The organism is Nitrobacter sp., assembly GCF_051535215.1.
In the GTDB taxonomy this organism is placed as follows: domain Bacteria; phylum Pseudomonadota; class Alphaproteobacteria; order Rhizobiales; family Xanthobacteraceae; genus Nitrobacter.
On the sequence record NZ_JBPPLY010000009.1, the window covers coordinates 32,463 to 89,912 of the forward strand.

Sequence of the window (57,450 nt, forward strand, 5' to 3'; positions counted from 1 at the left end):
CCTATACCTTCGAGGTCGATCACGATTTCCGCCGCTGGCTAAGCGCGGTCGGCAGATTCACCTACGGCACGCAGGATTATCAGGGCTCAACCCGCTCCGATGAGATCTACTCGATCTCCGGCGATCTCGTTTACAAGCTGACCCGCGAATTCCAGATCAAGGCGCAGGTGCGCCGCGATATTCTGAGTTCGAACATTCCCGGCGCCGGTTCAGCGTCGACCGTGGTGATGCTCGGCGTCCGGCTGCAGCGCTAGTATAGGCTGGTGTTGTGTTGGTGTCCGTCACGCAAGCCGCGACAACGCTCGGCGATGCTCGTGCATCAATAGAAACGCGCGATAGCGGCGGTCGAAGAAATCGCGCACCGAAGGAACTGGCTGCACGGTGCGGCCGATCCGGGTCATCGCCGCCGCGGCTGCCGTGAGCGACGGATAAAGTCCGCAGCCGGCAGCGGCGACACATGCGGTACCCGAAAGCACGCCGTCGGGTTGTTCGGGAAGGGACACAGAAACCCCTGCGGCGTCGGCGTAAAGCTGGACCAGCAGCGGGCTTGCGGCATGGCCTCCCGTCAACCGGATCTGGTCGATGGCGTAGCCGGCGTCGTTCAGGGCATCGATGATATGTCGCGTACCCAGCGCGATGCCGATCGCGGTCGCGAAATAAAGCCGGGTCAGCGAATCGGCGGAGGCATCGAGGCGCAGACCGTGGATCACGCCGACGGAATCGGAATCGGCGAGCGGGGAGCGGTTGCCGTGAAAATCCGGCAGCACATGCAGGCCTTCGACGAAGGCCAGGCCGCTCTCGGTCAGCGCGGCCTCGATCCGTGCCGCCATCACCGCGTGGCGGTCCGCGCCGAGCGATTGTCCTTCGGCGTGAAGGTCGAGGATGTGATCGAGCAGCGAGCCGGTGGCGGACTGGCCGGCCTCGTTGAGCCAGTAGCCCGGCAGCATCGCGTCGTAATAGGGACCCCATATGCCGGGAATTTGCCTCGGATCGGGGGATGCCGCCATGTGGCATGAGGAGGTGCCGGCGATCATGGCGAGCGTCTCGTTGAGCAGGGTGGCATCGAGCCCGCCGAGGACGCCGATGCCGCCGGCATGCGCATCGATCGCGCCGACGCCGACGATGCAGTCGCGGCGCAGTCCAAGTTCGGTGGCGCTTTGGGCCGCCAGAGGACCCGCGCTCGTTCCGATCGATTGCGTCGAGGCAGGAAGCGACGCGCGATCCGGCAGGTCATCAAGGCCGATGCGCGACAGAAAATCGCTTTGCCAGCCCGGTTTCTCGTGAGCGAGATAAGTCCATTTGGACGTCACGGTGCAGGTGGAGACCGTGGCCCGTCCCGTCGCCTTCCATGTCAGGAAGTCGGTGAGATCGAGCACAAGCCCGTAGCGACTCCACGCATCGGGGCAATGCCGCTTCAGCCAGAGCAGCTTCGGAATTTCCATTTCCGGCGACATCACGTTGCCGACATGGTCCAGCACCCGATGGCGGGTAGCTGTAATCTCTTCGGCTTCGGCGGTGGCGCGATGGTCGGCCCACATGATGACGTTCCACCGATCCTCGCCGGTTACCGAAACCGTGACTGGCCTGCCGGCGCGGTCAAGGGCGACGAGCGAGCAGGTGGCGTCGAAGGCGATGCCCTTTACCTCTCCCGCGGCGATGTGTCCGGCCGCAACCGCTCCACGCACCGCCTGGCAGACCGCGGTCCAGATTTCGTCCGAACTGTGCTCGGCATGATCGGGCTGGGGATGCGCGGTTGAAAACGGAGCTTCGGCGCGCGCAAGCAGGACGCCGCGCTTGTCGAACACGCCGGCACGCGCGCTGCTCGATCCGACGTCCACCGCGATCACAAGGTCTTGCATGCAGCCATCTACAGATGAAGGGCCGCGGTCGGTCAAGAACGTTATGACGGCGAGAGCTTATTTGAATATCTCGCACACCGTTGCGCGATCGCTTCGGCGCAGGCTGGCATTGCGGGCCGATACGAGGCGCCACCACGCATCCAGCGATTCGCGGTCGCAGTGCAATTTGACGGTCATGCCGCCGGCGAACGTGATCCAGTCTGAAAAATGGTGGGTTGGCACGGCGATCACGACTGGAATGTCGGCACCGAGCGCGTGTGCGACCAGGTGGGCAAGGCCCTTGCCCTCGCGCTCCTGCCGGCCGAAGCGGTTGACGATCAGGATGTCCGCGCCTTCGTCGAGGATTCTCGCGATCCGCTCGCCGACGCCCGTCAATTGTCCGACGTCGAGCCGGCACCCCGTCGAATAAGCGTTCCTGTCCTGAAATAGTTGAAGTTGCTCACCGGTAGGCACAAGCGTTGCCGGCAGGCTCGCATCGGGACAGTAACGGCCGAGTTGAACGATGCCCACGGCCCGGTAGCCGTTGGCGTTCAGATCCCAGGCGAACTCACGCAGGATCTCATCCGGATCCTGACCCTCCGTATAAACCAGGGCGGCAAGGTCGCATTGGGCGTCGAACATGATTCGCCTCCTCAATCAAGGTCGCGGCGACGCTCGCGGTGAGTCCCTGGTCGGGCAGGGGCGGCCAAAGCCGGGCGTCGGGCTTCTCTCGAGCCTTTCCGCTTCCGATGAAATCAGAAGCGGGGTTAGCACTCTAATTCGTCTTAACGATATATCCAAACATATATCACGCTGGGAAGGATCAGGCCAGAGCCGAACGCTGCGGGCGGTCGACTGTTTCGGCTGGGCCTCGGCGGCCGCTTGACGGCATGGCGCTCCGGATCAACGAGTCCTGGTGTCTTTGTCTCGTTCCGCGCTTTTTTTTGGGTGCCGGATGTCGTTACGCAGCGCCTCGAGTTCCTTGTGAGCGGCGGTTGAGGCGTCGCGCTCGATCTTGCGATAGCGTGCGACCAGGGAGACCCCGAACGGGGTCAGGACCGCGCCGCCGCCATTTTTGCCGCCGGTCTGCCGCGCGACCGCGGCCTGCCTGCAGATGCGGTTTATTTCATCGACGAGATCCCAGGCGCGCTTGTAGGACATGTCCATGGCGCGTCCGGCGGCTGAAATCGAGCCGCAAGCCTGTATGCTCTCGAGCAACTGGATTTTGCCCGGTCCAATACGGCCCTTTGGGTCAAGATCGATCCGCAAGCTCAATGAGGGGATTGATTTGTTGGATGAAGCCTGCATGTCACGCCCGATGGTATCTGGAAACAGAAACTATACATCATTCCATGTTGAACGTCAGCTTTCGAATGATGTTGTTGAGCGCGCTTCCCCTTCGAGAAGAGGGGAAGGTGCTGATCCAAGATCACCTTGCCGTGTTGGACGTGATTCGTGCCGGCGGTTGACCCGAGCGCGCGCTATGGCGCAGCGGACCGTTCGGTTCCGGCCGAATCTCGTGCGGCCAAGCGTCGTCCGGCCAGGTCGCGGACCAGCGCTTCGATGCGGTCGAGATCCCGCACATGCAGATCCCGTTGAGGGTTCGGAAGGTTGATTCCCTCCTTGCGGAAACGCTTGAGTATCTCGAGCCTGACTTCGTTGGCGGCGCCGGCGTCGATGCCGATATGCGCGACGTGAAAGAACACCGTGAATTCCAGGGCGTCGGCGCCGAAATTGCCGAGAACGGCGAACGGCTCGGGTGATTTCAGCGCGCGCGGATGGTGGGCGACGATATCGAGCAGGATTTCGATCACCTTGTCCGGATCGGCATCATAGGAGGTGCCGACTGCTACCGAGAGGCGGGCCGAATAGCTGCCGTGCATCCAGTTGACCACCTGTCCGCTGATCAGGTCCGCGTTCGGCACAATCACCGAGACGTTATCGTAGGTCGCGATCTCGGTCGCACGCACGTTGATTCGCTTCACGACGCCCATGCGGGTGCCGACCTCGATGCGATCTCCGACCTTGATCGGACGCTCCACGAGGAGAATCAGTCCGGAAACGAAGTTGTTGATGATGGATTGCAGTCCGAAACCAATGCCGACCGACAGCGCGCCGGCGACGATGGCGACGTTTTGCAGGTTGAGACCGACATAGGACAGCGCGATCAGGGTGGCGAGAATGACGCCCGCATACCCCGCGCCGGTGCCGATCGAACTGCGAACGCCGACATCGAGACTGGTTTCCGGCAGGAAGCGCTCTTCAAGCCAGCGCTTGAGCGCGCGCGTGGCTACGACGCCGATGATAAAAACCGCCACCGCGCCGAGAATTACGGATGGTGCGATGGTGATATTGCCGATCTGGACGCTGAAGAACGCCGAGGACATCGACGTGAGGAGGTCGTCGGAGCGGATCCCCCAGGTTGTGAGCACAACGAAGGCCGTCAACCCGATCAGCGCCAGTTGAACGAGGCCGCCGAGCACCGCGGCGATCTGCCGGACCGCGCTGCTGCCGAGACCCGCGGTTTGCCGCAAAAAGCGGCCGATCGCCCCATGAAACGCAAACGTGGTATTGACGAGGACCGCGGCGAACCGGCTCAGCAGCACGAAGCTCATCAGCGCGGCGACCACCACCACCATCTCGATCGTGACGAACCGGCCAAACGCGACATAGCCCGCGAGCGGTCCGAGAATGGCGGCCGTCGCCATCACCCAGCCGACCGGAATCAGCAGGCGCCACGCGGACTTGTTGACGGCGGTGGATGGGGACGGAGTGGTTTCGTCGTCCGCTTCGGTTGTGGCCGCAACACGAAGCGCGCCCATGAAGAGCAGCGCCTTCGCAATGGCGATCATGCCCCGGCTCGCGATCGAAAGTTCGATCGGAGCCCCGATCGCGACGTTCACGGCGTCCACAACCACGCCGAACGCGATGACCATGGCGAGCAGGACCGCGAAGGATATCACGCCGTCGGCAGCGGTATTGTCCATTTCGATCAGACGCCAGGTCGGGCGTCCCGGCGCCAGCACCGCGATCGTCAGGCGGACAAAGAAGAAGCCGAATGTGATGCCGATGAACAAGGCACGAACGATCGGGCTCACGTCATCGGGAAGAACTCCGAGCATCACGAGCGCCTGATAGAGCACGAGCAGCGCGACGGCGGTAAGCGTGGTGTCCGCAAGGACGATGACGGCGGCGGAGCCGGTCTTCCGCAGCGGGCTCGGACTGGCAATCTCCGGATCTCGTTTTGTCCAGCGCGACCACCAGCGCCGGCCCGGCGACAGGAAAAACCCGAGCACCACGACGGCAGCGATTGCAAAACCCGACGCCGCGCGAAGCGGCTGTGACGCCAGTACCCGGCCCCATTTGGAGATGAGATCGGTCAGGTGGCTGGCGGCAACCGGAACGGCGTTTGCGACGGTGATCCAGAACGTGGGATTGACCAGGCTCGGAGAGCGTTGCAGCACCGAATCGTTAAACATCGCGCGCCGCCGATCAGAAATCGCCTCGATCGTTTGCTGAGCCCGCACGTTGATGAGCTTGGCCTGCTGAATGATGCCCTGCCGCGCGGCGACTTCAGCCAGCAGCTTGGCGCGCTCGAGTTTCACATCGTCAGATGGCGGAGCGGTCGCGTCGGGGCTTGGCGCGAGTTCGGCCGCCCGTGCAGTCGCTGCTTCGAGCGGAGGCGTGATTTCCGAGATCAGGTCGCGCGCTTCACCCTGCGTGGCAGCGGTCCGGTTTCGCAGATTGTTCAACACGGCGTCGTCGATCGCATGGGCGCCGAGGACCGCTTCGATCTGATCGAGCGTCTGCTTCCAGCCGTCGAGTTTCGATTGTGCTTGAGGAAACTGCGGTGCCGGTACGGACGGCAGATCTTCGGCGGGGGCCGCCGGCGGAGGCGCGGCCGCAGGGCTCGCCGGCTTGGCGGTGCCGCCGTTTCCGGGAGCCGGCGTTCCGGCATGCAACGGCATCCAAGATAGAAACACGATGAAGAAAATTGCCGCGCGGATTATCTTCATGGCTCTCTGCCTATCGAACGGTGCTGAAATTGATGCAGCCTTCCGGAACGGAAGGCGAAGCCGGCCATGATGGTTGGTGTCCGGCTATGCGATGCGCGTAAGCGCCATTTTGGTTTGGCGGTACGATAGGCAGAAATCCGCCTATTGTATGTATTTCAGTTCAGCCGCTGCTTGCTTGAATGGCAGGGTCAACGGCGTCCCGTCAATGCTTCATCCGCTCGTCATGCTTGGCGTGATCCGTGACGCGAATAGCTCAACCGAATTCCCGACCTGTCCCGTTGAGTTGCTGTGCCCGAGCGCGATCCAGCGTCGCCGCACGGGGTATATGGCTTATATCTAATTGATATTATTGTATTTTATTTGGCGTGTGGCTTGAGTGATGAGCCTCACAGTTTCCCGGGCGGCGATGATCCAGGATGCGGCATCGACAATGGCCGCAGAGTTCACCGCAATTGAGGAGCCAAAGATGACCAGCGTTCGCATCGAGATCGTCCGCCAGATAGCCGCGACCCTGACTGTCGCAATCTTCTTCGTCATGTTGGCTAGCGCAAGCCATGCCTTCACGGCCGAAGCGCAACGTCAGTGCACCGGGGATGCGTTCCGCCTGTGCAGCTCCGAAATTCCGGATATCGGCCGGATCACCGCCTGCATGGTCAAGAACCGCTCCAGCCTCAGTTCGGGCTGCCGCGTCGAACTCGACAAAGGTCTGGCTGCTGCGAAATCGCACAAGGTCGCTGAGCAGTAGGCGGTCGCGCGTCTTCGCCGGTTGCTATCGGTTGGTGATCCTCGTCAAACTCGCCTATGATTGGGCAAGTACCGCAAGATGGTCCGTTGCGCGGCGGACAGTGAGGACTACCAGATGGCAGGTATCAGGCCGCCTGCGAATCCGTCGTCAGAACCGGATCACGACGATAACTATTCCGCCATGATGGCGCGGGCACGGGCGCTCGTGCCGCAATTGCGCGAGCGGGCTGCGAGGACGGAAGAGTTGCGGCGGCTGCCACCCGAGACCGAGGAGGATTTTCATGCGGCCGGCCTGTTCAGGATTCTGCAGCCCAAGCGGGTCGGTGGCTCCGAATTCGACTACGTGGCTCTCGTCGACTTCGCCGAGGCGATCGCCATGGCCGACGCATCCGCGGCGTGGACGCTGGCGAACCTTGCGAGCCATCACTGGATGCTCGGCATGTTCGAAAGCCGGGCGCAGGATGCCGTCTGGAGCAAGGATGCGACCGCATTGATCGCTTCATCCTTCGTATTTCCTTCCGGCCGCGCCAGGAAGGTCGACGGCGGCTACCGTTTGCAGGGCCACTGGCCGTTTTCGTCCGGTGTGGATTGCTGCGACTGGAACATGCTCGCGGGGATCGTCTCATCCGATGATGAAGCCGACGGTATCGAGTACAGGATTTTTCTGCTTCCCCGCGCAGACTACCGCATCATCGATATGTGGAACGCCGCCGGCCTGAAAGGCACGGGCTCGAACGACGTCGCTGTCGAAGACGTTTTCGTCGAAGACTGGAAAACGCTCTCGGTTGCGGAGATTGCCGGCGGTCCCTCGCCCGGCAGCGCCGCTAATCCGAATCCCCTTTATGCGCTGCCGGTGTTTGCGCTGTTTCCCTTCGTGCTGTCCGGGGTGGCGCTCGGTAACGCCCAGGGCTGCCTCGAAGACTACATCGAGGTCGCACGCCACCGCGCAACCACCTTTAGCCGCGCCATGCTCGGTGATCTTCAGTCCACGCAGATCAAGATTGCCGAAGCATCCGCGAAGATCGACGCCGCACGACTGGTCATGCGCTCGGCCTGCATCAGGGCGATGCATGATGCGCGGCGCGGACTGATCCCGGACATGGCGGTCAAGACCGCATGGCGTCGCGACGGCGCCTACGCCGTGAACCTGTGTACCGAGGCGGTGTCGCTGCTGGTTGCAGCGAGCGGGGCGCGTGGGTTGTTCGCCGGCTCCCCGCTGCAGCGGCAGTTCCGCGATGCGAACGCGATCAATTCCCACATCGCGTTCAGCTTCGATGCGGCGGGCACGGATTACGGCCGGGTTGCTCTCGGCCTGCCGTCCAAAAACTTGACGTTGTGAGGTCGTCTGATGACAGGCGGTCCTGACTTCCCCGGCGCACCGGATCCGGCCAACGAACTCGCGAGCGACCAGTCGTCGCTCGATCCGCGCGACTTCCGCAATGCGCTCGGAACCTATGCCACCGGCGTCACCATCATCACGGCCGCTGACCACGCCGGAATCCCTTACGGGCTGACGTGCAACTCGTTCACGTCGGTGTCGCTGAACCCGCCGCTGGTGCTGTGGAGTCTGGTAGTCTATTCGCGGAACATGAGCGTCTTCCAGAACGCCAGCCATTTCGCCGTCAATGTGCTCGCCACTTCGCAGCAGGAACTGGCCGTCAAATTTGCGACGCCGTCGAGCCGCAAGTTCGAGGGGGTCCCCTGGACGCCGGGCCTTGGCGGCGCTCCGCTGCTGTCCGGTGGCGTTGCGAATTTTCAATGCCGTACAGTCGATCGCTATTATGGCGGAGACCACGTCATCTTCCTCGGTGCCGTGGAGGCCTACAGCTACAACCGGACCGAATCGCTCTTGTTTGCTCGCGGCGAGTATGGCCGCTTCGTCGGCGAATAATGCTTTGCCGGTGAGGGTTCTCCAAGATCTGCCGGAATATTCGAGAGCGCGATGGCAGATCCGATTCTGATTCTCGGAATTCCCCTCGATTTCATCCTCTTTGGGTTCATCCTGCTCGGCATTGCGCTGTTTCACCGCCATACGCTTCCGATCGCCCTGATCGGCCTTGTAACTATCATCGGCTACAAGGTCGGCTTCACGGGATTCAAGTCCGGCGCGGGGTGGAGCGGGCTCGGTCACCATATGGCGCACGAGTGGGTCACCCTGGCGAACCTGTTCCTGCTGCTGATGGGATTTGCCATTCTGTCGCGACACTTCGAGGAAAGCCGGATCCCGGACGAAATGCCGGCGCTCCTGCCCGATGACTGGAAAGGTGGCGCTGTCCTTCTCGTCATCGTCTTCGCCCTGTCGAGTTTCCTCGACAATATCGCGGCAGCGCTGATCGGGGGCACGGTCGCGCGCCACGTCTTTCGGGGCAAGGTCCACGTCGGCTATCTCGTCGCGATCGTTGCGGCCTCCAACGCCGGCGGCTCCGGCAGCGTGGTCGGGGATACGACGACGACGATGATGTGGATCGACGGTGTCAGCCCGCTCAGCGTCGTGGAGGCCTATATCGCGGCCGTCGTGGCGCTCGCGATTTTCGCGGTTCCGGCCGCGATCAAGCAGCACCGATTTTCGCCGATCGTGAAGAAGCCATCGAGCGGCTTGCGCGTGGACGGTGCACGAGTCTTTATCGTTGCCGTCATCCTGACCGCGGCATTGGTCGCAAACGTGACCGCGAATCTGAAATTCCCGGCGCTGCTCGATACGCTTCCCGTGCTGGGGCTCGCAGTCTGGGCAGCGATTCTGCTGACCGCGTTCCTGCGTGCACCGGACTGGTCCGTCATGCCCGAAACCTTCAAGGGCACGATCTTCCTTCTGGCGCTCGTGACCGCTGCCTCCGTGATGCCGGTCGAGACATTGCCGCCGGCGTCATGGCAGACAGCGCTCGGCCTCGGATTTGTCTCGTCCGTGTTCGACAACATTCCGCTCACCGCGCTGGCGCTCAAGCAGGGCGGCTATGACTGGGGATTTCTTGCTTACGCCGTCGGCTTCGGCGGTTCGATGGTCTGGTTCGGCTCTTCTGCCGGCGTGGCGCTGTCGAACATGTATCCCGAGGCGAAGTCGGTAGGCTCATGGCTCAGGCACGGATGGCCCGTTGCGATCGCCTACGTTGCCGGCTTCTTCGTGATGCTCGCCGTTCTCGGCTGGCATCCCGATCAGCCGCATTGAAGCGGCCGCTTCAACTCAGACGTGAACGGGAGAATGGACGCGGCCGGCATGTCCGAACACGCGCAGGTAGCGTTCGATTTCCGACGGTTCGCCGGTCGCCTTCTCGGGATTGTCCGACAGTTTCACGGCGGGACGGCCGTTGACCGATGTTACCTTGCAGACGATCGAGATCGGGTCGAGGTCGGCGGTGCCGTCCGGCGAACATCCCACGAAATCGTTGGTCAGGTTGGTACCCCAGCCGAAACTCACCCGAACGCGTCCGGCAAAATGCCGCTGCGTCTCCTCAATTGAATCCGCGTCCATGCCGTCGGAAAACACCAGCAGTTTTTCCCGGGGATCGCGGCCCTTCTGCTCCCACCACCTGATGATCTCCTCGCCGGCCGGGATCGGTGGCAGGCTGTCCGGGCGGAAGCCGGTCCAGTCCGCCACCCACTCCGGCGCGTCGCGCAGGAAAGCCTTGGTGCCGAAGGCGTCGGGCAGGGCGACCAGCAGGTTGCCTCCATAGGTGTGCCGCCATTGGTCGAGGATGCGATAGGGCGCCCGGCGCAATGCGGCATCGTCGTCGGCGAGCGCGGCCGCGACCATCGGCAGTTCATGCGCGTTGGTGCCGATGGCCTCCAGATCGCCATCCATCGCGAGCAGAACGTTCGACGTGCCGGTGAAGGCGGGTCCCAGTGCCTCCTTGGCGGCTTCCACGCACCAGCGCTGCCAGAGAAAACCGTGACGGCGCCGCGTTCCGAAGTCCGACAGCCGCAGATCGTCCAGCTTGCGCAATCGCTCGAGTTTGCCCCACAGCTTTGCCTTGGCGCGTGCATACAGCACATCGAGCGCGAAACGACCCTGACCCCTGGTCACCTGGCGCGACCGCAACTCGTTGAGAATGGCGAGCGCCGGAATCTCCCACATCGTGGTGTGGGTCCATGGCCCATGGAAATGCAGCTCATACTGGCCATCGACTTTCCGCAATTCGTATTCAGGAAGCCGGAACGCCGCGAGCCAGTTGATAAAGTCCGGCGTGAACATCTGGGTCTCGCCGTAAAATGTGTTGCCCGCGAGCCAGATCAGCTCCTTTTTGCTGAAGGCGATGCTGCGGGCATGATCGAGCTGCGCCCGCAACTCACCCTCGTCGATGACCTCGGCAAGCCGGACATTGCGGCTGCGATTGATGACGGAAAACGTAACATGCTCGTTCGCATAGAACTCACGGATCATCTGCAGCATGAGCAGCTTGTAGAAATCGGTATCGAGCAGGCTGCGCACGATCGGATCGAGGCGGAAGCCGTGATTATACGTTCGCGTCGCGATATCCGTAACGGTCATGCCGTAAACTATAAGGCAGACGCGTGATCGCGAACAGGCCGGTTTGGTGTCGCGGCGGGTACGCGAAAGCTCAGACCCGGAAAGCTGGTGCGTCGACTGTCCAGGTTTGCCGACGCACCCCGTTGTACATCGGTCGTCGCTGAGGCGGCATCCGTTTTGGACTCCGGCTAAAGCCCGCCGCCCGGAACGAAACCGTATTCCGGAAGGCGCCGTTGCGCATCCGGAGACATCAGGTAGAGCGCGAAGCGATACGCAGCCTCCCTGCGGCCAGCATCCTTGATTGTCGTCAGTATCGTCAGGCCATAGTTGATGGGCATCGCGAGCGGCGGAGGCACTTCGACCCGCGTCAGCGGCAAATCCGACGGCTTTTCAGGTTCGGCGCTGATTTTCGTATGCGAACTGCAGTAACCGATGAAGGCGTCGGCCTCGTGCCGTGTAAAGAAATAGTGCACCGCCGTTTCGCCCGCCGGCAACTTGGGACTTGCTGGTCCTCCAACCAGTGGATGCGCGTTTCTGATGAGAGTGTCCTTCGCGCCGGCGCGAACGGTCTCCGCGCGATCGAAGAACTGCCAGGCATAGTCGCCTCCGGGATCGGCGCCCGGCGTCGACGTGCCGATTTTTACTGACGGCTCAAGCAGCTTGTCGAGCAGAGTGGCTTGAGTGAGACCAAGCTCTGCGCGTCCGGTTACGCAGAGTCGATTTCTGGCGAAGATGACGGGCCGCGTGCCGGCGCCTTCGAGGAAAAGTTGCTGCGGATGCTCCATGTTGGCGGAAACGAAAACATCCGCGCCGCCCTCCTTGCGAATCCTGCTCAGGAGCAATCCGGCCGGGCCAAATGTGAATTCAAACCTCTGGCCCGTCGTCCTGGCGTAATCCTCCGCAATTGCGGGGAGAATGCCTCGCGTGCTTCCGGCTGCGTAAACCCGCAGCGCCGGCGCCTGCTCCTCCGCTTCCGCCCGGCAGACCCATGAGCCGACGATCCATGAGCCGACGATCGTCGTCAGAGTGAGGACGCCTGCATATGTGACCGCGATCGTCCGGCTCTTCATAGCTCAACCTGCAATGAGGCGCGGAAAGTCCGCGGCGCGCCCAAAATGCCGGTCGCAGAACCTGTCGCGTTATATCCATTCTGAGCGGCCGGCGTCACGTTGGCCCAATAATGAGCATCGGTGACATTGAAAGCATCGAACCTGAACGTAACCCGCTTGTCGGCAATGAGTTGTGAGTAGCGCATGCCAAGATCGAGCAGGGCATAGCCGGAAACGAATGACGTGTTCGCGTAATCCGTCGGCCGGTTCGTCGCGTAGGTGACGTTCCCGGTGAATGTCAGTCCTTGGACAGTGGGAACGTGATATTCGACCAGACAATTCGCGACGAACTGAGATAAGCCCAGAATGCGTTGGCCCTCAGTTTGCGGCGAGCCCGTATTGTAGAGCCGTGGGTCAATGAAAGTCATCCCGCTGAATACTGTCCATTGATCGTTGATGGCGCCTGACGCCATCAGTTCAATTCCACGATTGATCTGCGTTCCTTTCACGGAAAAAACGTTATCCGTTCCGGTGTAAGCATAGGGCCGTTCGATTCTGTAGAGCGCGGCATTCAGGTTGAAGCGCCCGAAATCGAATTTGACGCCAAGTTCATTTTGATTGCTTCGATACGGGGCCAGGGTCTGGCCCTGATTGGCGGTGCCAGCCGGTGCGTTATCGCCTTGCTGCAAACTATCGGCATAGGTGTAATAGGTCGTTATGTCTTTACGTGGCTTGAACATAATGCTGCCGAGCGGGCTCCATCCGGTAGCACTGGATGCGCTCGTGAGGCTGCCAACCGAATTGTAGTTGTGGGTATCGATCCAGCTATCGCTGATGGCGCCCAATACCGACCATTGATCGTTGAAAGCAATGGTGTCACCCAGGGTAAGCGACTGCTGGAATGTGTTCACGGATCTGTAGCGGTTTTTGAAATCAGGAAAATTCGGCTCGGGATAGACCGACGGATTGTCGAGACTGGCCCTTCCAGCCGTGATTGCGCCCGTCTTGAACGGCGTGTAGCGATCCCAGGAGAAGCCGTTGGTGGCGAGAACCAGATCGTGCTTGAGCGAACCCGTCTCGAAACGGCCGTTCAGAGCGGCTTGATTGCTGTTGACGACGTCCAGGCTATAGGTCGTTGTCGCCGCGGTGGTGACGTAATTTCCAGCATTGTTCGTGATCGTATTTGTCGGAACGGTGGAAGCGCGATCGCTTGTATTGCGCGAGACGCCGGCGGAGAAGCTCCAGTTCTCGTTGAAATCGTGCTTGATGCGGCTACTCAAGAATGTTGTCGTATTGTCGTCTCCTCCCCAAGGCTGGCCGTAACCAACCTTTGTCGGGTCGACCGCTGCCGGAAAGAGGACGCCCTTTGCAACGGCGAACGTTCCAGGCAATCCCTCTGTTTTGTAATGGTAGATGCTCGCATTCGTCTCGAGCACCGTGTCGGGACTGAAGTGGATATCGCCGCCGAAGCTGGCGAGTTGGCGCTTCAGCCGACTGTTGCGGACGTAGCTTTCGCCATCCTGATCGAGAAGGTTCAATCTATAGCCAAAACGATGCTCGGGATCGGCGAAGCCGCCGAGATCCGCATGTGCGACCCACTGGCCCGTGGAAAGATAGCCTGCCGTCAAACGCTGCAATGGATCGACGGTGGGGCGCTTCATGACGTAATTGAAGGTTCCACCTGGTTGAGCCGGGCCAAACAACGCGCCGGCAATCCCGTTCAAGACGTCAATGCGTTGAAATTGCTCGATCGGATATTCAGTGGTCGCGGCGATATTCAGCCCGTCGATGCGCGTATTTTGCACAACGCTCGCCTGAACACCGCGAGTCTGGGGACGGACGTTTTCGCCCTGAACCGATGGAATGAAGCGAAATGCCTCGCGCACGCTTTGGATCTGCTGATTCTCGGCGAAACCTTCTGAAATCGTATTGACCGAGAAAGGCGTATCAATCAGCGGCTTCTTGCCCAGGGGCCCGAGTTCTATGCGGTTGACCTTGTAATCAGGAGTCACGTCGGCAGTTTGCGACGCATCGCTCCGGACATCGATTGTCGGAAGCATTTCTTGAGCCGATGCGCTTCCACACAGCGCTACCAAAATCGACAATGAAGGAACTCTGCGAAGGCGGTAACGCCTGGGACGACGGTCAGACGACATCTGGTCTCCTTAGCGGCAAAGACTGCTATATTCATATAAATATATCGACCATGCTGCATAGGGTGAAAATGTCACAGTGTCTGACTCTGTGCTGAAGACCGGTGGTGAGTTCTCGAGGCCGTGTTCGCGGGAGGGCCGCCTTCCCCAGAGCCGGACCCATGACATCGTGCGGAGCGGACTCGGCGGTCTTCCGGCGGAGTTCCCATCTCGTGGATCTGACGGTGAGGGCCATCACGCGCAACCGAGGGCGGCCCGTCGGCGTCGGCGACCGTGCCGCGGACGCGATGGAGTGGGACTTGCGGCGCGGCCGGATATCCGTGAAGCGCATCCGGCGCTATAACCGGCCTTGCCGGTGGTCGTTGTGGACGGCAAGGGAATTGACAGGAACGACGCGGTCACGACATCTGCTAGCATTGCGGTTGCGCGACCGAAGAGATCGCGCGGACTTTTCCCTCGAACGCAGACCTGATTGCCCGGCAGGAGACATATGATGCGGAAGTTTTTGACGGTGCTGGCGGCGCTCGCCACCTTGAGCCTGACCAATTGCGGCTACAACGCCATCCAGTCGCAGGACGAGCAGATCAAGTCCGACTGGTCCGAGGTGGTCAATCAATACCAGCGCCGCGCCGACCTGGTGCCAAACCTCGTCAATTCAGTGAAGGGCTTCGCGCAACAGGAGAAGGACGTCCTGCTCGGCGTCACCAACGCGCGCGCCAAGGTCGGCAGCATCCAGGCGACGCCGGAAGTGCTCAACGATCCGGCGGCGTTCCAAAAATTCCAGGCCGCCCAGGGCGAACTCTCCAGCGCGCTGTCGCGCCTTCTGGTCGTCACCGAGAATTATCCGCAGCTCAAATCGGATACGCTGTTCCGCGACCTGATGAGCCAGCTCGAAGGCACCGAGAACCGCATCACCGTCGCGCGCAACCGCTACATCAAGGCGGTGCAGGACTATAACGTCACGGTCCGTTCGTTTCCCACCAACCTGACCGCCATGGCGCTGGGGTACAAGGCCAAGCCGAACTTCACCGTCGACAACGAGAAGGACATCTCGACCGCGCCGAAGGTCGATTTCAACCCGGCGCCGGCCGCGCCCGCGAAGTAGCCGGCACAGGCGGTGACGGCGATGCGCATCCTGAAGGCGGCGCTGCTGGCGCTGATGCTGTGCTGGATCGGCGCGGCATCCGCCGATGTCGCGGTGCCGCCTTTGACCGGGCGCGTGGTCGATCTGACCGCAACGCTGAGCAGCGATCAGAAGGCGTCGCTCGAACAGGAACTGAAGGCGTTCGAGGACCGCAAGGGCAGTCAGGTCGCGGTGCTGATCGTGCCGACGACCGCGCCGGAAACGATCGAGCAGTATTCGATCCGCGTTGCCGACCAATGGAAGATCGGCCGCAAGAAGATGGATGACGGCGCGATCCTCGTCGTCGCCAAGGATGACCGCAAACTCCGGATCGAGGTGGGTTACGGCCTCGAGGGCGCGCTGACCGACCTCACCTCGAAGCGCATCATCGACGAAGAGATCGTGCCGAAATTCCGCAACGGCGATTTCACCGGCGGCATCTCCGCGGGCGTGGATCGCATGTTGCGCGTGATCGACGGTGAGCCGCTGCCCGCGCCGAAGCCGCAGGGGCAGTTTGCGAACAATTTCAACGTCGATGATCTTTTCAATCCGTTCGTCATTGTCGGCGTGCTTGTCTTCGGCGGGATCTTTCGGAGCATCCTGGGCCGGCTTGTCGGCTCGGTCGCGACCGGTGTTCTTGCCGGCGTCGCGACCTGGATATTCGTCGGCTCGCTGATGGTTGCCGGGATCGCCGCGGTGCTGGCGTTCGTCTTTACGGTGGTGGGGGACACCATTGTCTCGGGCGTGGGGCGGGGCGGCGGCACCTGGGTCGGCGGCGGCGGCCGGGGAGGCGGCTCGTTCTCCGGCGGCGGCGGATTCAGCGGTGGCGGCGGCGGCTTCGGCGGCGGCGGCGCATCGGGGAGCTGGTAAGATGGGCATCGGGCGCATCGGCAGGCATCTGATCGGGCATCGCTGGCGGGTGCGAAAGCATTTTCCCCCGGACGCGATGGCCGCCATCGAACGGGCGATCCGCGCCGGCGAGACGACCCATTCGGGGCAGGTGGTGTTCGCCGTGGAAGGCGCGCTCGACGGCGGTCCGCTGTTCCGCGATCAGCCGGCGCGCGAGCGGGCGCTCGACGTGTTCGCGCATCTGCGGATCTGGGATACCGCGCGCAACAATGGCGTGCTGATCTATCTGCTGATTGCCGATCGCGACGTCGAGATCGTCGCTGATCGCGGCATTCACGCGAAGGTCGGCGCGGCGGTCTGGAAGGCCATCTGCGCCGCGATGGAGGCTGAGTTCAAGCAGGGCCGTTTCGAGACCGGAGTGGTCAAGGGAATCGAAGCCGTTTCCCGGCAACTTGCAGAACACTTCCCGAAGCAGGGAGCCGGTCCGAACGAACTGCCGGACGCGCCGGTCGTGATCTGACCGGTGGACGCCTGAACGTCGGCCGCCGGCGCCGAGCCGATATCCGGCTCCCCCGTCAGTCGTTCTTGTAGATCACGCCGTCCTTCATGATGACCCGGAAGTTTTTCTGCGGATCGGCGAGGAGGTCGATGTTCCTGAGCGGATCGCCATCAACGAGGAGAAGGTCGGCGAGAGCGCCCACTTGCACAACGCCGAGCCTGCCGGGATAGGGTGCGCGCGGGCCGCTCAGCGCCAGGAGCTGGGCATTGTCGTAGGTCACCAGCCGGAGAATTTCGGCAGGGGAGAACCACTGCTTCAGCGACAGGATGAGATGATTCTGTTCGGCGTTGAGTTCCGGCTCGAAAAGGATGTCCGTGCCCCATGCGAGCTTGACGCCGTACTTCTTTGCCAATGGCCAGATGCGGGCGTTGCCTTCGACGATGTCCTTGCGCTTCGCGCGCCGCTCCGCCGTCATGTTCGGCGAATCTGCAATCAGGTTCTGGGCGCTCAGCCAGATGCCTTTCTGAGCCATCAGCTTGATCGTCGGCTCGTCGAGCAATTGCCCGTGCTCGATGCACTTGACGCCCGCCTCCATCGCCCGGCGGACCGCGCGGGGCGTATAGGCGTGGACGGCGACATAGGTATTCCAGTCGGAGGCGGCATCGACCGCGGCCTTCATCTCATCGAGCGTATATTGCGTGACGTCGATCGGGTCGTAGGCCGACGGCGTGCCGCCGCCGCCCATGATCTTGATCTGGCTTGCGCCCATTCGCAGATTCTCGCGCGCCGCGGTCAGCACCTCGTCGCGACCGTCAGCGATAAAGGTCGCGCCTTCCTCCTCGGCGCGGGAAGGTTTGCCGAAGAAGCGGCGCGAGCGCTCATCCGGCGTGCGGAAGTCACCGTGCCCCGAGGTCTGCGAGATGATCGCACCGGACGGCCAGATGCGAGGCCCCCGAACCTTGCCGCTGTCGATCGCCCGCTTGAGCGGAAAGATCGGGCCGCCCATGTCGCGAACGGCTGTGAAGCCTCGTAGCAGCATCTCGGTCGCTGATTTCGCCGCGGCTGCGCCGAGCTGCTCGGCTGTCGTCTTCGGATCATAGAGATCGCTCAGCAAGACCGCGCCGAACGTCAGATGGACGTGGACGTCGATCAGCCCCGGCATCAGCGTGCGACCCTTGCCTTCTATAATTTCAGCCTTGGAATCCGCCGCGTCTGCAGATGGTCCGATTGCGGCGATGGTATTGCCGCGGATCACGACGCTGGTCGGCGGGCCGAGATGACCGTCGACCACATCCAGCACGCGCACATTGCGGAAAATCGTCTCGGCGACAGGCTGCTGCGCCGCGGCCGGCGAGAGGGACAGCGCGAGAAAAGCGCTCGCGACCAATGCGGCTCGACACGAGTGATGGATGCGCGATTTATTCAACATGCCCAATACGTTCTCCGCTTATGCTCCCGGCGGCCCTTGTTGCTGCGTCACAAGCGAGCCCGTCGCACGTTTCGCCGGCCTCGGTTAAGCCGTTTTGTCGGTCGGAAAAAATCCTAAAATTTCCGCAATGGTCCCGAAGGTAACGATTCCGCAAGCAATGAAAAGTTACCAAATTGTCAACCCATCATGGAGGTTTTTAACGTGAGCGACCATTCGTCTGATCGGGCCGATCGTGGCCCCCGTGACAAAATTTCCGGGTTGGACATGTCGTCACGCGCCACGTCTCCGGAGCTTGCGCCGGAGCAGGAATTATCCGCGCCGCCGCCCGACGACGTCGTGGCGCCGAAAGCCGAGGTATCCGAGCCGAGGCTTGATGCTGAGGCTCCGAAGGCGGAAGCACCCCTGATCGAGACCGAGCTTGAGGCCAAAGCTCCGGAGGCGGCAGCGCCGTTGGCGGAGCCGCGGGTTGAGGCAGATGCGCCGAAGGCGGAAGCGCCGTCGATGGAGCCGAAGATCGAGGCCGAGGCTTCGAAGGTGGACGCATCGATCATCGAACCGAAGATCGAGGCCGAGAGCGCGGAAGGGGAAGCGCCCTCGATCAAGATCGAGCCGACGGCTCCAGCTAATGTATCCTCGATCGAGCCCAGGTCCGAACGTGAAGCTCCGAAGACGAACGCGTTGCGAGAGACCGGCAGGCTGATGATGGTGCCACCGCCGTCCCGCGGCAAGTCATGGGATCGCCCGGGGATCGATCGGGGAGTGGCGGCAGATCGCGGTGCGCAGCGGTCCGGGAAGCGACGCTTTGCGGCGATCGCAGCGGTCGCAGTGCTGGCCGCGATCACCGGCGCCGTTGGCGGTTCGCTGGCGATATCCGGTCTCCGTCATGGCGTCGCGAGCGAGCAATCGTCGGCGACGGCGAGTCAGACCCAGGCCCTGGAAGCCACGATCAAGCGGCTCGAGTCCGAGGTCGCTACCCTGAAGACGGGCATCGACCGCTCGGCCAAGGGCGATGCCGGCCAGTTCGCCAGGATCAACGATCGCCTGGACCGGGCTGAAAAGGCGCATGCCGAGTCGGCGGCCAAGCTGACAAGGCTCCACGAGACGCTCGACAAGCAGCATGCGGCCGTCGCTCCGGTCGTTTCTCCAGCGGTTGCATCTCCAACGGCTGCCTCGGCCGCGACGAATGTGACCGGATCGATTCCAACGGCTGCTGCTCAAACTGCCGCCACTACTCCGGTGCCGCTGCCGGCGCCGAAGCCGGCTGTCGCACGCCTGCCGGCAGTCGAGGGCTGGGTGTTGCGCGATATCACCAACGGCGGCGCGTTGATCGAAGGGCGCGGCGGTCTCTATGAGGTCTACGCCGGCGATCCGGTGCCCGGGCTGGGCCGCGTCGATGCGATCCGCAAGCAGGACGGCCGCTGGGTCGTGGTCACGAGCAGAGGACTTGTCGTTTCGCACTGACGGGTGGCAGCGGCCTCGCGACCGGATCAGGCGCGCCGGAACTATTTCGTCCGTCGCGGTTTGATGCGCAACGGTCTATCCGCGGGGCGCGCAATGATGAATGAGCCGGAGCAGAGCGAAAAAGAGCGCAATCGCGAAATTGCCCAAAATGAGCGCGAGCGCACGACGGATAGCGCCGTGCGTGTCAGTTCATGGGCGATAGGTGCTGCCGTCATTCTGGGTCTGATCGCGCTCGGGCTCGCGTCGCCGTGGCTGGGCCACTAGAGCCTTTCCGCTTCTGATGGAATCAGAAGCGGGGCTCTATGATTTTATGGATGTTGACTACTCTTCTCCGCTCATCAACGCGGCATTGCCGCCGGCGGCAGCGGTATTCACCGTCACGGTCTGTTCGCTCGCGAAGCGCGCGAGATAATGCGGGCCGCCCGCCTTGGGTCCGGTCCCCGACAGGCCGTGACCGCCGAACGGCTGCACGCCCACCACTGCGCCGATCATGTTGCGGTTGACGTAGATGTTGCCGACTTCAAGACGGTCCACGATCGCTTCCACCGTGTCGTCGATGCGCGAGTGGATGCCGAGCGTCAGGCCGTAGCCGGTATCGGCGATCGAGCGTAGAACGGCGTCGAGCCCGGACGCGCGATAGCGCACGACGTGAAGGATGGGTCCGAACACTTCCTCGGTCAGTTGACGGGCGTCCGCCAGCTCAAAGATGTGCGGCGCTACGAAATTGCCTGACGGGGGAGCAACACCTGCAAAATGCACGCGGGCCTCGCGCGTCATGCGCGCGATATGCGCATCGAGCCGCTCCTTTGCCTCGCGGTCGATCACCGGGCCGACATGGGTGGCCGGATCGGACGGGTCGCCGATTTTCAGTTCGCGCGCGGCGCCTGAGATCATTTCGATCATGCGATCGGCCACGTCCTCCTGCACGAACAGCAGCCGCAGCGCCGAGCAGCGCTGCCCGGCCGAGCGAAACGCCGAGGTCACGACATCGTCGGCGACCTGCTCGGGCAGCGCCGTCGCGTCTGCGATCATGGCGTTGATGCCGCCGGTTTCCGCGATCAGCGGCACGATGGGGCCGTCCTTTGCGGCGAGCGCGCGATTGATCGACCGCGCCACGTCCGTCGAACCTGTGAAGACGACACCGGCGATGTCGCGGTGCGCGACCAGCGCCGCCCCTGTCGGACCGTCGCCCTGAAGCAGATGAAGCGCCGCTGGCGGAATGCCGGCCTGGTGCAGCAGGCGCACGGCCTCCGTTGCGACCAGCGGCGTCTGCTCGGCGGGTTTCGCGACCACCGTGTTTCCCGCCATCAGCGCCGCCGTCACTTGTCCGGTAAAGATCGCAAGCGGAAAATTCCACGGCGAGATCGCGGCAAAAACGCCGCGCCCGCGCAGTTGCAGCGTGTTGCGCTCGCCGGTCGGCCCGGGCAATGGCTGCGCGTCGCCAAACAGCTTGCGGCCCTCCGCGGCGTAGTAGCGGCAGAAGTCTGCCGCCTCGCGCACTTCCGAGACAGAATCGTCCAGCGTCTTGCCGCCTTCCCGCTGCAGCAGCGCGATGAAATGCGCCGATCGATGCTCCAGCAAATCGGCTGCGCGTTCCAGGGTGGCTGCCCTTGCCGCAGCCGGCGTGCGGCTCCACGCGGGAAAACCATCGCGCGCCGCTACAACCGTGCGGTTCACGTCCTCCGGCGCGTCGCGTTTCACGGCAGCGGTGGACGTTTTTTCCGCCGCGACGTCGGCAACCAGCCGATTCAGCGCCGCGCGCTCGCCGAATTCGATCCCGCGCGAGTTGACGCGCGCGGGCTGATACAGATCACGCGGCAGCGGGATCGTCGCATTCGTCGCGCCGTCGGAGTTGCCGACGATCTCGGAGGGCCGGCGAAGCAGCACCTCCGCCGGCACACCGGGATCGGACGCCATCGCGACGAAGGACGAGTTGGCGCCGTTTTCGAGCAGGCGCCGCACGAGATAAGCAAGCAGGTCGCGGTGACTGCCGACCGGCGCATAGATGCGACAGGCGATGCCCGGGTGACCCTTCGCGAGTTGCGCGTAAAGTGCTTCGCCCATGCCGTGCAGGCGCTGGAATTCGTATCCCTCGTCGCTCTCGGTCAGTTCAAGAAGCGTGGCCACGGTGAGGGCGTTATGGGTCGCGAATTGGGGAAAAATCCGCGGCCGCAGCGTCAGCAGTTTCTTCGCGCAGGCGATGTAGTTCAGGTCGGTCATCGCCTTGCGGGTGAACACGGGATAGCCGTCGAGCCCGCGTTCCTGCGCCCGCTTGATCTCGGCGTCCCAGTACGCACCCTTCACCAGGCGGACCATCATCCGCCGGTTCAGGCGTCGCGCGAGATCGTCGATATAGTCGATCACCGCCGAGGCGCGCTTCTGATAGGCCTGGATGGCGAGGCCGAAGCCGCTCCAGCCGGAGAGCGAGGTAGCCGCGGCGACAGCGGCGATCACGTCGAGCGACAATTCCAGCCGGTCGGCTTCCTCCGCATCGACCGTGAAGTTGAGATCGCGCGCCTTGGCGCGCGCGGCGAGATCGACGACGCGCGGCACCAGTTCCGCCATCACACGCTGCCGGCTCACCGCCTCGAAGCGAGGATGCAGCGCCGACAGCTTGACCGAAATGCCGGGGCGGTCGGGCAGGGGGTTGTCGCCGGCGCGCTGGCCGATCGCCTGAATCGCGGCGGCGTAGGAGTTGAAGTAGCGCTCTGCATCCGCTCTGGTGCGTGCGCCTTCCCCGAGCATGTCGAAGGAGTAGCGGGCGTGACCGGCCGAATGCGCGTGCGCGCGCGCCAGCGCCGCCTCGATGGTCTCGCCGAGCACGAAATGGTTGCCCATCAGCCGCATCGCCTGTCGCGTCGCCGCTCGTACCGCCGGAATGCCGATCCGCTTCGCCAGCCGACCGATGGTTCCTTGCGGCGTCTCGCCCGGCTGGATGACGAGCGCTGACAGCCCGAGTGCCCATGCGGATGCGTTGACGAGGAACGCGCTTGACCGGGTCTCGTGATGGATGAAGTCGCCTTGCCCGAGCTTGTCTTCGATGAACCGGTCCGCCGTTTCGACATCGGGCACGCGCAGCAGCGCCTCGGCGAGTACCATCAGCGCGAGGCCTTCCTTGGTCGACAGTGAAAACTCGCGCAGCATGTCTTCGACGCCGCCAAGCGGATCGTCGTTCCGCCGGATGGCGTCGATCAGGCCGCGCGCGGTGCGATCGATCCGCGCCTCGCGTTCGGGCGTTAGCTGCGCCTCGGCCAGCAACCACGTCGCCATTGCCCTGTCGTCTGCTGCAAAGGGAGCCGAAAACGGCGGTGGAAGCTGGGATGACATCGGCTATTCCTCGGCCTTCCGCAAAACTGCCGTGAGAGAAGTCATGCGGGGTCGTCCGCGTGCGGAACGAATCTGACATGCTGTTGCGGTCGCGCGACCCTTTCTCCAACTGAACAAGCTAAGCTCGATCCGGCATGGAGCCAATGGGGCGATGGTACCCGCGAATGCATGAGGCGTGATGGCGAGCTTTCCAAATCGGCGAACCGGCGGATCGAGCGCGTGCCGTATCTCGCAGTTGTTTGCGGCGGTGGTGACTCTGCTCGCGGCGCAAGCCGTGGACGGCCGTGCCGTGGCGGCTGAACTCAGCCCCGGCATCGCGCAGCTTTACACCTCGGTTTCGATCTATCCCCCGAGCGCGAAATCCATGACGGTCTGCTATGGCTTCGTCTGCCGCCGCCGGGAGTCTCTCGATTTCACGTCTGCCGACCGCGGCGCGCTGACACGAATTCTGGCGTCAGGCCGGTCGTCGGCTGCCGCGGAGCGCCGGGCCGTCCAAAAAGCGGTGGTCTGGTTCGATCGCCGCATGGGACCGGTGCTTGGAACGGACAAGCGGGTGGCGCGGGCCGATTTCCGCGCCGGCGACGACAGCCACAACTTCGATTGCTGGGACACCACGCGTAACGTCACCAGCCTGTTGCTGGTCCTGCAGGACTGGAGACTGCTTAAATTTCACACGGTGGGGAATCCGCATTATCGCGGCAATGCGCTCGCGTTGCAGACCCCGCACAATACGGCGGTGCTGGTCGAGCGCGCCACGCATGCGGAATGGGTCGTCGACATGTGGCCGCGGGGTTACGCGCAACTGCCCGACGTCATGCCCCTGGATCGATGGATCAAGGAAAATTGATCGACGCGATGCCGCGCAGTCGCCGGCCTGGCTGGCCGATCTTCGTCGCCGGCGGATCGAATCTACGGTGGCGTAGACCTGATTGCGTCGGCGGAGCCGGTGTCGTTTTGCCGTGAAGTGCGCCCCGATCTTCGGGACGCGACTTACCCGGGAGGATCGCGTCGTCGCGTCAAACCTTGAGGTTTTCGGCCGAGGTTTTGCCGCGGTTGGCAACTTCCTCGAATTCAACCGTCTGACCTTCGTTGAGCGTGGAAAGACCCGCTTTTTCGACGGCCGAAATATGGACAAATACATCCTTGCCGCCACCAGCCGGCTGGATGAATCCGTAGCCTTTGGTCGGGTTGAACCACTTCACAGTACCCTTAGCCATTCCCAAGTCTCCGCAGGATTGAAATAGTCGTCGGCCCCCCGGAAACCGGCTTGTCCGACGGCGCACAAGATACGCGGTCTCGGCCCAGCTTGGTAGATCAAACACAAGGTTGAACTATCTGAACCAACTCTATCCGGAGACGGTGCAATTTTGCCACAATTCTGGACATCCCGCTGTGGATGGCAAGCCACCGGGTTTCAACAGGTTGCCTCCGGCAGGCCGAATCTGCTGGTGGGGACGCTGTCACCATGCCGGCGTGAAGCCCGTGGGCGGGCGGTCGTCCACGATCCGAATGATGGCATGGCGCTCGAAGCGGTGGTGAACGGATAGAAAAGCGCCGGTCAGGGTGGCCAACTTACACGGCAGGCAACCGCCTCTGCGGGGAATGAAGCGACCACGCTCATAATCCACCCTGGGGGGACTGCCGGAAGGGTATCCCTCCTGCAGCCAGCCGAGCGTCAATTTCGGCTGGCGTCGTTGGATCGATACGATCTTGTGCTGATCCTCTGCGCTCATCCTCGCGGGGTGCAGGCACCGGCAATCAGAGCTATATTGCGTGTCCGCCCCGCCGGATTTCTACCGCCTCTCCGTCTGTGCTCCGTTCATTCGGAGGGTGACAGGAACTCCCTGACCTCGTCGTCGGACAAATCGATGCGGTAGAAATCCTTGTAGAAGGCGCGTGTTTCTACGACCATGTCGATATCGGCGAAAACGTCGGGATAAAGCAACTTCGCAACCCACAGGAACTGCAACGCCTCCTCCGACGTCTCGCGACACCACCAGAACATGCCGCGCGGATTGGCATAGACGCGCCCGTCGCGCACGGCTTTGATCATGCTCCATTGGGTGCTGTTGCGGATCGCCTGGACATCGCGCGCACGCAAAGTGATGATGACATCCGGATCACTCGCCACGACGTTTTCCAGAAGCGCCGTGCCGGACGCGTTGGGCCGATCCCGGAACCAGTTTTCCGCGACATTTATCGCGCCGCCGAGATCCATCCAATCCTGATTGAGCGATGGACGGCCCGAGGTGGACAGCGGTGTGCCTGAGGCGAGATATACTTTCAGCCGCGCTGCCTGCGGGATTTTCTCCAACCGCTCACGTACACGGCGACGGTTGTTCTCGAAATAGGCGGCATAGCGCCTCGCGATATCATAAGCCTCACCGCCGAAAATCTCGCCTGTGATCAGCGTGCGTTCGATGATGGCGTCGATCGAATTGGTGTGGAAAGCCGCAACGGCGATCCCCGCCTGCGCCAGTTGCTCCTTTTTCGCCGGAGGAAGCATGTCCGTCACGAACAGGATATCCGGCCGCAGCGCCAGCATTTCCTCGACGTTGACGCCCGCAGAGCCACCCGTTCCTGCCAGCGAGGCATTGGCGATGCTCGGCACGAACTTGCGGAACACCGGCATCGACCTCGCGATGCGCGTGGTGGCAACGATCCGGTCGCCATATCCAAGCATGGCAATCACCGCATTCTGCGCCTCCCATGTCGTCGCAACCCGCGTCACCGTTTGCGGCAGGTTGAGGTGACGGTCGCCATAATAAACGACATCGCGGCGGGGCGGGTTCTGGTCTGCCGTCGCGGGGGCGACAACCACACAGAAGCCAAGCAGAGCGGCCAGCAATGTCCGGATACGCATGGATTGTTCTCCGCTACGCAACGGTGCTTATCGCGCGGACGGGCCGGCGTCCGGCAGGCGGGCATCTTTTTTCCACCAGACGACAACCGTGCGCGTCTCCATCCGCAGGTGAAGTCCGCTCCCATCCTGGGTCAGATACGGCTCGATGTTCTTGCGGAAACGGTCGACGCGATCGGGCGGAATATCGAGCCAGGCGAAGTGAGCGAGGAGGGTGTCCCAATCGCGCCAGCTTGCCGAAAAGCCGTCCGGCAGATAGCCGACATTGGCTTCGATACCCATGTCGATCAGACGATTGAAGACAAGCGCGTGACCTGCCATCGCCGGACGATAGCCACCGCCGCGCGGCGGCTCGGGCTCGATACCGGCAACCAGTGCATCGTGAAAGCTTTTGAGGCTCGGCCCGCAGAATGTCATCACGAACACATATTTACGGGCGAGCGCATCGAGCTTTTTCAGATCGCGCATCGCCGGCGAACGCGAGGCGACAACGATGTCGTGCAGAGGCACGTTCTCACCAGGAACCACTTCATCCCACGACAGGTGAATCGTGCTGACGTTGCGGAGGCCGCGCGCCACGACATTGGCCTCGAGATGACCGAGCATCTCGCGCGAGACGTCGATTGCCGTCACTGCACCCGCCCCTTGCGCAGCCTGCAACGTAATCCGCCCCGGTCCGGCGCCGACGTCGGCGACGCTATCGCCGGGACCGATCTTCATCGCATCGACCTGCAGGCGGGTGTAATCCTCCTGAAGCGCAGCGTAACCGTTGTATCGTGCGGCGAACGCGTCCCACATCGCCGGCTGCGACATCGCAGGCGATGTCGACAGCGCGTCGAGCAGATCCCAGTCGATCAGGCCGTTCGCCATAGCGGCCCGCTCAGAACGTCACCGAAGCCGAAACTTTCACTTCGCGTGGCGCGCCGAGAAAGGCGGTGTTCGACCCGACCACGCCATTGATGCTGCCCGGAAAGATCGAGAGCCAGTAGTGCTCATTGGTGATGTTGTTAGCAAATATGCGGAACGTCGCGATGTTCTGATCCGGCAAAACCATGCTGTAGCGCGCACCGAGATCAAGGGTGGTGAAGCCCTTGACCATGAACGAGTTGATGTTGTTACCCGCGCGCTCGCCAGTGTAGTGCACGTTGGCGCTGAAAACGAGGCCGGGAAACCGTTCGATGAAATACTCCATCAAAAGGTTCGCCTGCGTATCGGGGACGCCGACCACCTTGGTATTGCTGGTCGCCGGAACCCCCGTATCCTTCAGCCGCGGATCGAGCAGCGTCAAACCGCCATAGACGTTGAAGTTACGGAACACCTCGCCGTAAAGGCCGAACTCGAGCCCCTTGTTCTCCTGCATGCCCTGGATTTTGTAGATGTTGTCGGAGCCGGCGAATGCGAACGGGCGCTCGATCTTAAACGCAGCGAAGGTGGCGTTGACATTGCCGAAATTCGCCTTGATGCCGGCCTCAAGCTGCTTGCTGCGATAAGGCGCGAGGGTCTCGCCCTCATTGAGACTGCCGGTTGGCGCAGAGCCGCCCTGTTCGAGGCTGTTCGCATAGGCGACGTAGGTCGTGACGTTCGACACCGGCTTGAACATGATCGCTACGGTCGGGCTGAAACCCTCTGCCTCGTAGGTGCTAGTGACAGCACCGAGCTTGTTGTAGTTCTGCGTATCGATCCAGTTGTAGCTGCCGACCAGCATCGCCGACCAGTACGAGTTGAAGGTGATCGTGTCGCCGATAATCGCGACCTGCTGGCTATTGCTCGATCCCTTGTAGCGCAGACCGTCCTGGATAAGTCCAACGGGAGCCGGCCACTGCACGGGGTTGGCGATATTGGCGGTACCGAAATTGATGGTCGGCGACGAGTTCAGTGCCGAATAGATGTCCCAGGTGTAGCCTGTGGTTCCGATCACCAGCTCATGCCTGATGTCGCCGGTGAACACCGTCCCGTTCAAGTTCGCCGTGTTGCTGAGCACCTCAAAGCGACCCGCCGCAGTCGAAGGCGACAGGGACGTCCTGTAGTTTCCGGCATTGTCGAGCATTGTATTGGAGACCGTCGTGAACAAGCGGTCCGCGGTCTGATGGAGCATGCCGCCGGTGAAGCTCCAGTTCTCGTTGAACTCGTGCTTTATCCGGCCGCCGTAGGTCGTTGTCTCCAGTTCCGACCCGCTGAAAGACTGGCCATAACCGACCCGCGTGGGATCCGGCGCGTCCGGCAGGCGAATCGCATTGCCGTAACCGAAACCCGCCGGATAACCGAACGTCCTGAAATTATAGCGGCTGGCATTGAGCTCAATCACGGTCTTGTCGGTGACGTGCAGATCGAACGCGCCGGAAACCAGATCGCGATCGAGGTTGCTGTTCTTGACGTAGCCGTCGCCTCTCTCCTTGAGCAGATTGATGCGATAGCCGAATGCCTTGTCGGCGCCGACGCGGCCGCCGAAGTCCCCGTGGACAAGCCCAATTGAATCCGTGGAATACCCGCCAGTGATGCGATTGAAGAAGCTGTCGGTCGGCCGCTTCTGGATAAAGTTGAACATGCCCGCGGGGCTGGCGGGGCCATAGAAGGCGCCGGTCAGTCCGCTGATGACCTCAAGGCGCTCAATCATTTCGATCGGTTGAGCAGTCGTGGCCACGATATTCATCCCGTCGAGATGACTGTTGGAGACGACGTTGCCCTGCATGCCGCGGGTTTGCGGTCGGCCGACGTCCGGGCCGCCCCGCGCTTCCATCTGCGCTGACGGTATGTATTTCAGAAGATCCGGCAGGCTGGTGGCGCCCCGGTTCTCGATGAATGTCCTGTCCATAACGTTGATCGACAGAGGCGTATCGAGCAGGGCGCGCCGCTTCAGCGGGCCGACTTCGGCGCCTTTCGGGTTAAACCCGCTGGGGCCGGAATCGCCGCCGCCGTAAGGTAACGCAACCGGCGGCGAGGGCGAGTTCTGCGGCGCAGCCTGACGCGCGCTTCGCGTCACGCTCCGGGGTCCGCGTGCAGTCCGTGTCGTGCTTTGCTGCTGATTGGTTCTCGGCTTTTCTGCGGTGATGGTGATCGTGGGAAGCTGTCCCGCATCCTGCGCCAGCGCCAACGTACCATACGATGCGCTGCCGAACAGGACACCAACAAGCAGAGTGCTCTTCACGATCGGACCTCCAGGAGACGCCGCTTCGCTATCGGCGGACGCTATATATATTCTAATATCACGGCTCATATGGAGGGATTTCTGCAGTGTCAAGCATCGCTGCAGGACGAGTGTTCTCACTGACGAAAATCTTGGTCGCTTGTAGGTTGCGACAATTTTATTCGTTCAAAGGGGAAATGCCGGCGAGAACATCTCGCATGTCCGATTTGCATCGAAACGCCATTGATGAACGATCGAGACTGCGTCGGTGCTGATAAAATGCAGCTATTTGAGCTTCGGTCGCTGTCGCTTCACGGTGCATGACGAAGCGGATCGATTGGGCATGTTGTGGCCGAACCTTCCCGCGCGGCGGCCTGCTCGAATCATTGCGGATAAAACCTACGGTTGAGAAATGCCGTCTGTTTTTACAGCGCTGCGCGCGCTTGCGTGCGGTGCGACAAATGCGCCCATTGTTGCAGACGGCAGAGTTTCCATCGCGCCACGATCACCGTCCTCTTTCCAGCGCGAGTTTCAGATCGCCTTCGATTTCGACAATGCCGTCGCGGTCGACGTTATGTTTATATTGTGATAACGGTCGATTCAGTATCGCAGGCAACCCTGCCGGCCTGTTCAGCCCGGCGGATCGACGGAAAAGCAAGTACGTATGGCGCGTCTGATCTTTTTGCCTCTGCTGTTGGTCGGCGCGATCCTGTTTGCCCTTTCGATCGGTCGCTACCCGCTTGGGATTGGCGACATCGCTGCGTTCTTTCAAGCCATGGCCGGCGTGAGGCCGATGGCGCCGGATCGCTATCAGCTGCTTCACAATATCATCGTGGAAATCCGCCTGCCGCGGATTCTCGGCGCGGCGCTGGTTGGGGCCGCTCTCGCGTCATCCGGCGCTGCATTTCAAGCGGTGTTTCGCAATCCGCTGGTTTCGCCGGGAATTCTCGGTGTCCTCGGCGGCGCGAGCTTCGGCGCGGCTTTGGGCATCCTGCTGTCCGGCAACTGGGCGTTGATCCAGCTCTCGGCCTTTGCGATGGGGCTTGTCGCGGTCGGCATCGGACTTCTGATCGCCAACATGTTCGGCCGTGGTTCGATGATCATGCTGGTGCTCGGCGGCATGATTTCCGCCGCGCTTTTCACCTCGGCGCTTTCGATCGTCAAATACACAGCCGACCCCTATGAGCAGTTGCCGGCCATCGTGTACTGGCTGATGGGCAGTCTGGGTGGCCTCGATATGACCCAGATTCGCTGGGCCGCGATTCCGGTCGCCGGCGGCCTCATGGTGCTTGCGATGTTCGGCCGCGCGCTCGATGCGCTGTCGATGGGGGACGATGAGGCGCGCGCGCTCGGCGTGCCGGCGCAGCAGGTGCGCTATGGCGTGATCGGTGCCGCGACGCTGGTCTCCGCTCTATCGGTGTCGCTCGCCGGCATGATCGGGTGGGTCGGTCTCGTGGTTCCGCATGTGGTGCGTCTCGTACTCGGGCCAGGCAATGCACGGCTGCTCCCCGCCAGCGCGTTTTCCGGCGCCATTTTTCTGATCGCGGCCGATTGTCTTTCGCGCAGCATCACGCGATCCGAAATTCCCATCGGGATTCTCACTGAACTGATCGGCATCCCGGCCTTCATCATCGTTCTGCATCGGGCCCGGCAAGGCTGGACATGATGACGGCTGTCGTCGCCAGCGAATGTCTCGAGGCGCGGGGTGTGCATTTCCCGCGCGGCTCGCGCATTATTCTGGACGACATCACCATCCGCCTCCGTTCGGGCGAGATCGTTGCGTTGCTCGGAGCTAACGGCGCCGGCAAGAGTACGTTGTTTCGTATCATGCTGGGCTTTCTCAAACCCGAGCGGGGGGAAGTCCGGCTCAACGACAGGCCGCTTTCGGAGTTCTCTCGCCGGGCGCTGGCTCAGCGTATCGCCTATGTGCCGCAAGCGCACGTCGCGCCGTTTCCCTACAAAGTGCACGATGTGGTGCTGCTCGGCCGCCTTGCCGAGACAGGCATTTTCCGCGCTCCGCAGGCCGCCGACCATCGGGTCGTGGACGACGTGCTGGAGCGGCTGGCGATCACGCATCTTGCGGCGCGTCCCTATACCGAAATCTCAGGTGGCGAGCGGCAACTCACTTTGATCGCCCGCGCGCTCGTGCAAGGCGCCCGCATTCTCGTCATGGACGAGCCGATGACGGGGCTCGATTATGGCTATCAGGTCCGGCTGCTGCAGCATCTGGTCGACCTCGCTGGCGGCGGCCGCACAATCCTGATGAGCACCCACAATCCGGAGCACGCGGTCCAGGCCGCGACACGCATCGCCGTGCTGCGCGACGGCGCGATCATGGCGGACGGTCCGCCGACAGAAATCATCACGCCATCGCTCATTCGCGCGCTCTACGGCGTTGAGGTCTCGACGTTGACGAGTGCCGAGGGCCGGATGGTGATCGTCCCGGCAATGGAAAGGGCGCCGTCGACACGGGCGTAAGCGGACTGGCGCGTCAGTGTCGCTCAGGGGCGGCCGCTCAGGATATTCTCGACCTGTTGTTTGGTCAGCGGTGTCTTGAAAAATGCCGCATAGAATGCCGCAACTTCGTCGCGGATATCCCAATCCTTGAACAGATCGGGATGGATGAGGTGTGCGGCCCACAACACGGTCAACGGCTCCTCGACGGTGCGGTTGCCCCACAGGTGCACGCCGGTCGGAATGGCTGCGACGCGGCGGTTGCGAATGGCTGAGACCGTGCCGAGGCGCGGATCGGCGTAGGCTTCGGCAACCTCGGCTGCGCTACTGAGGATCATCACTTCCGGGTCCCATGCCAGAAGCTGCTCGCGGGTGAAGGTCAGCGCCTCGGTCGAACGTTCGCCGTCCGTGACGCTGCGGCCGCCGGCCCTGGCGATCCACCACTCGGCGATGAGATGCGGCTGGGTCATGCGCTTGAGGTTGGCATAGAGCACGCGTGGTCGTTGCGCCGGCTGCCGTGCCAGCCGCGCGGTGATGTTGCCAAGCGTGGCATCGAAGTAGTTGCAATAGGCTTGTGCCGCCTCGGCCTTATCGTAGATCTGGCCAAGCAGATGCATCACCGCCTTCACATCTTCCGGCTGCCGCCACGCCAGGAATACTGCGGGTGTATGGGCGCGGGCCACGAGATCGATGGTCTGGCGGTCCATCGTTAGGACGACATCAGGCTTCGTCTCGACAAGGCCTTCGACAAGCGGGGCGCCGCCGCCGCCCTGCAGTACCGGTCGCCGGGCGATATCGGGATCGACCATGTATTGCAGGCGCCAGCGCGGACCTGACAGGTTGGGCGGCAGGCCGTTGACGATCGATTTTGCCTCGCCAAGCGCGAACACGAAGCTGTTGAGTACCGGGACAGGACCGATTGTCGCCACCCGCGTCACGCGATCGGCGATGACCACGCTGCGGCCGGCCATGTCCGTGATGGTGCGGTCGGCCCATGCGGACGCCGTCTCGATCACGAGCGCTGCAACGCACGTGAAAAGTGTAGTTGTTATCCGTGAGCCCATCCCACGTTGAGCCAAAACAGGATCTCCCTATCCACGAATGAAATTTTGCACGGTTTAAGCCTGACTTGCATGAGCGCTGCTTGACGCCGAGAGTTCCATTCTATACGCGATATCCAAGTAAACATAACGATTTGAAGTATTCGTGTCACGATGCTTCAGACCCTCCCGCTTTCCGGTCGGGAGTCGCGTGCTTGGTGCGCGGGAAACGGTCGCGTCGGATGAAATCCGCGGATCGTACCGGGGGCGGGTGACTGTACCGGGGGGTACAGCAGCTTTTCACAAATATTGCGAGCGAAGCGACGCATTGCGCGTCGTTGCGCGTGACATGGGGGAAATCGTGAAGAGGATATTGTTCATCGGTGTCCTGCTCAGCAGCGGGTCGTATGGCACTCTGGCGGCGGCGCAGGATTCACAAAGTTCAAAGAAACTTCCGCCGGTGACCGTGACCGACGATGGTCAACCGAAAAATGTGCGGCCGAATGGGACAAGAAATACACGGGGAAGGACTGCGCGACGCTCGCGCCAGGCTGCGCCGCAAAATCAGCAACCTGCGCTGCCGCAGCAGCAACAACAGCCCGTCGGGGTGCTGGCGCCGCAAAACCAGATTCTCAGCACCGCGCCCAGGCCGGCCGGCTCCAGCAGCGTGACGCAGAACGGCATCGCCATTCTTGGCGGCCCCGCTCAGACCAGTTTCTATCAGGCATTGACCATGGTGCCTTCGGTGCTGGTTGAAAGCCCTGATCCGTACGGTCTCAGCCCGACCCGCAATATCAGCATTCGCGGCAAGGGCGACTTCCATCTCTCGAAAAATATCGAAGGATTGCCGCTGGCGGGCATCGTCGGCGGCACCGATCTTTACGACCTGGAAAACATCCGCAGGATCGACGTCTATCGCGGTGCCGTGCCGTCGGATCAGAGTCTTGGTCTTTCGAATGCGTCCGGCGTCATCAACCAGCTCATTCTCGGCCCGCAGGACAAGGCCGGTGTCACAGGGCGGCAGGCGTTCGGCTCCGACAATTTCTACAAGACGTTCCTGCGCGTCGACACTGGCCTGCTGAAGGACACCGGCACCAGGGCGTTCGTCTCCGGCTCGAACATTGATGCCGATAAATGGAAAGGCGCGGGCGATAACGAACGCCAGAACCTTACCTTCGGCATCAATCAGGCGATCGGCGAACGCATCACGGTGGACGTCAACGCCGTCTACAACAAGTTCGACGGCAACACCTACCGCGGGCTGAGCTACGCCCAGGCACAGGATATCGGCCGCAACTACAAGTTCGACTACAACACGACGCTGACGGGCGTTCCTGCGACCGATGTGAACTATTACAAGTTCAACCGCGTCACCGCCGAGGACTTCGCGGTCCTTGGCAAGGTGGATTACAATTTCGGGCCCGGCCAGCATCTGTTGATCAAACCGTATTTCTGGAACAACAACGGCTACAGCTATTCGGCTGCGGGCAATCAGGTGCAGATCTGGCGTCAACAGAACCAGAACATCGGTAACGTCTTCGAATACACAGGCAAGTTCGCGACGGGGACGGACGTGGTCGCCGGCTATTGGTGGCAGTCGATGCAGCCGCCGCCGCCGCCCACGGACCAGCGCCGTTTCACCGTCAATGCCGGTAATCTGGTTTTCGCCAACTGGCAGAGCCTCGCGAAAATCGACGATTTCACGGTCAACAGTCCGTACTTCCAGGTCTCGCAAAAGTTCGGCGACACCTTCGTGACCGCTGGCCTGCGCTACATGATCCTGGGCGCCCCACACATGCAGTATTATAACACGGCGGGCATTCCCAACGGCACCTACGATCAAGCGCTGGCGACCAATCCGGCGATCTATCCGGACGCAACCGTGCAGGCTCGCGACTACACTGCATGGCTGCCTAACATCGCCATCCGGCAGGATCTCAACTCGGTCCTGAGCGCCAATGTTTCCTACGGCCGCAGGTTCGGACGCCCGGACTGGGGTCCGCAGGCAAGCAACTATATCTCCAACCGTATGGCCTTCCTCGGGAAGGGCTATACGCTGCAGACGCTGGTGGACAAGGTGCGGCCGGAGATCGCCGATCAGTTCGACGCCTCGCTGCGCTACAGCAACGACGGCCTGACCATCGTGCCGGGCGTCTTCTACGCCAAGCACCAGAACAAGCAGGTCAAGATCGTTGATCCGGCGATCGGCCCGAACATCGCCTATTACCAGGGCACAGGTTCGAGCACCGAATATGGTGCCGAGCTCGAGGCGTCATATGCGCTGAACACTTACCTCGCGGTGTTCGGCACCGGCACATGGGCTTCAGAGACTTTCGATTCCGATACGCCGACGCTCAGTGGTGGCGCGACCCTGGCAACCAAGGGCAAGCAAATTCCCAACACGCCGCAGATCATGGTCAAGGGCGGCGTTACCTATCAGTGGGCCGGTCTCTCCGTCTCGCCGATCGTTCGCTACATCGGCCCGCGTTACGGTGACGCGGCGAATACGCAACGCGTTCCGGGATACGCGGTGGCGGACTTCACGGCGTCTTATGATCTTGGCACGCACCTCGGCATCGAATCGGTGAAGGCGAGCATCTCGGTGCTCAACATCTTCGACCGCCGCTATATCTCGGAAATCTCGCCGAACGACACGGACCTCAGTGCGGGCGCCAACTACTACGCCGGCGCGCCACGGACGGTGGTGGGGTCGCTCTCGATGAAATTCTGATGAAACGGCGCGCCGCGCGGGTAATGCGGGGCGCGCTGTTCCGATCCCCTGTGCCGGATCAGGCGGCCGCCAGTGCCTTTTCAAGACGGGGCCGCAGCACTGTCCCCATCAGGTTCAGCGAACGCTCGAGCAGCGGCAGCGGCAGGAAGCCGAAGAATGCGGAGAGCGCGTTGAGATAGGTCACGCCGAGTTCATCATGCAACGCCATGAACTTCTCGGCGCAGGTCTCCGGCGAGCCGGCGATCACCATGTCACGGTAGAAGTTCTCGGGTTCGAGACGCGCTTCATCGATCACGCCCTCGCGCCTGAACAGGCCGAAGCCCCTTAGCCGTGTGGTCAGCTTCTCGACGGTCGGCCACAATTCCTTGCGCGCCGACGCATCGGTCTCGCTGACATAGACGAAGCGTCCGAACGGAACGCCGGCCGGATCGCCGCCGGCGTCGACATAAGCGCGCATCAGCCGGCGCTGGTTCGGCATGCTGATGATGCCGTGGCAGATGATCTTGTGCCCGTTCTGCGTCGCCCATGCGGCGGTCTCGTTGGTGTTGGTGCCGACATAGATCGGCGGGTGCGGTGTCTGGACCGGCTTCGGCTCGATCGAGTGAACGGCATCGCCGAATGGAAGCGTGCCGGTCGCCCAGGCGCGAGGCAGGAATGTCAGCATATCCTTGAAATGGTCGGCGGTGCCTTCCGGCTTGACGCCGTAGGCGTTGAGATAACGAGGGTTGTTGCCGCGGGAAATGCCGAGGTCGACGCGTCCGTCCGAGATCACATCGAGGGTCGCGATTTCCTCGGCAAGACGGACCGGATTGTGCAGCGCCGCCAGCAGCACGGAAAAGCCGACGCGCAGCCGTTTGGTGCGCGCCAGGATCGCGGACGCCAGGATCAGCGGGGAGTGGCAGCGTCGCCCCTCGACCTCCACAATGCTGCCCTGGAAGTGCTCCTCGTTGAGCCAGACCCCGGTGAAACCCAGCGCCTCGACCTTCTCGGCCAGATCGAGAATCTCGGAGGTCGAAATCGATTCAAGGCCACCTCCGCAGCCGGACAGGCCGAGCTTGAAGGATCGTTCTGCATCGCCCGTATTGGATACCGGACGAGCGATTTCCGGACCCACTGTTGACACGTCTACGCTGTCAGTCATCAGGATTGTCTCGCACGCGATTATTACGCGGCGAATGAGCGCCGTCGTATTCAATATATACGCGTATATATAACAGGAGTCGCCCGGTAAGACAAAGCGATTAGGTGCGCAATAACGCCGCTTTTGCGGCGAAGCTGATGAAGACCCGCGCGACCGGTACCTTGCGCGCGGCTGCCGGTTCGGGCGCCTTAATAGTCCACACGCGCCAGATACAATCCGTCGGGCGGCGCGACGGGACCGCAGGCCTCGCGGCGGCGCGCGGCCAGCGCGCTGGCGAGGTCGTCGGCGCTCCAGCGGCCATGTCCGACCCACACCAGTGATCCCACCATCGAGCGCACCTGACTGTGCAGGAACGAGCGCGCCGAGGTAATGATGTTGACGTTGTCGCCGTTCCTGACGACGTCGAGCTGATCGAGCGTCTTCTCCGGCGATTTAGCCTGGCATTCGGTGTCGCGAAACGTCGTGAAGTCGTGCTTGCCGATCAGCCGCTGCGCCGCAGTATGCATCGCCTCGGCATCGAGAGGGCGCGGCACGCGCCAGACGCGGCCGACCTCGATGGCGAGGTTCGCGCGCCGATTGGCGATGCGATAGACGTAATGCCGCCTGAGCGCCGAGAAGCGCGCCTCGAAGCTGTCGGGCACGATCTCGGCTTCGAGCACCCCGATCGGATGCGGGCGAAGGTGCGCATTGAGTCCGTCGCGAAGCCGGTTCGGCGCGAAGTGCTTGGCGATATCGCAATGCGCCACCTGTACCAGCGCATGGACGCCGGCATCGGTACGGCCGGCGCCGTGCACGCGCACGTCGTTGCCGCAGATCGCCTTCACCGCCACCTCCAGCGCGCCCTGCACCGAGGGACCGTTATCCTGGTATTGCCAGCCGCAGAACGGACCGCCGTCATATTCGATGGTGAGCTTGTAGCGGGGCATCAGATGAGCCGCGTGGGCGGCTGAAGCGGCGTACCGTTCAGAAAGGCGTCGGCCTTCATTGGCGGCTTTCCCGCGCGCTGCAATTCAAGAACGCGGATCGCACCAATCCTGCATGCGATGGTCAACCGGCTGTCAAGCAATTCGCCGGGTTCGCCAGCACCCTTTGCCAGTTCGCAGCGCAGGATCTTCACGCGTACCTGGTCGCCGTCGAGCGGCATCTCGCACCAGGCGCCCGGAAACGGCGACAGACCATGAATGTGGCGCAGCACGTCGCGCGCAGCTCTGTTCCAGTCGATCCGCGCCTCAGCCTTGTCGATCTTGGCGGCGTAGGTGACGCCGTCGTCGCTCTGCTTTTTCAATTGCAATTCGCCGTGCGCCAGCGCGGTCATCGCGCGCACCATGAGATCGGCCCCGAGCGGCGCCAGCGCGTCATGGAGGTCCGACGCCGTCATCGCATCGGTCACCGCGATCCGCTCGGTCATGGCCACGCCGCCGGTGTCGAGGCCGGCGTCCATCTTCATGACCATGACGCCGCTTTCAATGTCGCCGGCCATGATGGCGCGGTTGATCGGGGCGGCGCCGCGCCAGCGCGGCAGCAGCGAGGCATGCAGATTGTAGCAGCCGTATCGCGGCGCATCGAGGACCGCCTGCGGCAGGATCATGCCATAGGCGACGACCACGGCGGCGTCCGCTCCGTGAGAGCGGAATTCGGCCAGCGCATCCGGCGTTTTCAGCGTCTTCGGCGTCAGCACCGGAATGCCGAGGCGATGCGCTTCCCGCTCAACCGGGCTCGGTTGCAGCTTCATGCCGCGGCCTGCAGGTCTTGCCTCGCGGGTGTATACGGCGGCGATCTCATGGCCATCGGCAACGAGATGCAGCAGGGTTGGCACCGCGAAATCCGGCGTGCCCATGAAGATCAGGCGAAGCGGCATTTTCTGAATTCGTACGCGGTGATAGCCCGCCCTATTTCGTAGCGAGCTTGGCAGCCTTGGTGAACTTCTTCAGCACGCGGTCACGTTTCAGCTTCGAGAGGTGATCGACAAACAGCACGCCGTTGAGGTGGTCGATCTCGTGCTGGATGCAGGTGGCGAAAAGACCCTCGGCATCCTCCTCGTGCACCTTGCCGTCGAGATCGGTAAAGCGGATCCGCACACGCGCCGGCCGTTCGACCTCCTCGTAATATTCGGGGATCGACAGGCAGCCCTCTTCATAGACCGAGAGTTCCTCGGATGCCGACAGGATTTCCGGGTTGATGAAGACGCGCGGCCGCGGGGTGAGTTCGCCCTCCTCGTCGCGCCGGGCGAGGTCCATGGTGATGATGCGGACGGGCTGCGCGATCTGGATGCCGGCGAGCCCGATGCCCGGCGCGTCATACATGGTCTCGAACATGTCGTCGGCGAGTTTGCGGACTTCCGGCGTGACTTTTTCGATCGGCCTGGAAACGAGGCGCAACTGCTTGTCCGGCAGGATGATTATTTCGCGAAGGGCCATAGCGGGCGATGTAATCCCACGGTCTGTCGGGGTCAATCCGTGCGTTGGCGGCCGTCAAACCGTTGATTGGCGAAAAAAAACGCAGCTTTTCGCTCTCTTATAACGTTCCCTTTTCGTTCGCGCTAGCCGCCGAATCGGGTAAAAAGACCGGATGAACGACATCCTTTTCATGCTGGGCGACGTGCCGGTGCGGACCGGAGCGGTGCTGATCGGCTTCGGCGCACTGGCGCTTTTGCTGCTGCTGGTCATCGCGATTGTGATCGCACGGTCGGGCCGCCGGGGGACCGATATGGCGATGGCGCAGGCGAGCCGCGCCGACGAGCTGGAGGAACGTCTTATCGACATGATGCGCACGCAGGCCGAGATGACCGGTCGCGTCGACGCCATGGGCAAGGCGCTCGCCGGCCGGCAGGCGGAGATGGCGCGGGCGGTCAGCGACCGGCTCGACGCGGTCACCCACCGGGTCGGGCAGTCGATGGAGCAGACCACGCGCAACACCATGGACAGCCTGCGGGTGCTGCACGAACGGCTCGGCATTATCGACAACGCGCACCAGAACCTGACCGAACTGACGACGCAGGTGACGACGCTGCGCGATGTGCTCGCCAACAAGCAGTCGCGCGGCGCATTCGGTCAGGCGCGGATGGAAGCGATCGTGCAGGACGGCATGCCGAAAGACTCGTTTGCCTTCCAGTACACGCTGTCGAACGGCAAGCGGCCGGACTGTGTGATCTTCCTTCCCGACCAGCGGCCGCTCTGCATCGACGCGAAATTCCCACTGGAGGCGATGACGGCGCTGCACGACGCCCGCAACGACGACGAAAGGAAATTCGCAAGCCAGCGGTTGCGCGCCGACGTCATGAAACACGTCGCCGACATCGCCGGCAAATACCTGATCCCCGGCGAGACCCAGGACAACGCGCTGATGTTCGTGCCGTCCGAGTCGGTCTATGCCGAGATCTACGACGCCTTCGATGACGTGATCCAGAAGGCGTATCGCGCCCGGGTCGTGCTGGTGTCGCCGTCGCTCCTGATGCTGGCGATCCAGGTGATGCAGCAGCTTCTCAAGGACGCGCGGATGCGCGATGCCGCGGACAAGGTCCGGATCGAAGTCATGAACATGATGGGCGACGTCGAGCGGCTGCGCGATCGCGTCAGCAAGCTTGGCAGCCATTTCGATCAGGTCAGCGAGGACGTCAGGCAGGTGCTGATCTCGGTCGGCAAGATCGGCAAGCGCGCGACAAAGATCGAAGAGCTCGATTTCAGCAAGGACGAGGTGGCCGCGGAGACTCAGCGGGTCACCAAGGCCGGCGAACCGGAAATGTTTCCGCCGCGACTCGCCCCGAAAATCCAGGCGGGGGAGTAAGCTTTCGTGGATTTTCCCATAAGGGGAGAAGCAGAATCTGCTAGCACAGCGGCATGACCGCTCCGGACGCCGCCGCCACGACGAAGCCATCCGACACCGCGCCGCGTGCCTCATGGCGCGAGAGCATCGCGGTCTATCTGCAACCGCGCGTCCTCATCGTGATGCTGCTGGGCTTCTCGTCCGGCCTGCCGCTGGCGCTGTCGGGCTCGACGCTGCAGATATGGATGAAGGAATCCGGCATCGACCTGCGCGCCATCGGACTTTTCGTTCTGGTCGGCACGCCCTATACGCTGAAGTTCCTCTGGGCGCCGCTGGTCGATGCCTTGCACATTCCGCTTTTGACGCGGCGTTTCGGTCGCCGCCGCGGCTGGCTCGTGTTCTCGCAAATGCTCCTGATTGCAACGATCCTGCTCCTGGGATCGACCGATCCGGTGCGGGCGCCATGGCTGGTCGCGCTCGGCGCGGTGCTGGTGGCGGCGACATCGGCGACGCAGGACATCGTGGTCGACGCCTTTCGCGTCGAGAGCCTGCCGGAAAGCGAACAGGCCGCCGGCATGGCGGGTTATGTCGCCGCCTATCGCATCGGCATGCTGGTCTCGACCGCCGGCGCTCTCTTTCTCGTCAGCGCGTTCGAAGGGACAGGGCTGGTCCGCGCCTCGGCGTGGACGTGGGGCTATGTCAGCATGGCGGCGATGGTCCTGATCGGAACTGTCACCGCACTGGCGGCTACCGAGCCCGAGCAATCCGCGCAGGCCGAAGCTTCGACGGCGGCGCAAACCGCAGTCACGCGCGTGATGCAGGCCGCGGTCGGCGCATTTTCGGAATTCCTGAGCCGCAAGGATGCGATCGCCGCACTCGCCTTTATCGTGCTGTTCAAGTTCACCGACGCGTTCTCCGGCAGCATGACCGCGCCGTTCGTCATCGATCTCGGCTTCACCCGCAATGACTATGCCGCCATCGTCAAGGGTGTCGGCTTGGCCGCGACGCTGATCGGCGGTTTCGCAGGTGGCTTCGTAGCGCGGCGCTATTCGCTGTCGGCCAGCCTGTGGATCGGCGGCGTCTTGCAGGCGGTCGCCAACCTGTCGTTCTCCTGGCTGGCGCTGGTCGGCGTCAATCAATGGGCGCTGGCGGTCGCGATTACCGCGGAAAATTTCACCAGCGCCATCGGCACGGTGATCTTCGTCGCCTATCTCTCGGCGCTGTGCCGCAATCCGCTGCACACCGCCACCCAATATGCCCTGCTCACGGCGTTGGCCGCGGTCGGCCGGACCTATCTGTCCGCAAGCGCCGGCTTCGTCGCCGAGGCGACCGGATGGCCGCTGTTCTTCGCGATCTGCGTCGTTGCGGCGGTGCCGAGCCTGATCCTGCTTGGCTGGCTGCAGCGGCGCGGGCACTTTGCCGCGCTGCAGACCTGAGCGGCGGGAGGCGGGCAGGGCGGGATTGAAGATCTATCTGCGGAGCATATCCTTCGCCGCGATCAATCCGCCGCCCGCGATCAGGACCGCCGCGCCGGCGAGCGTTGCTGTCGGTTTGGCAAACCCCGCCAGTATCAGGAACGTGGTCGACAGCAGCGGCGTCGCATAGGCGGCCGCGCCGAGCACGCGAATGTCGCCGCGCTTCATGCCGATGTCCCAGACATAGAAGGCGAGGCCGACCGGGCCGACGCCGAGCGCGGCGATCGCAAGCCATTGCGTGCCGCTGTCCGGCCACACCGTCGGTTCCGCAAACTCATGCGTGATCGCCGCCAATGCCGCCGTCGCGAGGCAGAAGCCGGCGACCGCATCCGTCGGAACCGTGGCCAGCCGCCGCGACAGTACGGAATATGCCGCCCAGACGAACGCCGCGACGAACGCGGCCGCAAGCCCCCGGATCTGGGTTGGTTCGAACGTGATTGAGGTGTTGCCGGCGACCAGAAGGACCGTTCCGGCGAGCCCGAGAAGTGCACCGATCAGATGATGCGGCGCCAGTCGCTCGCCCGGCAGCAACGACGAAAACAGCACGATCAACAGCGGCCAGAGATAGTTCAAAAGGCCCGCCTCGGCGGGCGGCGCCAGGCGCAGCGCGATGAAATACAGCGCGTGATAGCCGAACAGTCCGCCGACCCCGACGAGCCACGCGACCGGCGGCTGCCGCAATGCGCGGATGCCCTGGGGTCGAAACAGCCAGCTCGCGCAGCCGGAAAGGCCGCCGATCGCAAACGTCATCGCCGCCAGTTGGAATGCGGGAATGCGCCCGGTCGCGACCGCCATGACCGCGAGCAGCGACCACATCAGGATGGCGGTGAGGCCAATGAGCGTGGCGGTGCGGGAGGTCATGGAAAACTTCTCTGTCGTGGCCGGGCTAAAGCGCGAAGCGCGTCTTCGCGCAGATATTCCGGCCATCCACGTCTTTTCCGTCGGAATGTTTGAAAGACATGGATGCCCGGCACATAGGCTAGCGAAGCGACGACGTTCTTCGAACGGCTATCGCCGGGCATGACGGCTTGCTGTCAACAGTTTCAACGATCTGCGGGAATCACGCGCTTTACGCGCGCGTTTTTTTTCACGGTAGGCGCGCTCATGCCAGATATTGCCCGCCATTGATGCTCAGCGTCGATCCGGTGATGAAACCGGCGTCGTCGGAGGCAAGGAACACCACCGCGCGCGCGATCTCCTCGGGCTCGCCGAGGCGACTCGCCGGGATCTGCGGCAGGATGCTTTTCTCGATGACGTCTTTCGGCACCGCCTGCACCATTTCGGTGTTGATGTAGCCCGGGCAGATCGCGTTCACAGTGATTCCGGTCTTGGCGTTTTCCAGCGCCAAGGCCTTGGTGAAGCCGATGTCGCCGGCCTTCGCCGCCGAATAGTTCACCTGGCCGAACTGACCCTTCTGGCCGTTGACCGACGAAATGTTAATGATGCGGCCAAACTTGCGCGCGCGCATGCCCTCGATCACCGGCCGCGTCATGTTGAACAGCGAACCGAGGTTGGTGTTGATGACGGCGCTCCACTGCTCGAGCGTCATCTTGTGGAAGGCGCCATCTTTGGTGATGCCGGCATTGTTGACGAGCACCTCGACGGGACCGAGTTCAGCCTCGACCTTCCTGACGCCGTCCGCGCAGGCCTCGAAGGAGGCGACGTCCCACTTGTAGACGGGGATGCCGGTCTCCGCCTTGAATTTCTCCGCCGCAGCATCGTTGCCCGCGTAACTCGCGCCGACCATATATCCAGCCGCTTTCAGCGCCTTGCTGATCGCGCCGCCGATGCCCCGCGTTCCTCCCGTCACCAGTGCCACTCGTGCCATTGCGTCGTTCTCCCTGAGAGCAAACCGGAATCGTCACGGCCGTTGGAAAGAGCTTGCAGATTAAAAATGCCCGGCTTGTGACCGGGCATTCCGTCGTCAATCAACTGCGGTGAGCTAACGTCATTTGGAGCGTCCGCCGCCGCTCAACCACGCTCGACACACATGGCGATGCCCATGCCGCCGCCGATGCACAGCGTGGCGAGGCCCTTCTTGGCGTCACGCTTCTGCATTTCGTGCAGCAGCGTCACCAGCACGCGTGCGCCCGACGCGCCGACCGGATGCCCGATGGCGATAGCGCCGCCGTTGACATTGACCTTCGAGGTGTCCCAGCCGAGATCCTTGTTGACCGCGCAGGCCTGGGCGGCGAAAGCCTCGTTCGCCTCGATCAAATCGAGGTCGCCGATGTTCCAGCCGGCTTTCTTCAGTGCGGCGCGCGAGGCCGGGATCGGGCCTGTTCCCATGATCTTCGGGTCGACGCCGGCATGGGCCCAGGAGACGATGCGGGCGAGGGGAGTCTTGCCTTCTTTCGCCGCCTGCTTGGCCGACATCAGGACCAGCGCAGCCGCCCCGTCGTTGATGCCGGACGCGTTCGCCGCCGTGACCGTGCCGTCCTTCTCGAAGGCGGGGCGCAGCTTGGCGATGGATTCGGCCGTCACCCCGGCCTTGGGATACTCGTCTGTGTCGACGACGGTGTCGCCCTTGCGGCTCTTGATCGTGACCGGCACGATCTCGTCCTTGAACCGGCCCGCCTTCTGCGCCGCTTCGGCCTTGTTCTGCGAACCGGCGGCGAACTCGTCCTGCTGCTGGCGTGTGATCTGGTATTGTCGGGCGACGTTCTCGGCGGTGGTTCCCATGTGGTAGCCGTTGAACGCATCCCACAGGCCGTCCCTGATCATGGTGTCGATCAGCTCAACTCCGCCCATCTTCACGCCGCCGCGCAGATACTGCGCATGCGGCGCCATGCTCATGGACTCCTGTCCGCCGGCGACCACGACGTCGGAGTCGCCGTTGAGGATAGCCTGATAGCCGAGCGCGACCGTGCGCAGGCCCGAGCCGCAGAGCTGGTTGACCCCCCAGGCGGGACTTTCCACCGGAATGCCGGCGGCGATCGACGCCTGCCGCGCCGGGTTCTGGCCCTGCGCCGCGGTCAGGATCTGGCCCATGATGACCTCGGAGACCCGAGCCGGCTCGACTCCCGCCCGCTCCAGCGCGGCCTTGATGGCGATCGCGCCGAGATCGTGGGCGGGCATGGTGGCGAACGCACCGTTGAAACTTCCCACCGGAGTGCGGGCGGCGCTGACGATGACGACATCGTCTGACATGGATATCTCCTGGAGCTTGAGCGACTGGCTGGTTGAATATTTGACGATGGTTGCCGCGCCGGCAACCCGTGGCACACGTTTACCCTGTTAACCTCACGAGAGTGTGTCAATTGCACCAATGACCGGAATGCGTGCCCAAGCATATTCCTGAGCAGTCTCTATGCGTTGGAATTAACTGGTTCTTCATAAAACGGTAGCCGAAGGCCGCCGAAAGTGCTTACTTTGCTGCAATGCGCTTGTTAACCCCATCGTGGACGCCGGCGGGGTTTCTTGTCCTCTGTATGGACGTGTGGGACCTATGGCGAAATCAGAGACACCGACGACCATCAAGAAATATGCGAACCGGAGGCTCTATAATACCGGAACCAGCACCTATGTGACGCTCGAAGATCTCGCGGCGATGGTCAAGCAGGGCGAAGACTTCCTTGTCTTCGACGCCAAGACCGGCGACGACATCACCCGCTCGGTGCTGGCGCAGATCATTTTCGAACAGGAAAACAAGGCCGGACAAAATCTGCTCCCGACCACGTTCCTGCGGCAACTGATCCGGTTCTATGGCGACAGCATGCAGATGGTGGTGCCGAAATATCTCGAACGATCGATCGACATGCTCACCCAGGAGCAGGAGAAGTTTCGCAAGCAGATGACAAGCACTTTCAGCGGCACCCCTTTCGCGCCGCTCGAGGAGCACGTCCGCCGCAACATGGAATTGTTCGAGCGGACCTTCGCGATGTTCAAGCCGTTCGTGCCGCCGCGCGGTGGCAGTGCCGCTCCCGAGCCGGAAAAAACACCCGATGCACCGGGCGACGGCGACAATATCGATGACCTTCGCCGTCAGATGAAAGAAATGCAGGAACGGCTCGAACGGATGTCGAAAGAGCCGAAGAAGGAGTAGGCCTCGCGGCGCTTTCGCCCGTTTTCTCGTCTGGCGCCATCGGTGCGAGAGTTTTCCCGACGGGCTCCGGATTCTTGACGCGTTGTCTTTGCGCGAACCGGTATCCGTCCTCGGTCAGTCCCGAGGATGGACTTGCTCAAAACGCTGTTGCCCGCTCACGGATTGGTGCGCTCGAACTGGCGCAACAGCTCGTTGCCGCGCTGAACCGCCTCATCCATGGCGGCCTGCGCGCTTTTTTTGCCGCTGAAAGCCTGTTCGAGTTCATCTTCGATGACAGCGCGGATCAAAACGAATGAGCCGAGCCGCAATCCTCTCGAATTCTCGGTCGGCGGCTTCAGTGTCATCTGTTCGATCGCGATCGCGGATCCTGGATTGCGATCGTAAAAGCCCTGCGCGCGGGTGAGATCGAACGCTGCGCGGGTGATCGGCAGGTAGCCGGTGTTCTGATGCCAGGCCGCCTGAACCTCAGGCTTCGACAGGTAGGCGAAGAATTTCGCGACGCCCTTGTATTCCTCGCGCGGGCGATCGCGCAGCACCCATAGCGTGGCGCCGCCGATGATGGTGTTTTGCGGCGCGCCTTTGACATCCGGCCAATAAGGCAGCATGCCGTAGCCGACCGCGAATTTGCTGTTGGCGATGATGTCCGCGCGCGTCGCCGAGGAGCCCATGAAGATGCCGCATTCGCCATGCTGGAAACGAGGCTCGGCGGTCGTCCCCCGCCCGCTGTAGTCGAAGATCTTGGTTTTCTGCCATTCGGCAAGCTGGGCGACGTGGCGGACCATCAGCGGATTGTTGAAAACGAGGACGGCGTCGAGCCCGTCGAACCCGTTGCTGCGGGTGGCGATCGGCAGGTTGTGCAAGGCGAGGAAGCTTTCGACATTGACCCATGACGGCCACGACGTGGTGAAGCCGCAGGGGACGCCGGCTGCGCGCAGCTTTTTCGCGGCCTCGCCGAGCTCCGGCCACGTCTTCGGCGGCTTCTCGGGATCAAGGCCGGCGGTGCGGAACAGATCCTTGTTGTAATAGAGGATAGGCGTCGAGACATTGAACGGGAACGACAGCAGGTTGCCGGCGACATCGGCGTAGTATCCGGTGATGGCCGGAAGATAGTCCGCCGGGGAAAACGCTTCTTTCTCGTCGTGCATCAGTTCGAAGACCGGATAGGTCGCGCCCTGGGCCGCCATCATGGTGGCGGTGGCGATTTCGTTGACCTGAACGATCGCGGGTTGGCTTCGCGACCGGAACGCGAAGATCGCAGCGTTCACCGTCTCGGTGTAGTTGCCCTTGTAGGTGGGCACGATCCGGTATTCGGATTGCGATTCATTGAATTTGGTTGCGAGCCGTCCGAGTTGCTGGCCAAGTTCGCCAGACATCGCGTGCCACCACGCGATCTCGGTGACGGCGTGTGCCGGAGCCGGCATCGTCGCCGTGAACTGCAGCGCGCAGAACAGCAGCGCCAGTTTCCATGCCGGTGTCCGCATCGTGTCTGTCCTCCGCCTGCGGCAGGGCGAACGGCGCCGCTGCCATGACGTCCTGATTAAGACCAACTTGCGGACGCTGCAATTCATGACCGCGTGTCACACGACCGCATCGAGGCTCCATCGCATTGAACCTTTTTCTCGCCGGGATGACTCCATCATAGGGAGCGAGCGCCCGGTGTCCCGTCGCGCCGCCCCGTCTTGGATTTCCCTTGGGTCCCGCTCGCATCGACAGGTGAGACGTCCGGGTCCAGGAGCCTTTTCGTTTATGATAGAAGCGGGGCTCCATGATTTTGTTTTGATTCGCTTTCTTCACGCGAACCGTTATCCACTTCGCTTGAAAACGCTATAAATCCTTGTCCGGCAGTCCTTTTAAGCCGCTGTTGCCGGAGCTATGAAGGCGTGGCGCGGATTGCAGACTGCAAGCCGCACCGCATGGATCCGCAAGGTAGGATAACTTGGTCCCAGCCGACTCCCAAAACGGCACAGGTGCTGAGCTGCCGGAGCAGGAAGGCTTCGCGGAGAGCCGTTCCGGCATCGTGGGCCTGGTTCGCGCGATACCGATCCGCTGGCGCATTCTCTCGATCGCGGCGTTGAATTCGGCGGTGGTGCTGGTGCTGGCGCTTTTGATCTGGAGCGGCGCCAAGACCCTGGGATCTGCCTGGGACGACGTCCGTCAGGTCCGGAAGTCCGACAAGATCCTCGCGGTTCTCGAGAGCGAGACCGGCCGGCTGCAAAATCTGATCCATCGCTACATCAACCAGCCCAGTCCCGATCTGTTCGCGGAAATCCTGCTGTTGCGCGAGGCCGTGCTCGGGACCTTGAGCACGCGTGCCTCGACCGACCCGATGTTGTCGGGCTCGGTCGACGAACTGGAGCGATCCACCGAACATTTCCTCAGCGGGTTCGGCGAACTGCGCGCATTACAGACGAACATCACCAGGACCTATGAGGACCAGATCCTGGCGCCAGCCAAGGATATGGCAGGACTCTACTCGATCATCGAGGGTGCGACCGGCCACCGGGAGGCCCCGATCTGGCCGACGCTCAAGAAGTCCCGCGAGACATTCACCGCGATGCTGGTGACCGCGAATGCCTACTATCTGGCGCCGGCATCGACCAGCGCGGACGAGGTCCGCCGCAATACCGATGCGATCGAACGCACCATTCCGGCGATGATCGAGTTTTCGGACAACGATCTGCAGCGCGAGGCGCTGAAGAAACTCAAGAGCCGGACAGCGGCGCTGCATGACGGCATCGGAAACCTCTCCGAATTGCTGACCAAGCGGACGGACCTGCTGCGCAACTCCATCGATGCCAGCCAGGCGCAGACCATCGCTGCGATCGACGGTCTCTCGGTCAAGATGCGCGAGCGCGAGCAGGGCGCGCAGATGACGTTCGACAACACGCTTTCGGATATTTCCCGCAAGATGCTGTCGATCGCCGCTGTCTTCCTCGCGATCATTATTGTCGCCGGTGTCGTCATCGCGCTCAGCATCCGCCTGCCTTTGCGGCAGATCATGTCGTCGATGCGCGCGATCATGTCCGGCGATTACGATCGCAAGGTGGCGGGCACCGACGCGCGGGACGAGATCGGCGCCATGGCGCGCGCTGTCGAGGTGTTCCGTAAGAACGCCATCGCCAAGCGTGATGCCGAGGACGAATTGCGGGCATCGAAGGAAAGGGCCGAGAGCGCCCTGCTGGAACTGAATGCGGCGCAGCGGAACCTGATCGACGCGGAGCGGCTCGCCGCGCTGGGCGGGCTGGTCGCAGGCGTCGCGCACGAAGTGAACAATCCGATCGGAATCAGCCTGACGGTGGCGTCAAGTTTCGCGCGTCGCGCCGACATGTTTGATGCCCAACTGCACTCGGCAGCCCCGCTGAAGCGGTCGCAGCTCGAGGAATTCGTGCGGACCTGCCGCGATGCCGCCCAGCAACTGGTGGCAAACCTGCACCGTGCGGGGGAACTGATCCAGTCCTTCAAACAGGTCGCCGTGGACCGGTCTCATGCCGAACGCCGCCAGTTCAATTTGAGCGAATCCACCGATCAGATCGTCGCGAGCCTGCGCCCGGTGCTCAAGCGGTCGCCGATCAGCATCGTGGTCGACGTTCCGGAAGGTCTGATGATCGATGGTTTTCCCGGCTCGTACGGGCAGATTTTAACCAATCTCTTTCTTAACGCCGTCAATCATGCGTTTCCGGACGGACGGTCCGGCGCGATTTCCATCGCGGCGAAAGCGCGCGCCAATGATGACATCGAGATCATTTTTGCCGACAATGGCGTCGGTATGACGCCGGACGTCCAGCGGCAGGCGTTCGATCCCTTCTTCACCACGCGCCGCAACGAGGGTGGCACCGGCCTTGGATTGCATATCGTCTACAATCTCGTCACCCAGCAGCTCGGCGGCCGAATGACGGTGAAATCAGGGCCGGGACAAGGTACGACTTTTCACATTATCATGCCGAGGGCCGCCGTGGGCGGTGGTGCGGACACGGATGAAACCGATAGTGAGACCAAGCAATGGCCGACCAGGATGACGTCCTCCACCTGATCGACGATACCGAGGCTGACCGCCCGGAAGCCTCGACGGTGCGCAAATGGAAGGTCGCCGTGATCGACGACGACCGGGCCGTGCACGAGGGCACCCGCTTTGCGCTGAGCGACTACAGCCTCAACGGTCAGACCCTGGAGATCCTGTCGGCCTATTCCGCCGCCGAGGGGCGCGAGCTGATGCGCGCGCATCCCGATATCGCCGCGGTGCTGCTCGACGTCATCATGGAGACCGATGCCGCCGGCCTTGACCTCGTCGAGTTCATTCGCAACGAACTCAAGAACGAAACCGTGCGTATCATCCTGCGCACCGGGCAGCCGGGGCAGGCGCCGGAGCGCCGGGTGATCGTCGATTACGACATCAACGATTACAAGGCGAAAACCGAACTCACCGCGGACAAGCTGTTCACCTCGCTGACCGCGGCGCTGCGCAGCTATCAGCAGCTCGAGCGCATGGTGCAGACCCGCCGCGGTCTCGAGATCATCATCGACGCCGCTTCGACGCTCTATGACTTCAAGTCGATGCAGCGCCTCGCGGAAGGCGTCCTGACGCAGATCGCGTCACTGTTGAACGTCGATTGCGCAGGGATTCTGGTGCTGCGCGACGGCGGTGCGGTCAATAATGATTTTTCAGTGCTGGCGGGATCTGGCTGCTACAGCGGCCTCATCGGATCCGCAGGGCAGGCACCGCTCGATTCCGATCTCAAACAGACCGTCGAAGCCGCCTTCAGGCGGCGCAAGCACGAATTCGTCGATCACCGTTCCGTGCTTTATATCCGGACCGGCAGCGGACGAGAGGTCGTGATTTTGCTGCAGGCCGAGCGCGATCTGTCGGATACCGACCGCTCGCTGGTCGAAATCTTCGGCAGCCGGCTGTCGATCGCATTCGACAACGTGATCCTCTATCAGCAATTGCAGGACGCCAACGCCCAGCTCGAAGACCGCGTCGCGCAGCGCACCCGTGCGTTGATGCAGGCCAACCGGAGGCTTTCCGCGCAATGGCTGCGGCTGCAACGGGCCAACGGATTCAAGAACGAGATTCTCGGTACCGTCGCCCACGATCTGAAAAATCCGCTTGGCGTTATCCTGGGCCGTACCGAAATGCTTGTCGAACTGATCGGCGCGGCTTCGTCCAGGGACACCGTCACCTCGCAGGTGGACCATATCCGGGATGCGACCAGGCGTCTGATTACGATGGTCGACCATTTGATTTCCGACGCCATGGCCGACGCCTTCGATATCACCATCCGTCGCGAGCCGGTCGATGTCGCGGCGCTGGTCGCAGAAGTCTCCGAAGCCAACCGGCCGTCCGCGATCAACAAGCAGCAGACCATCGCGGTCTCGGCGCCCACCGGCCGCTTTACGATGTGCGACCAGGACCGGATGCGCGAGGCGATCGACAATCTCCTCAGCAACGCCATCAAATACAGCCCGGTCGGCGGCAAAATCACGCTGCTGGTCGACTACGACGCGGAGCACACTATCATCCGTGTCACCGACGAGGGCGCCGGGCTTTCGCCGGAGGATCTGGGGCGGCTGTTCGGCCGCTTCCAGCGGCTGTCCGCAAAACCCACCGCCGGCGAGAGCTCGACCGGCCTCGGCCTCTCAATCGTGAAACGGATCGTCGACATGCATGACGGCCAGATCAATGCCGACAGCGGCGGCCCCGGACAGGGCTCGAGCTTCACCATCATCCTGCCCGCGACAGCCTGATATGAACCGGAATCCGCATATCATTGTCGTCGACGACGAGGCGCCCGCCCGCGAAATGGTCGGGGACTACCTCAAGATGCACGGCTTCGCCGTCACGTTGTGCGACGGCGGCAAGAGCCTGCGCGAGGCCATCGGCATCGCGACGCCAGATCTCGTCGTGCTCGATCTCAACATGCCGGAAGAAGACGGGCTTTCGATCATTCGTGACCTCAAGGGCCATACCAACGTGCCGGTGATCATGCTGACGGCGACGGCCAGCCCGATCGATCGCGTGGTCGGCCTCGAACTCGGCGCCGACGACTATGTGGCGAAACCCTGTGAACTGCGCGAACTGATGGCGCGCATCCGCTCGGTGCTGCGGCGGAGTGCGCCGAAGATGGAACCGTCGCAGCCGGTCACCGCCGCCACCAGGCCTGCGGCCAGGCAGCTCGTCCGCTTCGGCATCAAATGGCTCGATCTCGACGCCCAGGTTCTGCGTGACGACGAAGGCAATGAACATCCGCTTACCGCATCGGAATTCAGCCTGCTGAAAGTTTTCGCCGCCAACCCCAAGCGGGTTCTGTCGCGGGAGCGGCTGTTGGAACTCGCCAATGCCCGCGACAGCGAAGCCTTCGATCGCGCCATCGATCTGCGTATCATGCGGATACGGCGCAAGATCGAGCCTGATCCCGCGAAACCCGCGGTGATCCGCACCATCCGCGGAGGAGGCTATCTGTTCTCGCCCGCCGGCGACAAAACATAAGCGGGCGGCGGTGGGCGTTCGGGCCCTGATGGTCTGGCGAGACCTGGTGGAAGGCTGCAAAGCCGGTCTCTACGGCTAAAGTATAATGACATTAAAATGATTGGGATTTTACCGCCGATTGTTTCGTCGCCGGCGAGGGGACGAAACAATTTCATCTCGCGCGAAACCATTTTCCGCTTGTCGTGCAGACGTCCTGAAACCGTGACCGGCTAAAAATCTGCCCAACAAATAAAGGGGAGCCGTCATGCAAAACGTCATTGCGATAAATGCTGCCGCCCGCCAAGGCATTATCGCTGCCCAGGCGACCACAGACGAGATGCTGCTTGAGCAGATCGCCGACGGCGACCGCACGGCGATGCACACCCTTTATCTTCGCCATAACGTGCGGGTCTATCGTTTCGTGCTGCGCAGCCTCCGGGACGCAACCGCGGCGGAAGATATCGTCAGTCAGGTCTTTCTCGACGTATGGCGCACCGCCGACCAGTTCGAAGGCCGTTCACGGGTCTCGACCTGGCTGCTCTCGATCGCCCGTTTCAAGACGCTGACCGCGATGCGCCAGCGTCGCCACGAAGATATCGATCAGGAGAATGTCCGCGAAATCGCCGACGGCGCCGATACGCCCGAGACCACCCTCGATCGCAGCAACGTCAGCGCCATTCTGCGCGCCTGCATCGCCAAGCTGTCGCCGGCCCATCGCGAGATCATCAACCTCGTCTACTATCATGAGAAAACGGTCGAGGAGGCCGGTGAGATCATCGGTATCCCGCAAAGCACCGTCAAAACGCGCATGTTCTATGCCCGCAAGCAGCTTGCTGAGCTTCTGAAAGGCGCTGGCATCGCGACGATCGCAGCCTGACCGGCAATCGCATTCCGATCGCCGGCTCATCCCTCTGCGGGTGGCACGGAATACCTCTGTGCTCCGGCGTTCCGCCAACCGCGGCGGGCTGTCCATTGGATACGACGGATTGGTTTTGCCGCGCGGTGCGATCCGATGGCGCTCGCCCGTACCGCGGCGATGTTTCGTGAAAATTTTAGAATTTCAGTCCGGTGGTGCGATCGCTTGCCATCGCACCGCCGCTGATATTCTATGCGGCATGTGATTTTGACGGGGACACTGGCGGCGGAGCATTCGCTGCCTTTCCGGCGACATTCAGCGAGGAGAGCAAGCGATGATCGGGTTTCGGGACCTGACCCTGGCGGTTTCTGCCGTGGCCTGTCTGCTGCTTTCGGCGACGCATGGCTTTGCGCAGCAGCCGCGGCCCGATGTCGGCGATGAGCCTGGCCTCGTCGCCGATGATTCGTTTCAGCTCGACCCCGAATACCGCAAGCAGGTGGTGCTCTACCGGACCACGGAGCCGCCCGGCACCATCATCATCCAGACCGCGGAACGCCATCTCTATCTCATTCAGGGCAACGGTCGCGCAATCCGTTACGGCATCGGCGTCGGGCGCGAAGGTTTCCAGTGGCAGGGCATTCTCAACATCACGCGCAAGGCGGAATGGCCGGACTGGACCCCGCCCCCGGAAATGATCGCACGGCAGCCCTACCTGCCGCGCTTCATGGCAGGCGGTCCCGGCAATCCGCTGGGCGCGCGTGCGATGTATCTCGGCACGACGGTGTACCGCATCCATGGCACCAACCGCCCCGATACGATCGGCACCGCGATCTCCTCGGGCTGTTTCCGCCTGGTCAATGCCGATGTCGCCGATCTCTATGACCGTGTTCCGGTCGGCACGCGCGTGATCGTGCGGCAAAAACCCCAGCTTTGATTTATCACCACGTCGGCGCCGAAATTTTCTGATCTTGCGAGGGGGCATTCATGCGGACATTCCGAAGCGGCCTTTTGATAGGGCTCGCCATCGCCACCGCCGTTGCGGTCATCGCGATCGCCTACGAGCGCTACGACACCAAGACCCTGAAACGGACACTCCGGCGCGACGCCGTGTGGTGCGGGGTCAACACCGGTCTTCCCGGCTTTTCGAATTCGGATGAAAAAGGCAACTGGTCCGGCTTCGACGTGGATTTCTGCCGTGCCGTCGCCGCCGCCATCTTCGACGATCCGACGAAGGTGAAGTTCGTCCCGCTCGACGCCAGCGAACGCTTCAAGGAATTGCAAAGCCGCAAGATCGATATTCTCGCCCGCAACTCGACATGGAGCATGTCACGCGAGACCAATTACGACCTCTATTTCCCGGCAGTCGCTTATTATGACGGCGAGGGCTTCATGGTTCGCACCTCGCGAAAGGCCGACTCCGCGCTCGACCTCGGCGATACGAAAATCTGCGTGCAGGATGGCACGACCACGAAACTCAACCTCGCGGATTACTTCAAGGCCAACAACCTGAAATATGAGGAGGTCAAATTCGGGAAGCTGGAAGACATGCTGAAGGCCTATGACGAGGCCAAATGCGATGTGGTGACCGCCGACGTGTCCCAGCTTTATGCGTTGCGCCTGCGGCTGACCAAGCCCGGCGAAAGCTTCATCCTGCCCGACGTGATCTCGAAGGAGCCGCTGGCGCCGGTTGTCCGTCAGCGCGACGACGACTGGATGATGATCGTCAAATGGACCCTCTACGCGATGATCAACGCCGAGGAACTCGGCATCACATCGAAAAACATCGATGAGGCGATGAAGTCGACAAAGCCCGACGTGATGCGTCTGGTCGGTACCGAAGGGGAATACGGAGAGGATCTCGGTCTGACCAAGGACTGGGCGGCCCGCATCATCCGCCATGTCGGCAATTACGGCGAGGTCTATGACCGCAATATCGGCGCTGACTCGAAGCTGAAGATTCCCCGTGGCCTTAACCAGCTCTGGAATGCCGGCGGCATTATGTACGCTCCGCCGCTGCGGTAGGCCACGCGCAAGGAACTGATTGCAGCGAGGTCATGGGCGGTCTTGATCCGCTCTGATGCCTCCACAAATAAGAAGGCGCCGGGCCGGGCCCGGTGAAGGCTTGAGCTACGGAGGTGCGCCATGCCCGATGCGTCGATTCCTGTCGTCGCTGCTACCCGGATCGGGCACGTTCATCTCAAGGTCGCCGACCTCGAACGTGCGCTCGGCTTCTATTGCGGCGTGCTGGGCTTCGAATTGATGCAACGCGACGGTGATCAGGTCGCGTTCATTTCCGCCGGCGGCTATCATCATCACATCGGACTGAACACGTGGGAAAGCAAGGGCGGTTCGCCGCCCGCTCCCGGCACGACCGGGCTATTTCACACGGCGATCCTGTATCCGACGCGCGCCGCGCTGGCTGATGCGCTGCATCGGGTTCGCAGCGCCGGCATTCCGCTCGATGGCGCCAGCGACCACGGCGTCAGCGAGGCGCTGTACCTGCGCGATCCCGACCAGAACGGCGTCGAGCTTTATTGGGACCGCCCGCAAGCGCAATGGCCGCGCGACGCAAACGGCGGCTTTGCGATGTTCACGCGCCGGCTCGATCTCGATGATCTTCTTCGCCAGCGCGAGGCCTAGATCGTCCGCTCACAATGTACGGACTCGTCGGCCGGCGCGGGCGCAATGTCATCCTGCATCTCGTTCGAACACGAGGATCAGATTGTTGGCGGGCATCTCGACGACGTCCAATAGTTTCAGGCCGTTGCGCTGCGCCAGCGCCGTTACCTCGTCGACATCGCGCACGCCCCATTCGGGATCGGTGTCGCGCAGGCTGATATCGAAGGCCGCGTTGCTCGGCGCGGTGTGCCGGCCGCCGCGCTTGAACGGCCCGTAGAGAAACAGCCGTCCGTCCGGGCGCAGATAGCGCGCCGCGCCTGTGATCAGACCCTCGGCGACGCGCCACGGCGCGATATGGATCACATTGGCGCAGAGCACTGCGAGCAGGGCGCCGGGTCCGGGGCCGTCGCCCGCCTCAGTGGACCACTCCGGACTCGACAGGTCGATCCGCAGCGGTGGGCGGACATTGGCGAGTTGTTCATGAGCGATCCACGCCGCGATGCTGCGAAGATGGTTGTCGTTGAGATCGCTCGGCCACCAGGTGATGCCGGGCGTTTGCCGCGCGAAGAAAACCACATGCTGGCCAGTGCCGCTGCCGGCCTCGACCACGTCTCCAGTTTTGCCGCGCAGAAATTTTTCCAGCACCGCCCAGATCGCTTCATGGTTGCGATGAAACGCTGCGGCGTCGAGACGGTCGTCGGAGTTCGCCTGCCGGCCACGCTTGCCGAATTCGACGGTGTAGTCGGGCATAGGCCGGCCTCCTTCATTCAAGGGGTGGCTGACGATGCGACAGGCGCTGCCGGATGGCAATGCCCCCGCGGCGATAGCTTCACCTGGACCGAACCGGGGTCTAGCATGGCGGGCGAAGCTATCCATGAGCCTTGTACAAAGGCCGAGGATATGAAAATGAGTGCATGGCAGCTCCGCGCGAGACGCGGCGGCCGGATAACGAAGCCATCAACAGAGCATCGCAGGAACCGCCTTTGACGAAAATTCCTTTGACGCAGTCCATCGCCTTGTCGGCGCTGGCGGCCTCGCTGCTGCTCGCCGCTGTCACCGTCGCGTCTTTTCCCGCGGGTGCGCAGACTGCCGCCGCCGAAGGGCAAAAGCTCGCCTTCGATCGCAACAAGGGCAACTGCCTGACCTGTCATGAGATCAAGGGCGGCAGCCAAGCCGGCAACATCGGGCCGGCTCTTGCCGACATGAAGAGCAAATATCCGAACCGCACCGACCTCGTCGCGATCGTTTCCGACGAGACCAAGCGAAATCCGCTCACGGTGATGCCGCCGTTCGGCCGGAACCACATCCTGACCGACAAGGAAATCGACGCGGTCGTCGACTTCCTGCAAACGCTGTGACAGCCGCGCGCAAAGGAGACCACACATGATCTATTCATCGCCCGGCAGCGTTGATGAGACGCGGCGGTTGATCCTGAAAGGTGCAGCGGTCGTTGCGCTGGCAGGCGTCGCCGGCATTCGCTTCGGATTTGCGCCCGCGCTCGCCGCCGCCAACGACGCCTATCCGGACGCCGCCTTCAAGGTCAAGGGAGCCGACGGCGCGATCCAGGCGCTCTACGGCAAGACCGCGGAGAAGTCCGACAAGGTCAAGATGGACGCGCCAGAGATCGCCGAGAACGGCGCGGTCGTTCCGGTTTCCGTCATCACGAGCCTGCCCGACGTGACGTCGATCTCAATTTTCGTTGCGGAAAATCCGAACGCGCTGGCGGCGTCATATCGCATTCCGGCCGGGACCATGCCGAGCGTCGCCAACCGCCTGAAGATGGCGAAGACCAGCAACGTCATCGCGGTCGTGGAAGCCGGCGGCAAGCTCTATAGCGCCAGCAAGGAAATCAAGGTCACCATCGGCGGCTGCGGCGGCTAGAGCACGATCCCGAAAGGCGGGAATCGGTTTTCGGATAAGATCAGGCTCA

General features: G+C 62.5%; 49 protein-coding genes. 26 read left to right on the forward strand and 23 right to left on the reverse strand.

Annotation, left to right across the window (positions count from 1 at the left end; genetic code table 11):
* On the forward strand, positions 1-254 hold a 254-nt coding region (locus ACS3WB_RS10585; RefSeq protein ID WP_438275522.1), incomplete at its 5' end, for an outer membrane beta-barrel protein.
* Positions 255-281: 27 nt separating this feature from the next.
* Here ACS3WB_RS10585 and ACS3WB_RS10590 read toward each other — a convergent pair.
* The 4 genes from ACS3WB_RS10590 to ACS3WB_RS10605 all read right to left on the reverse strand — a co-directional run bounded on the left by ACS3WB_RS10590 (position 282) and on the right by ACS3WB_RS10605 (position 5,854).
* Positions 282-1,859 carry an FGGY-family carbohydrate kinase gene (locus ACS3WB_RS10590; RefSeq protein WP_438275523.1) on the reverse strand — a complete coding sequence of 526 codons (1,578 nt, stop codon included), beginning with the start codon at positions 1,857-1,859 and terminating at the stop codon, positions 282-284.
* Positions 1,860-1,916: 57 nt separating this feature from the next.
* Positions 1,917-2,480 (reverse strand): DUF2478 domain-containing protein, encoded by a 564-nt coding sequence (locus tag ACS3WB_RS10595; RefSeq protein WP_438275524.1) that lies wholly within the window; start codon positions 2,478-2,480, stop codon positions 1,917-1,919.
* Positions 2,481-2,741: 261 nt separating this feature from the next.
* Positions 2,742-3,146, reverse strand: a complete 405-nt coding sequence (locus ACS3WB_RS10600; protein ID WP_438275525.1) for a winged helix-turn-helix domain-containing protein — start codon at positions 3,144-3,146, stop codon at positions 2,742-2,744.
* A 173-nt stretch (positions 3,147-3,319) separates the two neighbouring features.
* Positions 3,320-5,854, reverse strand: coding sequence for a DUF3772 domain-containing protein (locus tag ACS3WB_RS10605; protein ID WP_438275526.1), 2,535 nt, complete (start codon positions 5,852-5,854; stop codon positions 3,320-3,322).
* A 466-nt stretch (positions 5,855-6,320) separates the two neighbouring features.
* Here ACS3WB_RS10605 and ACS3WB_RS10610 point away from each other — a divergent pair, with 466 nt between their 5' ends.
* The 4 genes from ACS3WB_RS10610 (at position 6,321) to ACS3WB_RS10625 (ending at position 9,761) form a co-directional block, all read left to right on the forward strand.
* Positions 6,321-6,599 carry a hypothetical protein gene (locus tag ACS3WB_RS10610; protein WP_438275527.1) on the forward strand — a complete coding sequence of 93 codons (279 nt, stop codon included), beginning with the start codon at positions 6,321-6,323 and terminating at the stop codon, positions 6,597-6,599.
* Between the two features lie 114 nt (positions 6,600-6,713).
* Positions 6,714-7,937 carry an acyl-CoA dehydrogenase family protein gene (locus ACS3WB_RS10615; RefSeq protein ID WP_438275528.1) on the forward strand — a complete coding sequence of 408 codons (1,224 nt, stop codon included), beginning with the start codon at positions 6,714-6,716 and terminating at the stop codon, positions 7,935-7,937.
* 9 nt (positions 7,938-7,946) lie between these two features.
* Positions 7,947-8,489 (forward strand): flavin reductase family protein, encoded by a 543-nt coding sequence (locus ACS3WB_RS10620; RefSeq protein ID WP_438275529.1) that lies wholly within the window; start codon positions 7,947-7,949, stop codon positions 8,487-8,489.
* A 51-nt stretch (positions 8,490-8,540) separates the two neighbouring features.
* The gene (locus ACS3WB_RS10625; RefSeq protein ID WP_438275530.1) at positions 8,541-9,761 is read left to right on the forward strand and encodes a citrate transporter; all 1,221 of its coding nucleotides are present in this window, start codon (positions 8,541-8,543) and stop codon (positions 9,759-9,761) included.
* Positions 9,762-9,776: 15 nt separating this feature from the next.
* Here the strand turns inward: ACS3WB_RS10625 and pncB are convergent, their stop codons facing one another.
* The 3 genes from pncB to ACS3WB_RS10640 form a co-directional block, all read right to left on the reverse strand.
* A complete protein-coding gene (gene pncB, locus ACS3WB_RS10630) occupies positions 9,777-11,081 on the reverse strand; it encodes a nicotinate phosphoribosyltransferase (RefSeq protein WP_438275531.1) in 1,305 nt (434 codons plus the stop codon).
* A gap of 167 nt (positions 11,082-11,248) precedes the next feature.
* Positions 11,249-12,130, reverse strand: a complete 882-nt coding sequence (locus tag ACS3WB_RS10635; RefSeq protein ID WP_438275532.1) for a substrate-binding domain-containing protein — start codon at positions 12,128-12,130, stop codon at positions 11,249-11,251.
* Positions 12,127-14,169, reverse strand: a complete 2,043-nt coding sequence (locus ACS3WB_RS10640) for a TonB-dependent receptor (protein WP_438275533.1) — start codon at positions 14,167-14,169, stop codon at positions 12,127-12,129. Before ACS3WB_RS10640 ends, ACS3WB_RS10635 begins: the two co-directional genes overlap by 4 nt.
* 586 nt (positions 14,170-14,755) lie before the next feature.
* On the opposite strand from ACS3WB_RS10640, the gene ACS3WB_RS10645 reads away from it, so the two are divergent.
* Genes ACS3WB_RS10645 through ACS3WB_RS10655 form a run of 3 tightly spaced genes read left to right on the forward strand, consistent with a single transcriptional unit; the run spans position 14,756 to position 16,754 of the window.
* The gene (locus tag ACS3WB_RS10645; protein WP_292617435.1) at positions 14,756-15,367 is read left to right on the forward strand and encodes a LemA family protein; all 612 of its coding nucleotides are present in this window, start codon (positions 14,756-14,758) and stop codon (positions 15,365-15,367) included.
* Positions 15,368-15,388: 21 nt separating this feature from the next.
* On the forward strand, positions 15,389-16,255 hold the full coding sequence (locus ACS3WB_RS10650) for a TPM domain-containing protein (RefSeq protein ID WP_438275534.1): 867 nt from the start codon (positions 15,389-15,391) through the stop codon (positions 16,253-16,255).
* 1 nt (position 16,256) lies between these two features.
* Complete coding sequence (locus ACS3WB_RS10655; RefSeq protein ID WP_438275535.1) at positions 16,257-16,754, forward strand: TPM domain-containing protein; 498 nt, start codon at positions 16,257-16,259, stop codon at positions 16,752-16,754.
* 55 nt (positions 16,755-16,809) lie between these two features.
* On the opposite strand, the gene ACS3WB_RS10660 is transcribed toward ACS3WB_RS10655, so the two are convergent.
* The gene (locus tag ACS3WB_RS10660) at positions 16,810-18,162 is read right to left on the reverse strand and encodes an amidohydrolase family protein (protein ID WP_438275536.1); all 1,353 of its coding nucleotides are present in this window, start codon (positions 18,160-18,162) and stop codon (positions 16,810-16,812) included.
* Positions 18,163-18,426: 264 nt separating this feature from the next.
* On the opposite strand from ACS3WB_RS10660, the gene ACS3WB_RS10665 reads away from it, so the two are divergent.
* Positions 18,427-19,623, forward strand: coding sequence for a hypothetical protein (locus ACS3WB_RS10665; protein WP_438275537.1), 1,197 nt, complete (start codon positions 18,427-18,429; stop codon positions 19,621-19,623).
* Positions 19,624-19,716: 93 nt separating this feature from the next.
* Positions 19,717-19,887 carry a hypothetical protein gene (locus tag ACS3WB_RS10670; RefSeq protein ID WP_438275538.1) on the forward strand — a complete coding sequence of 57 codons (171 nt, stop codon included), beginning with the start codon at positions 19,717-19,719 and terminating at the stop codon, positions 19,885-19,887.
* A gap of 57 nt (positions 19,888-19,944) precedes the next feature.
* On the opposite strand, the gene putA is transcribed toward ACS3WB_RS10670, so the two are convergent.
* Positions 19,945-22,950: a bifunctional proline dehydrogenase/L-glutamate gamma-semialdehyde dehydrogenase PutA gene (putA, locus tag ACS3WB_RS10675; RefSeq protein WP_438275539.1), complete on the reverse strand. Its 3,006-nt coding sequence runs from the start codon at positions 22,948-22,950 to the stop codon at positions 19,945-19,947.
* A gap of 178 nt (positions 22,951-23,128) precedes the next feature.
* Between putA and ACS3WB_RS10680 the strand changes: the two genes are divergently transcribed.
* A complete protein-coding gene (locus ACS3WB_RS10680) occupies positions 23,129-23,797 on the forward strand; it encodes a hypothetical protein (RefSeq protein ID WP_438275540.1) in 669 nt (222 codons plus the stop codon).
* A 169-nt stretch (positions 23,798-23,966) separates the two neighbouring features.
* Here the strand turns inward: ACS3WB_RS10680 and ACS3WB_RS10685 are convergent, their stop codons facing one another.
* From ACS3WB_RS10685 to ACS3WB_RS10700, 4 genes are all read right to left on the reverse strand, one after another.
* Positions 23,967-24,167 carry a cold-shock protein gene (locus ACS3WB_RS10685; RefSeq protein WP_011511778.1) on the reverse strand — a complete coding sequence of 67 codons (201 nt, stop codon included), beginning with the start codon at positions 24,165-24,167 and terminating at the stop codon, positions 23,967-23,969.
* Between the two features lie 602 nt (positions 24,168-24,769).
* The gene (locus ACS3WB_RS10690) at positions 24,770-25,813 is read right to left on the reverse strand and encodes an ABC transporter substrate-binding protein (RefSeq protein ID WP_438275541.1); all 1,044 of its coding nucleotides are present in this window, start codon (positions 25,811-25,813) and stop codon (positions 24,770-24,772) included.
* Between the two features lie 27 nt (positions 25,814-25,840).
* Positions 25,841-26,680: a class I SAM-dependent methyltransferase gene (locus ACS3WB_RS10695; RefSeq protein WP_438275542.1), complete on the reverse strand. Its 840-nt coding sequence runs from the start codon at positions 26,678-26,680 to the stop codon at positions 25,841-25,843.
* A gap of 10 nt (positions 26,681-26,690) precedes the next feature.
* Positions 26,691-28,955 carry a TonB-dependent receptor gene (locus tag ACS3WB_RS10700; RefSeq protein ID WP_438275543.1) on the reverse strand — a complete coding sequence of 755 codons (2,265 nt, stop codon included), beginning with the start codon at positions 28,953-28,955 and terminating at the stop codon, positions 26,691-26,693.
* A gap of 643 nt (positions 28,956-29,598) precedes the next feature.
* Between ACS3WB_RS10700 and ACS3WB_RS10705 the strand changes: the two genes are divergently transcribed.
* Both ACS3WB_RS10705 and ACS3WB_RS10710 read left to right on the forward strand, forming a co-directional pair.
* Positions 29,599-30,600, forward strand: coding sequence for a FecCD family ABC transporter permease (locus tag ACS3WB_RS10705; RefSeq protein WP_438275544.1), 1,002 nt, complete (start codon positions 29,599-29,601; stop codon positions 30,598-30,600).
* Positions 30,597-31,412, forward strand: a complete 816-nt coding sequence (locus tag ACS3WB_RS10710) for an ABC transporter ATP-binding protein (protein ID WP_438275545.1) — start codon at positions 30,597-30,599, stop codon at positions 31,410-31,412. Before ACS3WB_RS10705 ends, ACS3WB_RS10710 begins: the two co-directional genes overlap by 4 nt.
* Before the next feature lie 23 nt (positions 31,413-31,435).
* Here ACS3WB_RS10710 and ACS3WB_RS10715 read toward each other — a convergent pair whose 3' ends face one another.
* Positions 31,436-32,404 carry an ABC transporter substrate-binding protein gene (locus ACS3WB_RS10715; RefSeq protein WP_438275546.1) on the reverse strand — a complete coding sequence of 323 codons (969 nt, stop codon included), beginning with the start codon at positions 32,402-32,404 and terminating at the stop codon, positions 31,436-31,438.
* Between the two features lie 385 nt (positions 32,405-32,789).
* Between ACS3WB_RS10715 and ACS3WB_RS10720 the strand changes: the two genes are divergently transcribed.
* The gene (locus ACS3WB_RS10720) at positions 32,790-35,159 is read left to right on the forward strand and encodes a TonB-dependent receptor (protein WP_438275547.1); all 2,370 of its coding nucleotides are present in this window, start codon (positions 32,790-32,792) and stop codon (positions 35,157-35,159) included.
* Positions 35,160-35,217: 58 nt separating this feature from the next.
* Here the strand turns inward: ACS3WB_RS10720 and ACS3WB_RS10725 are convergent, their stop codons facing one another.
* The 4 genes from ACS3WB_RS10725 to def form a co-directional block, all read right to left on the reverse strand.
* The gene (locus ACS3WB_RS10725; protein WP_438275548.1) at positions 35,218-36,300 is read right to left on the reverse strand and encodes an LLM class flavin-dependent oxidoreductase; all 1,083 of its coding nucleotides are present in this window, start codon (positions 36,298-36,300) and stop codon (positions 35,218-35,220) included.
* Positions 36,301-36,488: 188 nt separating this feature from the next.
* Positions 36,489-37,226, reverse strand: coding sequence for a tRNA pseudouridine(38-40) synthase TruA (truA, locus tag ACS3WB_RS10730; RefSeq protein WP_438275549.1), 738 nt, complete (start codon positions 37,224-37,226; stop codon positions 36,489-36,491).
* Complete coding sequence (fmt, locus tag ACS3WB_RS10735) at positions 37,226-38,158, reverse strand: methionyl-tRNA formyltransferase (RefSeq protein ID WP_438275550.1); 933 nt, start codon at positions 38,156-38,158, stop codon at positions 37,226-37,228. The genes truA and fmt overlap by 1 nt, the downstream gene beginning before the upstream one ends.
* Before the next feature lie 31 nt (positions 38,159-38,189).
* A complete protein-coding gene (gene def, locus ACS3WB_RS10740; RefSeq protein WP_438275551.1) occupies positions 38,190-38,717 on the reverse strand; it encodes a peptide deformylase in 528 nt (175 codons plus the stop codon).
* 151 nt (positions 38,718-38,868) lie between these two features.
* Here def and ACS3WB_RS10745 point away from each other — a divergent pair, with 151 nt between their 5' ends.
* Both ACS3WB_RS10745 and ACS3WB_RS10750 read left to right on the forward strand, forming a co-directional pair.
* Positions 38,869-40,083: a DNA recombination protein RmuC gene (locus ACS3WB_RS10745; RefSeq protein ID WP_438275552.1), complete on the forward strand. Its 1,215-nt coding sequence runs from the start codon at positions 38,869-38,871 to the stop codon at positions 40,081-40,083.
* Between the two features lie 53 nt (positions 40,084-40,136).
* On the forward strand, positions 40,137-41,498 hold the full coding sequence (locus tag ACS3WB_RS10750) for an AmpG family muropeptide MFS transporter (RefSeq protein WP_438275553.1): 1,362 nt from the start codon (positions 40,137-40,139) through the stop codon (positions 41,496-41,498).
* 33 nt (positions 41,499-41,531) lie between these two features.
* Here the strand turns inward: ACS3WB_RS10750 and yddG are convergent, their stop codons facing one another.
* The 3 genes from yddG to ACS3WB_RS10765 form a co-directional block, all read right to left on the reverse strand.
* The gene (gene yddG / locus ACS3WB_RS10755; protein WP_438275554.1) at positions 41,532-42,398 is read right to left on the reverse strand and encodes an aromatic amino acid exporter YddG; all 867 of its coding nucleotides are present in this window, start codon (positions 42,396-42,398) and stop codon (positions 41,532-41,534) included.
* Positions 42,399-42,639: 241 nt separating this feature from the next.
* Entirely contained in the window at positions 42,640-43,365 is a 726-nt protein-coding gene (gene phbB / locus ACS3WB_RS10760) for an acetoacetyl-CoA reductase (protein ID WP_438275555.1), read from the reverse strand.
* 143 nt (positions 43,366-43,508) lie between these two features.
* Positions 43,509-44,687, reverse strand: coding sequence for an acetyl-CoA C-acetyltransferase (locus ACS3WB_RS10765; protein WP_438275556.1), 1,179 nt, complete (start codon positions 44,685-44,687; stop codon positions 43,509-43,511).
* 298 nt (positions 44,688-44,985) lie between these two features.
* Here ACS3WB_RS10765 and phaR point away from each other — a divergent pair, with 298 nt between their 5' ends.
* Positions 44,986-45,582, forward strand: coding sequence for a polyhydroxyalkanoate synthesis repressor PhaR (gene phaR / locus ACS3WB_RS10770; RefSeq protein WP_438275557.1), 597 nt, complete (start codon positions 44,986-44,988; stop codon positions 45,580-45,582).
* 155 nt (positions 45,583-45,737) lie between these two features.
* Here phaR and ugpB read toward each other — a convergent pair whose 3' ends face one another.
* A complete protein-coding gene (ugpB, locus tag ACS3WB_RS10775) occupies positions 45,738-47,003 on the reverse strand; it encodes a sn-glycerol-3-phosphate ABC transporter substrate-binding protein UgpB (protein WP_438275610.1) in 1,266 nt (421 codons plus the stop codon).
* Between the two features lie 554 nt (positions 47,004-47,557).
* On the opposite strand from ugpB, the gene ACS3WB_RS10780 reads away from it, so the two are divergent.
* The 7 genes from ACS3WB_RS10780 to ACS3WB_RS10810 all read left to right on the forward strand — a co-directional run bounded on the left by ACS3WB_RS10780 (position 47,558) and on the right by ACS3WB_RS10810 (position 55,541).
* Positions 47,558-49,612 carry a sensor histidine kinase gene (locus tag ACS3WB_RS10780; protein ID WP_438275611.1) on the forward strand — a complete coding sequence of 685 codons (2,055 nt, stop codon included), beginning with the start codon at positions 47,558-47,560 and terminating at the stop codon, positions 49,610-49,612.
* The gene (locus tag ACS3WB_RS10785) at positions 49,582-51,324 is read left to right on the forward strand and encodes an ATP-binding response regulator (protein WP_438275558.1); all 1,743 of its coding nucleotides are present in this window, start codon (positions 49,582-49,584) and stop codon (positions 51,322-51,324) included. Before ACS3WB_RS10780 ends, ACS3WB_RS10785 begins: the two co-directional genes overlap by 31 nt.
* A gap of 1 nt (position 51,325) precedes the next feature.
* The gene (locus ACS3WB_RS10790) at positions 51,326-52,066 is read left to right on the forward strand and encodes a response regulator (protein WP_438275559.1); all 741 of its coding nucleotides are present in this window, start codon (positions 51,326-51,328) and stop codon (positions 52,064-52,066) included.
* A gap of 244 nt (positions 52,067-52,310) precedes the next feature.
* Positions 52,311-52,922 carry a sigma-70 family RNA polymerase sigma factor gene (locus ACS3WB_RS10795; RefSeq protein WP_438275560.1) on the forward strand — a complete coding sequence of 204 codons (612 nt, stop codon included), beginning with the start codon at positions 52,311-52,313 and terminating at the stop codon, positions 52,920-52,922.
* Positions 52,923-53,235: 313 nt separating this feature from the next.
* Positions 53,236-53,835 (forward strand): L,D-transpeptidase, encoded by a 600-nt coding sequence (locus ACS3WB_RS10800; RefSeq protein WP_438275561.1) that lies wholly within the window; start codon positions 53,236-53,238, stop codon positions 53,833-53,835.
* A 50-nt stretch (positions 53,836-53,885) separates the two neighbouring features.
* Positions 53,886-54,923, forward strand: coding sequence for an amino acid ABC transporter substrate-binding protein (locus tag ACS3WB_RS10805; protein ID WP_438275562.1), 1,038 nt, complete (start codon positions 53,886-53,888; stop codon positions 54,921-54,923).
* 120 nt (positions 54,924-55,043) lie between these two features.
* Positions 55,044-55,541 (forward strand): VOC family protein, encoded by a 498-nt coding sequence (locus tag ACS3WB_RS10810; RefSeq protein WP_438275563.1) that lies wholly within the window; start codon positions 55,044-55,046, stop codon positions 55,539-55,541.
* 48 nt (positions 55,542-55,589) lie between these two features.
* On the opposite strand, the gene ACS3WB_RS10815 is transcribed toward ACS3WB_RS10810, so the two are convergent.
* On the reverse strand, positions 55,590-56,270 hold the full coding sequence (locus tag ACS3WB_RS10815; protein WP_438275564.1) for a DUF938 domain-containing protein: 681 nt from the start codon (positions 56,268-56,270) through the stop codon (positions 55,590-55,592).
* Between the two features lie 275 nt (positions 56,271-56,545).
* On the opposite strand from ACS3WB_RS10815, the gene soxX reads away from it, so the two are divergent.
* Both soxX and soxY read left to right on the forward strand, forming a co-directional pair.
* Positions 56,546-56,878, forward strand: coding sequence for a sulfur oxidation c-type cytochrome SoxX (gene soxX, locus ACS3WB_RS10820; protein ID WP_438275612.1), 333 nt, complete (start codon positions 56,546-56,548; stop codon positions 56,876-56,878).
* 25 nt (positions 56,879-56,903) lie between these two features.
* Entirely contained in the window at positions 56,904-57,401 is a 498-nt protein-coding gene (gene soxY, locus ACS3WB_RS10825) for a thiosulfate oxidation carrier protein SoxY (RefSeq protein WP_438275565.1), read from the forward strand.
* The last annotated feature ends 49 nt before the right edge of the window (positions 57,402-57,450 follow it).

Bases quoted from the DNA above. Each gene is read 5' to 3' on its own strand.
- ACS3WB_RS10590 (WP_438275523.1), bottom strand. From the start codon at position 1,859: ATGCAAGACCTTGTGATCGCGGTGGACGTCGGATCGAGCAGCGCGCGT.
- ACS3WB_RS10595 (WP_438275524.1), bottom strand. From the start codon at position 2,480: ATGTTCGACGCCCAATGCGACCTTGCCGCCCTGGTTTATACGGAGGGT.
- ACS3WB_RS10600 (WP_438275525.1), bottom strand. From the start codon at position 3,146: ATGCAGGCTTCATCCAACAAATCAATCCCCTCATTGAGCTTGCGGATC.
- ACS3WB_RS10605 (WP_438275526.1), bottom strand. From the start codon at position 5,854: ATGAAGATAATCCGCGCGGCAATTTTCTTCATCGTGTTTCTATCTTGG.
- ACS3WB_RS10610 (WP_438275527.1), top strand. From the start codon at position 6,321: ATGACCAGCGTTCGCATCGAGATCGTCCGCCAGATAGCCGCGACCCTG.
- ACS3WB_RS10615 (WP_438275528.1), top strand. From the start codon at position 6,714: ATGGCAGGTATCAGGCCGCCTGCGAATCCGTCGTCAGAACCGGATCAC.
- ACS3WB_RS10620 (WP_438275529.1), top strand. From the start codon at position 7,947: ATGACAGGCGGTCCTGACTTCCCCGGCGCACCGGATCCGGCCAACGAA.
- ACS3WB_RS10625 (WP_438275530.1), top strand. From the start codon at position 8,541: ATGGCAGATCCGATTCTGATTCTCGGAATTCCCCTCGATTTCATCCTC.
- pncB (WP_438275531.1), bottom strand. From the start codon at position 11,081: ATGACCGTTACGGATATCGCGACGCGAACGTATAATCACGGCTTCCGC.
- ACS3WB_RS10635 (WP_438275532.1), bottom strand. From the start codon at position 12,130: ATGAAGAGCCGGACGATCGCGGTCACATATGCAGGCGTCCTCACTCTG.
- ACS3WB_RS10640 (WP_438275533.1), bottom strand. From the start codon at position 14,169: ATGCTTCCGACAATCGATGTCCGGAGCGATGCGTCGCAAACTGCCGAC.
- ACS3WB_RS10645 (WP_292617435.1), top strand. From the start codon at position 14,756: ATGCGGAAGTTTTTGACGGTGCTGGCGGCGCTCGCCACCTTGAGCCTG.
- ACS3WB_RS10650 (WP_438275534.1), top strand. From the start codon at position 15,389: ATGCGCATCCTGAAGGCGGCGCTGCTGGCGCTGATGCTGTGCTGGATC.
- ACS3WB_RS10655 (WP_438275535.1), top strand. From the start codon at position 16,257: ATGGGCATCGGGCGCATCGGCAGGCATCTGATCGGGCATCGCTGGCGG.
- ACS3WB_RS10660 (WP_438275536.1), bottom strand. From the start codon at position 18,162: ATGTTGAATAAATCGCGCATCCATCACTCGTGTCGAGCCGCATTGGTC.
- ACS3WB_RS10665 (WP_438275537.1), top strand. From the start codon at position 18,427: ATGTCGTCACGCGCCACGTCTCCGGAGCTTGCGCCGGAGCAGGAATTA.
- ACS3WB_RS10670 (WP_438275538.1), top strand. From the start codon at position 19,717: ATGATGAATGAGCCGGAGCAGAGCGAAAAAGAGCGCAATCGCGAAATT.
- putA (WP_438275539.1), bottom strand. From the start codon at position 22,950: ATGTCATCCCAGCTTCCACCGCCGTTTTCGGCTCCCTTTGCAGCAGAC.
- ACS3WB_RS10680 (WP_438275540.1), top strand. From the start codon at position 23,129: ATGGCGAGCTTTCCAAATCGGCGAACCGGCGGATCGAGCGCGTGCCGT.
- ACS3WB_RS10685 (WP_011511778.1), bottom strand. From the start codon at position 24,167: ATGGCTAAGGGTACTGTGAAGTGGTTCAACCCGACCAAAGGCTACGGA.
- ACS3WB_RS10690 (WP_438275541.1), bottom strand. From the start codon at position 25,813: ATGCGTATCCGGACATTGCTGGCCGCTCTGCTTGGCTTCTGTGTGGTT.
- ACS3WB_RS10695 (WP_438275542.1), bottom strand. From the start codon at position 26,680: ATGGCGAACGGCCTGATCGACTGGGATCTGCTCGACGCGCTGTCGACA.
- ACS3WB_RS10705 (WP_438275544.1), top strand. From the start codon at position 29,599: ATGGCGCGTCTGATCTTTTTGCCTCTGCTGTTGGTCGGCGCGATCCTG.
- ACS3WB_RS10710 (WP_438275545.1), top strand. From the start codon at position 30,597: ATGATGACGGCTGTCGTCGCCAGCGAATGTCTCGAGGCGCGGGGTGTG.
- ACS3WB_RS10725 (WP_438275548.1), bottom strand. From the start codon at position 36,300: ATGACTGACAGCGTAGACGTGTCAACAGTGGGTCCGGAAATCGCTCGT.
- truA (WP_438275549.1), bottom strand. From the start codon at position 37,226: ATGCCCCGCTACAAGCTCACCATCGAATATGACGGCGGTCCGTTCTGC.
- fmt (WP_438275550.1), bottom strand. From the start codon at position 38,158: ATGCCGCTTCGCCTGATCTTCATGGGCACGCCGGATTTCGCGGTGCCA.
- def (WP_438275551.1), bottom strand. From the start codon at position 38,717: ATGGCCCTTCGCGAAATAATCATCCTGCCGGACAAGCAGTTGCGCCTC.
- ACS3WB_RS10745 (WP_438275552.1), top strand. From the start codon at position 38,869: ATGAACGACATCCTTTTCATGCTGGGCGACGTGCCGGTGCGGACCGGA.
- ACS3WB_RS10750 (WP_438275553.1), top strand. From the start codon at position 40,137: ATGACCGCTCCGGACGCCGCCGCCACGACGAAGCCATCCGACACCGCG.
- yddG (WP_438275554.1), bottom strand. From the start codon at position 42,398: ATGACCTCCCGCACCGCCACGCTCATTGGCCTCACCGCCATCCTGATG.
- phbB (WP_438275555.1), bottom strand. From the start codon at position 43,365: ATGGCACGAGTGGCACTGGTGACGGGAGGAACGCGGGGCATCGGCGGC.
- ACS3WB_RS10765 (WP_438275556.1), bottom strand. From the start codon at position 44,687: ATGTCAGACGATGTCGTCATCGTCAGCGCCGCCCGCACTCCGGTGGGA.
- phaR (WP_438275557.1), top strand. From the start codon at position 44,986: ATGGCGAAATCAGAGACACCGACGACCATCAAGAAATATGCGAACCGG.
- ugpB (WP_438275610.1), bottom strand. From the start codon at position 47,003: ATGCCGGCTCCGGCACACGCCGTCACCGAGATCGCGTGGTGGCACGCG.
- ACS3WB_RS10785 (WP_438275558.1), top strand. From the start codon at position 49,582: ATGGCCGACCAGGATGACGTCCTCCACCTGATCGACGATACCGAGGCT.
- ACS3WB_RS10790 (WP_438275559.1), top strand. From the start codon at position 51,326: ATGAACCGGAATCCGCATATCATTGTCGTCGACGACGAGGCGCCCGCC.
- ACS3WB_RS10795 (WP_438275560.1), top strand. From the start codon at position 52,311: ATGCAAAACGTCATTGCGATAAATGCTGCCGCCCGCCAAGGCATTATC.
- ACS3WB_RS10800 (WP_438275561.1), top strand. From the start codon at position 53,236: ATGATCGGGTTTCGGGACCTGACCCTGGCGGTTTCTGCCGTGGCCTGT.
- ACS3WB_RS10805 (WP_438275562.1), top strand. From the start codon at position 53,886: ATGCGGACATTCCGAAGCGGCCTTTTGATAGGGCTCGCCATCGCCACC.
- ACS3WB_RS10810 (WP_438275563.1), top strand. From the start codon at position 55,044: ATGCCCGATGCGTCGATTCCTGTCGTCGCTGCTACCCGGATCGGGCAC.
- ACS3WB_RS10815 (WP_438275564.1), bottom strand. From the start codon at position 56,270: ATGCCCGACTACACCGTCGAATTCGGCAAGCGTGGCCGGCAGGCGAAC.
- soxY (WP_438275565.1), top strand. From the start codon at position 56,904: ATGATCTATTCATCGCCCGGCAGCGTTGATGAGACGCGGCGGTTGATC.